Genomic DNA, 57,671 nt, shown 5'->3' on the forward strand with positions numbered 1-57,671 from the left:
TATTCAAGGCAATCGGTTATACCTACCCATTGGATTTCTTCCAACGTATTTTGACAGCTGATATAGTTTCCAGTCTGATTTCAGGAATGACCTGAAAATTATTTTTTTGATACAATTCCAAAGGTGATTGATACAAACTTCCGTTTAATTTCCGGTCAGAATTTTGATCAATAACCCAGCCATTTAATGCGTCTTCATTTTCTTTCAGCTTATTCAGCATTTGCGTTCCTAAGCCTTTTCCATGTAGTTTTTCAGAAAGAATAATGGCAAACCATTTTTCACCTTCTCTTACAATAGCTAGACTAATCGTTTACAATAGCTAGACTAATCGTTCTCTAAATCAAGCTCTTCATCCCCAGGTTTATAGGGTGTATAAATAAGTAGAAGTGTCATCATTTCGTTTTTTGAATCCATATCGCCGAACGAAAATACGGTGGCAGGGGGTGTAATAAACCATGTTTTGTTTGAGCTTTTTTTGCTGTTGCAACAGGTTTGGCGTATTAGGATCATCAGTAGTATTGATAACTAATTGTGAAGATTGATTACTCTATCCACAATCGGATTTGGCTCAACAATTGATGAAAGATCCCTATTTGTTTGATTTTTCACCTTGGGAAAAGCCCATCAGGAAAAGGATATGAAGCATGATCGACCTGGCACTGGGCTACTCATTTGCCAGGGTAAAGACAAAATTATAGCCGAGGCTGATTTAAAAATCGGATCATAAGAAACTAGTGAAAAGGTAACCGATCCGATCCTCTTTTGAGAGAGAGTAGCGTAAAGAAATTAGGATACGGCCTTTAGTAATACACGGATAAGAATATACGTAATAAATTTGATTACTGTCTCACGGAAGTGATTTCGTAATAAATGTCGTTGATCATGTAGCGGGTTACTAAGGTATCGTTTTGTAAGAACCCAAAATTACGATCACCAATTGTGCTAAATTGGATTCTATTGGCGGATGAACTAATTAGGCTGGCTTCAACAATAACAACGCCAGACGTATGTCCATTCTCAAACGATTCAATGTAAAATTTTGCGGAAGTTGAAGTTAAGCCTCCCACACGGGTAGTAATGGTTTGACCTTGGTAGGGTAAAGTTATGGTATCTCTATTAGTTGTTTGTCGAATAGCCTGATAAATGCCATTGACCTGTTCATTGAGTGAGGTTTTATCGTGCCCCTTACTACACGATAACCCCAGCAAAGAAAGAAAGGATAAGGCCATTAGGAGTTTCATAAGGCATAGGTAGTAGCTGTTGAAGAATGCTCTAAATTACCGTTTAAATTTTTATAATTACAAATAATTTGAATGGAATATTATTTCAAATAATAAACTTTTAACAAAATAAAAATAAATCAATAAATTATTTAACAAAATATATAATAAGTCTTACTGGAAATAATCTATGTGGATGCATAGAATGCCTGATCTTATTTTACAGTATTTAAAAGAACGATGGAAAACTTTACATCCAAAGGAATTGAAAGAATATTTCAATCCCTTTGGGTGATTTTTTACCGTTTGTAATAGGCTACTATACTTGCTTTAGCTAATGTTTGATTCCACAGATTGAAACCCACTATTGCCGGACTTACATTCTCGTTTAACCCAAGCTTATCCGTTTTCAGGGCATAAACCGTAATGATATATTGATGAAATCCGTGTCCTTCGGGTGGACAAGGCCCGCCAAACCCTTTGATTCCGTAATCCGTCATACTTTGAATAGCACCTTTAGGGGCCAGATTTAAGTTAACGTTTCCGGCGTTGGTTACCATTTCATTCACACTCGCAGGAATATCGAATACTACCCAATGCCAGAATCCGCTTCCTGTTGGAGCATCAGGGTCATACATAGTGATGGCAAAACTTTTTGTTCCTTGAGGTACATTTTTCCAGGACAATTGAGGAGATTGATTGCTTCCTGAACAGCCAAATCCATTGAACTCCTGCGTTTTAGTGGCTCCTCCCCCTAAATCTTTGCTAAATAATGTAAAGGTTTCCTGTCCGAAAGCTGCTGTTGCGAACATTAAGTACCATACAAAAATTAAACTTGCTTTTTTCATTTTATCATGATTTAAAATTTTAGGCAAAGTTAATTTTAGCGATGAAGCTCAACTGGTGAGAAAAGTTCAAAAACTGTTGCGAAAAGATCAACTTTTATGCTGCTTGGGTGTAAAACCGTATTTAGATCTATATGCCTGTATGAAACTTGACAAATTCTCGTACCCTGCTTCAAAATAGACCTCAGAAGGGATTTTGTTTGCATGACGGAGTAGACGATTTGCATGTTCCAGTCTTTTATCTTGGAACCACTTGATTGGCGATTCAGAATATTGCTTTTCAAATTCTCTCTTAAAAGTGGATATACTCATATTACATAAAAAGGCTAATTCCTTTAAAGTTAATTTATTCAGTTGATTACTTTCAATGGTTTGAATGAACTTCTGGGTAACATCATCACTTTTATCTATAAATGAATACAAAAATGCAGTTCCATATATTTCCGTCAAATACACCATTATTTCTTCTAATTTAACTTCAAGTAACTTTTGCTGTATATTTTTTGAAAGCAAAGAAATATCCATTAGGCTTTTCACGAACCCTTGAATAAACCCATCATATTCAAATGCATAAACTGATTTGTACTCTTTAGAGTCTATTTTATCTATCCCCCTTTTCTGTAAAAGTTTCAGTAGCATTTCATTTGTAAAGAATAAAAGGACACTTCTGTAATTTTTTATATGAGAAAATTTTTCGGTCATCAAGCAATGTCCCGATTTCATTAGAAGAAATTTGGAGTTATCGATTGATAAAGCTGAATTATTAAAAATAACTTCTTTAGTCCCTTCGGTTAAAAAGCTAAGTGTATTTTGGTTTAAAATAATTTGTTGTCTAGAAATTTCCTTTGAGTTGGTATAGTTTATAACCTGAACCGATAGAGCGTTCTCTGAATTTAGCTCGTCAGGAATTGTAATAATGTCCATTTAGTTTTGCGTTGCTTTCCTTATTCTTCTAAACAGTGTCTCTTCTCAGTATTAAGGCAACAGATCGCCAATTGAGGCCCTTTGAAGAGATGCTATTCCGAGTGACCAGGCCGAGAAGTATCACTCAGTGCAGTAAAGATATACTCATTTATAAAAGGCAAGCAATTGGCGTTCCCATTAATCCTAGCAGAAACTGCTGTGCTATCTTCATTTTCTTTGAACACCTTTACTTTTGCAAACGTATCGGACTTCTGTGGCCTAAGGTCTGAGTTTGAATTCTTTCACTCTTCATTCCTTATTTTATCTCTAACTTCCATTAAGGCGAATCCGAGTAAGTTCAAGCCATTCCAGAGCTTGGGATTTTCAGGTTTATCATGGTCTGCTACAAGACCAATACCCCAAATTTTGTCTACTGGACTGGCTTCTACTAAAACTTTTTCATTTGTGTTCAGTAAAAACTCTTTTAAATCTTTATGCTGAGTAAATTTTTGCAAACTTCCTTCAACTACTATATCAAATCGCTTGCTATTCCAAAGGGTCTCATCGAAATTTCTTACTTGTCTCCCTAATGCTTTTGCTTCTGCTGGTGATTTTGAAACCATAATCTTATCATACGTCTCTTTATCTTCAAACAAAAGTGCCTTTTGAGCCATCATCCACTGTTCAGCAGTATTGTATTTTACTTGATTAACTGTAAAAGGCGATGGCCACCACTGACTAAAACACGACGGAGTCAGCTCTCCATTTTTACTTTTTTGATGCCCCCAGAAAAATAAATAATTTATTATTTTTCCTTTTTCGAAATTGCTTATCAACCATTCTAAATTATACGTCATTTTCTATCTTTTTCAATTCGGTTAGATCCGTCTGGCACGATTACTTTCAACTTAGTAATCGTACCAGAGACTATTCTATATTAAATCAAAGAGTTTTTTTCTGATATTTTTTTCAAAAAACATCAGTTACTTTCATTTTCCAGGGCGAAGCACTCTCCTATTTAATCTATTTTGATCAGGTTATAATCTCATTAATAACCTTTCATTAATGCATTATTTAACTTGATTGATTTAAAAACAGGTATTAATTGATGTTATAGTAATAGACGCAGTAGGTTCGCAAAGATCAAATTCAGCACGGCCGTAACCACCTTCCTTATACGTAAAATAGAATACAGAATCTTTGGGTATTTTACTAAGGGGAATACCATACCTTCCACTATTAAAAACAGTAGTATCAAAACTAGCTAACGCACAGTTTTCATAAGTAACGGATTTGTCATACATATCAGTCCAGGTTTTGCCTATGGCATTACGTTTGAAAAGCTTAATAACATAGCCACTACAATATCTTCCAATTAGTTTTCCTCTAATACATCCCGAAGGACCATCATCAGAAGTACAATTCATTAACAACAGCAGTATTGCTAAAAAACAAACAGATAAATTTTTCATAGTTTCAGGGTGTTTTCTATTTTATTCTTATACGTAAAGTTACTTAATACTCTTAATCAATTCAATTTATACCCTAACTTATTGAGAGTTGTCCATTCTATTTCAAGTGTAGCTCTGCGGGCTTATCCATATACCGAACCTGCCGGGTCAGCGGGTTTTCATTCTCTTCAATTCGATAGATGCAGGTCATCTCCAGCTGACGGGAGTTGCAAGCTAGTATTTTATGTTCGGTGGATTATCGACACGTATTAATTGAGGTTATAGTAATAAACGCAGTAGGTTCGCAACCATTAAATTCAGCACGACCATAACCGCCTTCCTTATACGTAAAATAGAATACAGAATCTTTAGGTATTTCACTAAGAGGAATACCATACCTTCCACTATTGAAAACAGTAGTATCAAAACTAGCTAACGCACAGTTTTCGTAAATAACGTTTTTATCAACTATATTAGTCCAGGTTTTGCCTATGGCATTACGTTTGAAGAGTTTAATAACATAGCCATCACAATATCTTCCAATTAGTTTTCCTCTAATACATCCCGAAGGACCATCATCAGAAGTACAATTCATTAACAACAGCAGTATTGCTAAAAAACAAACAGATAAATTTTTCATAGTTTCAGGGTGTTTTCTATTTTATTCTTATACGTAAAGTTACTTAATACTCTTAATCAATTCAATTTATACCCTAACTTATTGAGAGTTGTCCATTCTGTTTCAAGTGTAGCTCTGCGGGCTTATCCATATACCGAGCCTGCCGGGTCAGCGGGTTTTCATTCTCTTCAATTCGATAGATGCAGGTCATCTCCAGCTGACGGGAGTTGCAAGCTAGTATTTTATGTTCGATGGATTATCGACAGGTATTAATTGAGGTTATAGTAATAGATGCAGTAGGTTCGCAAATATTAAACTTAACACGACTGTAACCGCCTTCCCTATACGTAAAGTAAAATAGAGAGTCTTTGGGTATTTTACTGAGGGGAATATCATACATCCCAACACTAAAAATAGTAGTATCAAAACTAGCTAACGCACAGTTTTCATAAGTAACGGATTTGTCATACATATCAGTCCAGGTTTTGCCTATGGCATTACGTTTGAAGAGTTTAATAACATAGCCCTCACAATATTTCCCAATTAATTTTCCTCTAATACACCCCGAAGGACCATCATCAGAAGTACAGTTCATTAACAACAAAAACATTGCCAAGAAACAAACAGGTAATTTTCTCATAGTTTTGGGATTTTCGTTATTTTCAATAAGGGGTTTATTATATATTCCCTCGTTGTAAATATACTTATATAATATTAAATGAGCCAGATTAAATTATTAAATAAAAATACTACTTCTCGACTTTTAATAGTTCCATTCATGCCATGAATATAGCCTCTCTAATGTATGTAAACATATCATGTTAGCTACTTCCAATCTGCCTTAATATACCCATTTATGGCCACAAAATGAAAGTATAATAAACAAAAAGCCCCAGCTCCCAAAAGAAGCCAGGGCCATAAAAAATCCAATCAAATAACTTACTTCAACTCACCCAACAACACCTCCACAGCCTTCTCCAGCTGCTGATCTTTTCCCTTACTTACTTGCTCGTAATCGTTCCAGACTTTTACGTCGGGTTCGGTTTGCCAGTTTTCGAGGTATTTGCCGTTCATGGCTTTTACACCTAATGGTGGTACGCCCCAGCGGACGCTGTTGTCCTGTAAAGATTCCCAACCCGCGAAGGTACAGGTGCCCGGTACGGGCTGACCTACCAGCTTACCGAGCTTCATTTCCTGCACGGTAAAGGCGTAGCAGTGTCCGTCGGAGTAGTTCGCTTCGTTGGCCAGCGAAATGCTCGGCTTCGTCCAGCGGAAGTTGGGCTCGTAGCCGTTGCTGCGAGTGTCCGTAGTATAGTCCATGAACTTCTTCCCTGAGAGGAACATCGCCAGATCGGCCACGAGGTCGCCGCCGCCGTTGAAACGGGTATCTATGACGATAGCTTTTTTGTCGGCAAACTTGCCCATCACTTCTTCGTAGGTCATCCGGTACGCTCCGTCGTTCATGCCCGGAATGTGCACGTAACCCAGTTGGCCTTTGCTCAGCCGTTCCACTTCGTCCTGGTTTCGTTTCACCCAGCGACGGTACAACAGGGAACTTTCCTCTCCCGCCGAAACTGGCTTCACAATGATTTCGCGGCGTTCTTTACCGTCCAGAATCGTTAGTAACGTATTCTTACCTGCCTTGCGATTCAGGTAATACGGCAGGTCATGCTCGGGCGTAATGGTTTCACCGTCGATGGCCTCGATAATCATACCCGCTTTCACATTCAGGTTCGCCTTCGCTAATGGTCCATTCGCAATGACTTCATCAATCTTCACGCCCGTACCCGTAAAGTTCGGATCGTAGAAAATTCCCAGCGAGGCCGTCTGATCGGCGTTGGCGTTGAAGCTGCCGTAGGATGAACCGCTGTGCGACACGTTCAGCTCGCCCAGTAACTCACTCAGCATCTCTGAAAACTCGTAGTTATTGCTGATATGCGGCAGGTATTTTTCGTAATCGGGTTTGTAGCTGTCCCAGTTAATGCCGTGGTAACCACCCGTGTAGAAGGTCTCTTTGGTACGACGCCATACGTGCTCGAACATGAACAGACGCTCGGCCTTTGTATCCAATAGCATTTCTCCACCAACGTTAATACCTTCCTGCTTGGCCGATGCCGGATCAATTTTCACGATGCGGCCCTCGGTATTTAAGAAGATGTTTTTCTGATCTTTATCCCACACCATCGATCCACCGCCGGAGTTGAGCGGTAACAGCATCTTGGTTTCCTTCGTCCGCAGGTTCGTTGACCAAAGATTAAAGCCTTTCTCGAAACGAGCCAGGTAATACAGCGTTTCGCCGTCTTTACTGATCAGAGCATCAGCCAGCGAAGACGAGTGAATGGTGAGTTTCGCCTTCCGATCCGACAGCCCTTCCCACTCGATCAACACGTTTTTCACGCTGTCTTTCTTCGCTACTTTCGGATCTTTCTTCTTGTTCGTCGTATCCGACTTGGCATTTTTCTCGTCGATTTCTTTCTGTAAAGCCGCTTCCTGCTTCGACAGTTTGAATTTTTCGAAGGCATCCTGCGTGAAGAACATGGCGTATACATCAGAAGTACTGCCGCCACTCATGGCTGCTGCCCGCATGCCATCGCGGTTACTGAACCAGAGCATGGCTTTGCCGTCCATGACCCACTTGGCCCGGTAATCCTGAAAGCCACTTTCCGTGAGGTTACGTACCTTGCCTTTGCCACTGGCTTCCACCATTCCCACTTCTCCAGCAGCGATACCCGGCATGGAGTAATCAAACAAAAACCATTGGCTGTCGGGACTCCACTGAAAATATTGATCATTATCCCGCATAGAGAATAACTCCTTATCCGTCAGAATGCTACGCGTCTGCTTCGAGGCGATGTTATACACCTTCAGCGTCATCCGATTTTCGATGAAAGCGATTTCCTTTCCATCGGGCGAATATTCCGGTTCGTAGTTTTCTTTCGTATTGTCGATAATCGGCGTTTCCTTAATTAAGGTCGAAGCGTAGAAATAGGGCTCTTCTTTACGCACGATGCGGGTCTCGTAGATTTTCCAGCTATTCCCCCGTTCAGATGCATACAACAGTGCTTTACCGTCGGGCGAAAAACTTACGTCGGTTTCCTGCTCGGGTGTATTCGTGATGCGTTTGGTAATCCCACCTTCCAGCGAACTCACAAACACTTCGCCCCGGAACAGGAAGGCTACTTCTTTGCCGCTTGGAGATACCGCCATGCCGCGAATCCCCCCGCTAACTGGCATTACTTTCTCGTTATTACTGCGAGAATCTGAAGCGATACTGATGCTCAGTTTCTGAGGTTTTCCATTGGCAGCCATCGTATACAGGTCGCCGTCATAACTGAAACACAGGGTACCGTTCTGAGCCTGACTCAAAAAACGAACGGGGTGTTTCTTAAAGGAAGTGAGAGCCTGAGGATGCGAAGGGTTCTCTAACGATAACTTATATACGTTAAAAGAGCCGTTGCCTTCACTCAGGTAAACCAGACTTTTATCCCCGTCGGCGAAAATGGGATTTCGGTCTTCTCCGGCAAAGCTGGTAATCTTGGTGTGCTTACCTGCTTTTGCGTCGTAGACCCAAAGGTCACGGGCGATAGACGAGACGTGGTGCTTCCGCCAGGCATTTTCGCCGCCTTTTTTGTCGTGATACACCAGCTTACTACCGTCTTTGTTAAACTTCACGTCTTCAGCGGGTGTCGTAAGGAGCTGCTCAACCCGCCCCCCCTGCGTTGAAACCTGGTATAACTCGGGCTGCGAACCCGTGGGAAACTGGCGGTTGCTGGCCAAGTCCAGACGAGCGGAACCAAAGACTACCTTTTTTCCATCAGGTGTGAAATCGTAGGGATATTCAGCCGCCGAGTGAGAGGTAATGCGGCGAGGTTCGCCCCCCTCCAGGCTGATCACAAACACGTCGAAGTTACCGTAACGGTCGGAAGCAAAGGCGATGGACTTTCCATCACGCGACCAGACGGGCATGAAATCGTGAGCGTCGTGGGACGTTAAGGGCGTGGCTACGCCGCCCGTCGAAGCTACTTTCCAGAGGTCTCCTTTGTAGGTAAACACAATCGTTTTACCATCGGGCGAAATCGAAGGGTAACGCAGCCACGATGGCGTTTGCTGAGCTTGAGCCATGAGGGCCAGACTACTCAGCAAAAGGGTCGTAAACAGTTTTTTCACAATGGGTGTATTAGTTTGAGACGATAGGCAAGATACGCAATTTGAGCACAGCATGTGTGATTCTGTGCCACAATGCACGTTTTCTGAGATGAAAATGGTCTAAAACGAAAAATCCCCAAACGATCTTTCGTTTAGGGATTCTTGAATTATTTCTAGCTAGAAATTAAGCTCTTTCCTGATTAATCTCAGGACTTACACCGATTTCAGCGGCTTTCCGTTTTTTCTCCATATCAATAGCAATGGGGCTTCCGAAAATATAGAAGAGTTTTTTCCGTAAACCCCTGGCTTTTTTCACGTCGGCAATGATGTCGTTTACTTCGTGAAAATTGATCATTAAGGGATTTGCTTTCTGGCTAATATTAGTAGTGATGCCGTATACCGGAGGTTCGTCTTCGTGCTGGTACGTTCCGAAAATCCGGTCCCAGAAAATAAACGTTGCCCCAAAGTTTTTATCAATATACTTGGGCTGAGAACCATGATGCACCCGGTGATTAGACGGCGTTGCAAAGATGTATTCTACCCAACGCGGCATTTTGCGAATGTACTCCGTATGCACCCAAAACTGGAATAAAACGGCAATCTGGTTTGTCGTAAAGAAGATAATGGGATGGAAACCCAACAGAGCTACGGGCAAAAAGAAAATGGTTTTCAGGTTTTGAATCCAGCTCAGTCGGAAAGAAACGCTCAGGTTATAGCGTTCGCCAGAATGATGCACCACGTGCGTAGCCCACCAAAAGCGTTGTTCATGGGAGACGCGGTGAGCCCAGTAACTGCACAAATCAAAGATTACGTAACAGGGAATAAACGTCCACCAGTTGAGCGACATCCGCCAGGGTAACTGGTTGTAAATCCATACGACGGCAAACAAAAGACTGAATTTCAGCGTCGCTCCGACTACCAGCGAACCCAGCCCCGTCAGTATCGATCCGATGGTTTCGTGTTTTTCGTAGTACGGGTTCTCCTGAAAATACGAGATAACCATTTCCAGTGCCGTAAAGAAAATCATCACGGGTACCGCCCAGAGAATTAGGTTCGGAGCTGCTTTTTCCAGTTCAGCAAGATTGTCCAGTGGAATCTCAGGTGCCCCAAATAAAGATTGTTGAATAAGTAGGAGTTTTAGTGTAGCAATCATCTGATAGATTGGGTTGGTGAGCAAGAAACCTGCTGATATGTGAACTTACAATTCACCCTCAACAGCTGACCAAAATGCCAGAATATATCATTTATAACCCCTCCTGGTATGGAGTTGTTTACTACTTCACTACATTTATTGTACTTCTGTTCGAAACTGATTAATCATTTTACTCCGAATCTTAATGTTACCCATACGTTCAGAATTAAATAGCTATAATGCAGGGAGCAGGCTAAAACCATCCGCACTTCGTACCTCTTCAGAGCCTGTCAAGAATAACATTTTATATACATCGGGATACTGTAAGTAGGCTTCCCCTACGTTTAAGAAAACGGTGGTAGGCATTAGTTTACACCCCGTTTGCCACTCACAGCGAAGCGAAAGAATTCCTACTGATTTTCAATCGATGAAGGTTTCACAAGCCATAATTCGCATGAAGAGCCCATAGCTATAAATGCTACGGGTCTCAGAGAGCTAATAATATTTTTTCAAGTATTGCCTTATGCCAATATAATTAAAACCATCTATATTTAGTGCTTAATTGTTAATTATAACTAGATGAAATAGCCTACGTATCACATACCATATGTCGATTACACTATTATATATAAGTGTAAAAACTTATTTTTCATCTGCATTAGCACGCACAAAAACTTAAGTACAATTACAAAAAATCCTTATCTGATCACAGATAAGGATTTTAAGATACTGTCTCTAACTACTGAAGTAAAGAGACTTCCTTATTTATTAGCGGATTATTTAATTCCAGACGTATGTTATGTCTGGAATTTTTGTTTTTAATTACTAACTATTCAAAGTTACTTACAAATAAAAAATATTTGAATTATAAATAAAATTTATTTCAGTAGTTGTAAAAATATACTTACCTATTTCAACTAGTCATACTTAGGCACATCAATCAGACAAATACTTATAGCCCTACTCTATGTATTTTATTACCCCATAATACTTCGTAATTAACTGCATTTTTGATTACTTAAGAGTCCATTTATGTTTTCTGTTTCGTAGCTGTGAGTACTATCAAACTGTATTATGAAAAAATTTAAAATAGCGAATAGTGTTTAATAAATAGAAATACTAGTTTCGGCAGGCTTCATTCTAAAATCAGGCACCTAATTTATAATTTTTCTTAATAGTATTAGAAAAGGTCACTCAGCAATCGTTAAGAGTTAATGGAGCTGTAAATTATTCCCAGGAGCGGCAGGAATGTGTAGAAAAATAAGAAGTTTAATCTTTAAATAGATGATGGGCTGTACTCTACAACTAGTCTAAGCCCACAAGAATTGGTTGTATGGCTTCCCTCTTTTCTGTAATTTTTCGTTACTAGCTCATTGAAGCAAACCCATCAGCTACAATGCTCATCCTATTATTCCAAATGAGCCACATAGGTACCTGTTTAGATACAATTATCTAATTTTCAGAAAATTAACAACTATTTACTTACCTTCCCAACGTGGCTATTCAGGAATATATATCCAAAATTATCATCCCTAACTCTAACACTCAAGTAATAATTTTACTGATCATCTTCAAAACATTCTACTCACTAATAACAAATCTTACAGGCAACATAATTTCTGCGTATGGCCTCTGCTTTACTTACTTTCTTTATTCCATGGGAGCACCTATTTAGTCCATGACAAACCCTGTTGTGAAAAGCATAGGCTCTAGGAGATAAGCAAATATAAACCGAATCTGTTTTAGGCGGAGTAACTGATAAAAGTAAGGAAAGCCACAGCGTATACATAAGAGCGGTCAGATTTTATAGGAGCGGATAATGGCAATTTAAAATCTTTACTCCACTATTTGTAAACATTTTTCAAATAAACCAGTTAGCTATTATTACTCGCAAAAAAAGGCCTATCCCTACAACCGGAATAGGCCTTTTTTGAAAATTCAATTAAGTCATTACTTGTCTAATTGAACTTGTCTTATTTAAATGCAAGCGTCCAGTCTTTTACTGTATCAACAATCCCGTTCCATTAAATCAATGGTTATTTTCCAAACAACAGATTGTTCTAAACCGAGAATCATTAACTCAGTTTTCTAGCTGATTCTGTAGTTCGGTTGGTAATTTAGAAAAAAAGTTAAGTCCGGTTAATCCTTCTATTTCCCGCACACTTACCTTGTATTGTTTCCAGTCTGTGGAGGTGATATCCTGGTTATTGGGGATATTCACGGCGAATACTTCCACATTATCTTTTGTGATTCGCTGCAGATCGTTTTCACCAGCGGGGATTAATAACACTACTTTCCAGAATCGGCGAGGTACACTGATTTTTCCATTCGCGATGGATGTAGCTTCGCCCATCGTTCCTTTTCCGCCATCCCCAAAACTTCCGGCATACTGATACGCTTCCCAGCCCGCTTTTACTTGGCTACGGCAATAATCTTCAACCTGTTTCCATACACCCTGCTTTAATGCCGGAGCCTGAGGGATGATGTTAGTTAGTACGAACGTGGTGGAGTTATCATTTTCACTGGCACTGCGGTCCCCCACTGGGCACAACTGCCCCCGATCAAAGCCCGTATTGTTGTAGTCCGTCGGACGGATTCTGGGCGTGTTTGAGGGCAACGCATCGTCAATAATGTAGACGTTCTCGGCTGTGTAAGTCCCCAGATCGCTCGCTTGTACGTGCCAGCTAGCCCAACGGGAAATACCCCGATTGGTTTGGTAAGCTAAGGTAAACTGAAGCTTTTCAAGCAGAAACTCTGAAGCGATGCTTTCGTCTTTATCGCTCATTACTGTGGGGTACCCCAGCGTAGCCTGAGTAAACAAAACCTTGTCCAACTCATCTGGTTTAATGGGCTTGAGACGGCAACTGGTGACGAAGAAACATAGGATAAAGGCCCCTATTAGACCATATAATCTATTCATAAGCACGATTTCAATCATTGAGACCTAAAAGATACAAATCGAAATTGATAAGCTTACCCTTTCTCTATACGTATACAAAAATAGAGCCGCCCTTACAGGATCTGCCTTCTTGCGATTTACACTAAAAATGAATAAGTTAGCATATCTGGCAAGACTTTTGATAGGATTTAGTTATTACTCTCTAGTAACCTCTAAAAGATGAAGCTGACTTTCTATTACGGAATAGTACTGGTAACATTACTACTGCCAGTGGTAACGGTTTACCTGGGCATTCACCTTGCTTCGTGGATCAGCCTTTATGCTTTAGTAGCCGGGAGTTTTTGTCTGATTGTCTATGGCTTGCTCCTTTGGTTTATGAAAGTCTCTTTTCCCGGTAAACACTGGATGGCTATTTTATCGCTTCTGGCAGGGCTTGGCTGGCTCATGACTGAGCTCTATATGCTTAGTGGCTGGCGGGATAGCTAGCTTCTTTCAACATCAGTCCTTCTTGATCTAAGCTCTGGGTCTGTTTGTGTATCTCCACTGAATCAAAGGCATAAAATTTATTAACAATTATCAATAATTTGCCTTAATATCAGTTACCTACACGTACTCGAATTAGGCTATTTTTTAATAATGAGAACATCCTAGCTTTGTCTTGGTAACAGTGAAAAGGGCACTTGTTCCATTGGATTCAAGCATGCATTAGTCTCTTTATGTTCTCTAGTTAGCTGAATTTGTTTCTCATTACAATAAAGTAGTTTATTCCGATAGAAGTAAACGTCGTTTAACCTTTTAAATCTGATTAGGCTTGCTTTTGTAATCAGAGCAAGCTTTTTTATAATCCTTTCTAATCGTCTTTCTCCATTTTTACTAATGCAGCATTGAGTAAAGGAAAGGACACTGTTAGTATAATATTCTATCAGGCCATAAGAAGATTAAATAGTTCAATTTTTCGTGATTCTTTGAATAATGTTTTTCTCGAAAACTCCTGTAGATTGAACTTTGAGCTGTTTTTCAAAACCGTTATAGTTGTCCACATAGCGAGCATCTGGCTCTTTTAGACTAATTACCACTCTAGTTTCAGAATTGCTTACGGGGGTAAGTTTTGTTTCGAATACACCCATGACTATACTAGGAGGATAGACCGGATCTCTTTCTACTACTACGTAAGCAACACTACTCAATAATTTCCGCTTTTGTTCAAAAGTATATCGTCTGTAAAATGGTGTAAATCCAGTAGATATAATACCTTTTTCTTTATCAATTAAATTCGTTGGTAAACCACTTATATAATACTCTTCTAAAGTCCTCTCGAATACATTAATGAAGGGAAAGGAAACAACTGTATCTATCGGAAACTTTGGATAATTACCTTTAAACGTTCGAAGTGATACAGGTATGTCTTGCCCTTTGGTGCAGAGTGGCCAGAGAAAAAGAAGAAATAAGAGATTACGCATGATACGTAAATACTTGATTAAGGTGGAATTAATAAATTCGGGCAGAAGGACTGAATAGTGGAGATTAGACATATAAGTTAGGTTAATTCTTTTGCACAATGATAGTAAAAATCATTAAAGATAACACTAATTATTCATTCTTAACGAAAGTTTCCCTATGCTGGTAACTTGCAAAGACATGGTTAGGTACCAATCAATCTTTGGATGCTAAATACCGTTAGGCTTTCTGTTTCTCAGGCGACCTAAATAACAGAAAGTCTTTCTACTTTTCGCTGCATTACTACCGTTAGCTAAATCGTTGAAAATTAGTTAACGTATAACGAGGCGTTAGATTAAAAAGGGCTTAAATTGGGCTACCACTAATCCAACCCGCCCTAATGAATGCTTGTCACTTACCTCTAACTATTGCCTATCATCTACCCGCACTCAAAGCCGAACAACTCTCCATCATTGATGCCCTGGCCGATGAATACATCCTTATTAACTTAGAAGACCATACGACGCCCCTTCAACAGGCCGTTAGTTTTCTGGCCCCTGACTTCCTGCTGATTCAACCCCCTCAGCTTTCGCTCTACCAATGCACCTTTGGCCTGCTTCAGCAAATCCGGGCAACCCCCAAACTGGCAACGAAGTGTATCGTGTTTCTCTCCTCGGAGGGTAATCATCAGCTATTTAATTCCCTGGATTTGAGTGGTCTTTTACCCACAAGCTTTTCTCTCCAGGATTTGCGTTCCTGTTTACAGCAACTCCAGCAAGGCCTCCGCTATGTCTCGATTACCCTAACAACCCTGGATAACTGTTCGGAGACGTTAAATTACCTGGCTAAACTTACCTCCCGTGAACGGGAAGTAATAGGCCTTATTGGTTGGGGGGAATCCAATCAGGAGATAGCCAGCAAGCTCTCCATCAGTGTGAAAACAGTTGAAAACCACAAGCTTCGCATCGTTCAGAAATTATCCCTCCCATCAGCCCGTAAGCTTCGACAGATCGCTGTCAAAATTCTCGACCGCATTGGCTAGAGGATTTCCCCTACCTGGCTTACAAAATCCATGGTTTTCCCCTATTGCATTCGGAGTACGTTGCAGTCACCTTTGTTCAGCAGATTGATCTGATAAATCGCCCGTAAAGAATGGCCACTGAACGGGTATTTATAACTACTCAATGAATCCGAAACATGTACACGAATCAAACATTGCGAAAAGGACTTTATGCGATTCTGGCAGGGCTGCTCACGCTACCCATTAGCTGTAACAGAGAACAGAGTGACACGCCTACTCCCGCCATTTCTAAACCGTCTGGTGCCAGATTTAGCCAGGGTGGGCAGTGCACAAGCCTCACCTTCGGAAAAGATTTGGGGATCTGGAGCGTCGTACCTAATAGCCGTTTCCAGGTTATTGTTGCCGGAGATGGCGACCGTCAATTTGTAGGACAAATCTTACCCGAGCCTGAATTTGGTTCACGCTTTCTCATTCGAGGTGGACAGTTTATTGCAAGGGGTGATTTTAGTCCAACTTCCGTGGCACAAGGGGCTAGCGGCTGCTTTGAACCAGGGCCGGATGGAAATGGTTGGTTTGTTCCGGGCTTCAGCGTCAATGATCTGGGCTCTAGCTTTGAGCAAGTGAGTGCGAATGACGGCTCACCTGCGTACCGCGTTAAAGACCGTTTTCAAGGCGTGACCGATGTTTTCTCTACCAAAGCGTATCTGGGAGTATGGACCGTAAATAATACCCCGTTAGAAGCCCGGAGAATACCTGGCATTGGATTGGTGGTTGCCCAGAATGTTACGAATGCGGATTCTCGCTCCCAGGGTCGTGATATGTTTATGATTCGGGGTAGAAACATTCTTCAACGCGGTGATGTAAACGTATCCAATGCCCTGGACCGGGGCCGCACCGAGGCTTTTGCCGGGGCCCAAACAGGTCTGAGTGGATTACTCCCACCTTTTAGCAATCTTACCATCACTGGCTACGAGCGTCTACCCGCAGCAAATGGTGCAGATGAGGGGTATCGACGATTACCCTAACTTATTTGATTAGAATCTCAAAAGGCTCAACTGGAGATTTCTGAGTGAGTCTGTTAGGATAAACTACAATAGAAAGCCGCTCTAGATCTCCAGAGCGGCTTTCTATTGTAGTGATTTACCTCTTCAGTATTTTTTGAGGATCAATATATGAAGAATAGAAAATCTCTGTTTAGTTCCTAAACCCAAATAAGTCCGACAGTTGCAGACTTATTTGATTAGGATTCTTTCTGATGTTAAGGATATTCACTTTTTAGATAAAAATTCCAATATTCAGAATCCTACATTTTGAGAAAATACTATTTGGCTTTGAGTTCATAGAGGTATTCCTGAATGAGCAAAGTATCTCCCTTTTGCATTTTGAGGATATAGCCTTCATCAAATTCATTAAAAACACCTCTCATAGAGTTTATGTAACCAGAAGTTCCCAAACTATTCTTAACGAAGCGTTTGAAGACACTCCCCATGACAGGTAATTCCATAGAGTTATAATCACCGTAAGCTACATGAACCAGCTGAGCACTGTGAGTATATCCCGTTATGAGAGGTAAGGCAGGACCTTGCACAGGCTTGTGTTTCTGGAAACTAAACGGGTCTATTTCGCCTGTACTCATGTTGTACAATACTCTATCCCCACTGGTAAACGTAAACATGTGATCTTTTAAAAGCGATGTATAAACGCTGTTTCTGAACCGTACGGTATCTGGGTGCGTGAATGTTAAGACGGTGTCTTTAATTTGAGGTACAGGTATCGTGAGATAAACATTAAGGGCTTTGAAGCTTTCACCGAAATGCTTGGACGTATCATTCAATACTCTGTCTATTTCTACCTGATCCGTAATTTCCTTCTTATCGTAAAAAAGACGAATCTTACCTTTAGGTTTTACTCCAGTCCAAACAAAATACTTAGGGAAAACGGTAGGTTGCTCTATACCCTTTTCACAAGACCAGAAAACTAATAAGGTAAAAGCCATTAGCACAAGTGATACTTTCTTCATACAGGTTAGGTTATAAAAGGGGTTAATTCTCAATCTTATCCTGAACAGACTGTGGAAGCTCCGAAAAGAAATCCAGGCCTGTTGTTCGCTCTAGTTCATGTACCGTTACCTGCCATTTCCGCCAGCTTGTCCCGGCTACGTCCTGGGAATTAGGCATGTTCACCGCAATTACTTCCACTTTCTCAGTGCCCACTCTGGAAACATCATTATCGCCCTGCGGCATAATCAGGATCACTTTCCAACAACGGTTCGGTACACTCACTTTTCCACTAGCAATAGTATTTGCTGAGCCGTTCGATCCTTTACCTCCTTCTCCGTATCCACCGGCATAGATATACGCTTCAGAGCCCAGTTTCACTTTCGTCCGACAATAGTCCTCTAAATCGCTCCAGATGCCCCGATTCAGGCTGGGAGCCTGCGGAATCATATTGCTCATGACAAACGTAGCGGAGTTATCACTTTCCGTCGCCGTACGGTCGCCCGAGGGACACAAATGCCCCCGGTCAAACCCACTGTTGGTATAGTCTGTAGGTTTGATCATCGTAAAATTACGCGGTAAGTCCTCATCGGGCCTGAAATCATCCTGACGATCCGCAGAACCTAAATCACTGGTTTGAAGATGCCAGCCAACCCAGCGGGCAATACCCTTCAGCGGCTGATAGGAAAGCACGTATTGAGGCTTGACTAACAGATACTCCGAACCGTCGGCTGAGGCGTTGCCGGTAGTGAGTGATGGATAACCCAGAATCGCCTGCGTGGAAAGCTTGGATGAGGGCTTAGATGGGTTAACTACGGTCTTGCGTCCACAGGATGCAACAAGCAGTATAAGGGCAATAGTGGCGGTGAATGAGTAAGATTTACTCAATGTTTTTAGTGGCGGTAACATGTACTAATGATCTATCGGGCGGAACTTACGGGTACTGAATTAATCCTTACTTTTCCGATCTTCTATACTTCTGAATGAGAACGCATAGAAAACGGAGCCAGTATTATCGGCAAAACTATATCAAAATCTTCAATAGTGAAGGTTAAAAGATTGCGTGTCGAGTGGAAACAGCTTATTACCACTTTACGTGGATTTTCAAAGACACACGGAAAGAAAGCTACTTGGGGACGTAGGAATAGATCATGGGATTCCTACATGTGCATCCCGGCAGGACTTCAAGTTTTCCCGATTATATCTCAAGTAAAACCGACTACGGAATAACGGTCTACTTTGTTATTTGCCAGCAAAAAACACGCAATGCAGGTAATCGAAGAAATTCAACAGCATGAAGAGCGGCTACGGCTGGCCATGATCCAAAGCAATGCAGAGATGCTGGATGCTTTAGTCTCGGATGATGTGATTGTAACTGATCCAGCTGGCTACCTACTTACTAAAGCCGATGATCTGGCCGCCCATCAATCCGGGCAGTTACGAATAGAAAGTATCACTCCGCAGGAGGTCAAGATTAAAGTTCTGCTCGAAACGGCTATCGTTTTTGCTTTAATGAAATTGAAAGTCTGGGTGGCTGAAGTCGCTATTGAAGGTCTGTTCCGCTATACCCGGGTTTGGCATTACTCAGAAAATCGCTGGCAGATTGTTGCCGCTCATATCAGCCAGGCAGAGGAGAACTAGCTTATGATTAAAAAAGCTACGGGCTTTCTTTGCATGATGCATGCCAAATACGTAACTGAGTTCTTTTTGTCCAAGACAAGAAATTCTTAGGTTCATGACTCCACATTTGCAATTAATCCGCGTTCAAGCTACCTAATTTTCATCAGAGCTTATAAGGACAGTTTTTAGTCACAAATGCAGAAATCCCGAGATTTCAGAGAGATGCTTACTTATGAATAATAGTGACCACGTGCTTACTGAACTAAGGATTATTTAATAGAGCTAAGCTTCTGCTGAATTGGTTCTAGGCTTAGAGATCTTTCCAATACTATTCCGTTTTTATCGAGTAAGAGGTACGTAGGAAAAGCGTTGATGTTGTACCCTTCATTCACTTCTCCTTTATCGGCTTTTAACTCTGAAACCTGTACCCAGTCTAGCTTATGAGTACGAATAGTCTTTAACCATTGAGGTTTATCAGATTCATATTCAGCGGCAATTCCTATAATCACCAGCTTATTTATATATTGGCTTTGTAACTGCTTTAACTTAGGAAATGATTTAATGCAAGGCCCACACCAATGTCCCCAAAAATCTAAAAGGACATATTTACCCCGATAGTTGTTCAGATCAACTGCTCGTCCTGCCGTATCTGGAAGCGTGAAGTTTAGAGCTTCTTTTCCTACAACTGGTTGTTTCTTTAGGAGTTCTAACCGCTTAGCTACTTGCTTACCCTGATCACTATCTTGTACCGCAGCAGATAATGACTTTAAAATATTCTCATACTGATCAATCGGAGTGTCATCAGTAATGGTTTGCCAATACAGTAAATAGGCACTATGAATAGAAGAAGGGTTTTTAAGGATGAAATCCAGTATATCTTTATTTCTTTGCTGCTCCAGTTTTGCCCTTTCTGAGCCTGATGCTGTTTTAAACTTTTCGTCATAAACCCATTCTATTGATTCTTCGTAGCGACTGAGAACTGTATTGTCTGGACCACCTTTAAAAATAAGCTTGTAAGGAGTTTCAATCGATCCAGAAACCGTTACGGGTACTTCATCATAGTAAAAAGCAGTGTATCTGGGAGAAGTAATTCGAAGATGAATACGTCCATCATCACTAGGTTTAGCTAAATAGCTAAAATGATCCTGTTTAGCAAACACAGTATCCAGCTGGTATTTACCTTTTTGCTTATAACCAAAAATGACGGGTCGATTACCCAGGCCCTTGATATTACCTGTCACTTTTCCCGGCTGAGCAATTAATGAGTTGGTAAACAGAGCAAATAGCATTGTGGGGAAGAGTATATATTTAGATTTCATATGAAATGAGATACCTGGTTTAATAAGTTGTTCTGTGAATAGAATAGCCTAATCCCTTAGGAAGGCAATTTAATCATAAATCTCCTATTTAAGACGCCAGCCTCGGTATTCAGCCGACCCCGTTTTGAATTATTCAGTAATGAAGTGCACTTTCTTCGGTTACTTTTGGTGACAAAGAATCGTAGTATGAGATTTGTTTTTCTGCTAAGTTTTCTAGCCCTGTTAACTGATTATCAAAATCAGTCTGGTAACGACTTCCAAAGGCTCTTATATAGCTCAGAGTGACAAACCATTATGGAATTTAAAAAACCTAAGCGTATATAGCCCGTCCCATGATCCTTTTCTTGGATTCTCGGCAGCTAAACAGAATCATGGAATAGACCTTCTTCATCGGTCAGACTTACCAAGCATCTGAAGACAGCCTTTCAAAATAAGTTATATGATCAGCTAATCTTGCTAGAGACGTACCAACCGGAGAGCGAATAAATTATCAAAAACTGACGCTATTCAAACGCAGTCTTAAGGTTCAATCTTTCTCCTTTATACGAGTCTCTGGGACATGGAAACGATCGGATAAACCCGTGTCCTATTCAGAAAAAGATTTTAGTCAAGGGATAGATAAATCGTACATTCAACAGGCAGAAGTCAAATCGCCAGACAGATTTCAGGGATTAACCCATATCGTAGGCTCTAGCGTTCAGAAGGGTACTCTGCTTGATTGACAGTTACCTTTTTCTATAGCAAAGTCTATCATTTTAAACTGACAGACAACCTAATAGATTTAGGCGATCATTGACATCGAATTCGTTTGAAGCATAGCCTTACTAGCTTATTTCATCCACTTGGACAAGGCTCTCACTTATTCTCAAATACCCTTTTACTATACTTAGTTATTTACATCAAAGAAGATTGAATTTACTACTCCAAAGTGAGTCGGTAATCTCTGACCATTTCTCATAACCATCCAATAAAAGCAGTAACCAACTTAAGCAAGCCTATCTATGTCTTCATCTCCTCACTAACCGCCTGTCTATACTATCGGCAGAATACCTTCATTATATTACCGTAGATCAGCTTACGGTTGTGTTTCTGGATGAGCAAGACCTAACTTACGGCCGCTTAAAGGCTCAGGGGTATCAGGTTAGTTAATTCAATGCGGATGCCCTTTCAACCTTTTTCAATTTACATAACATACGCTAAACGTAGAATCTACTATGATTAGGCCCTTCAAATCACTGCTTACGTTATCTTGCTTTTGGTGTATTATTGCAAGTACATCCTGCCATAATGCCCCTAAGGAAAATCCAAAGGCTACTAATGAGGCCCCATCCAATGAAACGGAACCCAAAACAGAGTCTTCAGGTACCGGGGCTTCTCAAAGTTTCGATATTAATACCATTCCGGTATCGAATCACCCGCTCGAATCATTTCCCTTTTTTAGTCTTCCCAAGGGATTAGCGGAGCAAAACAAGCCTGTCCAGCGGTCCTTTGACAAATTGTTCTTTGCACTAAACGGTGTCATGACACCGCTGGAAGGAAAAGTCTGGAAGAGTTATATCGTTACGGAACCGGGTAGTTCTGAGGAGTGGTCACTGCCCTATTTTGAAAAAAGCTACGATGACGCAATCACCAAAGTGGGTGGCGTTAAGGTCTTCGATGGTGAAATTACGAGTGCAGAATACGAACGTTACCACAATCAGGCCTCTTACTTAGGCGAAGATGGCTCGATTGGTTATACCGGAGAAAACATAAAAGTGTACGTGATCCGCCGGGCGGATGGTGGCGACATCTATATTCAGCTCAGCGGAAACACGGCTTCCGGTAAACTCAATATCCTGCAAAAAGAAGCTTTCAAGCAAACCATCACCCTGCTTAAGTCCGATCAGATCCGAAGCCAGTTGGCTGAAAAAGGGAAAGCGGTCCTTTACATCAACTTCGATGTCGATAAGGCCACATTGAAACCGGAAGGTCAGGACGCCGTGAAGGAAATCCAGAAAGTACTTAGCAGCGATAAAGGGCTTAAGCTTAGCATTGAAGGCCATACCGATGATACCGGCAATGCGGATCACAACAAAAAATTGTCTGAAAATCGGGCTAAAACTGTGCTTAAGGAGTTAATCGCGTCCGGCATCGATCAATCCAGATTGAAAGCTATGGGGTACGGTGCTCAAAAACCTTTGGTGCCGAATGATTCAGAAGACAATAGAGCAAAGAATCGCCGGGTAGAACTGGTAAAAATAAACCAATAGTGAGCCAATAGCCCGAGCCATCCCAACGATGGTAGCTAGGATACTCCTAGCCTTTCGCTACATTTAAAAATAACTCTTGATTTTAGCATAAAGAGCTACTTCGCCCCTTGAAGTAGCTCTTTATTGTTTATTTTAACTACGTGACTCTCTACGTCAATTTTTCACCAATCGTGAGAAATTATAACCTCTCAACTTGGCTAAATCGTCCACGTACGCAGTTTGAACATATTAAGTACATTTCGAATTTTCTATCTCATTGATTTATAGAATCTTATCTGCCCCAGGGAGTTTTAAGGTCAGTTTTCCCACTATAAAAGACAAAATGATGGATAGCGGAGCGACTATCAAAAGCTTGATCAGAGGTTCAATAGACACATCGGCTAGTAACACTGATAACCCAATGACGATCAAGGGATGCAGAATATAGGTACTGTAGGTACTGCGAGCAAAAGTGTTTAAAAAAACGTTACTTACATTCCAGTGATGCCTGCTATAACTTAACAGAGCTATACTGATGGAGATACCCGTAATCTGTTCCCACAGGCATAATACGAGTGATTGCCCATTCCATCCCCCGTTGAAGCTGGACATCGGCAATGCTAATTTGGTAGTCACTACAAATAGTAAGGGGAATACCATGAAAACCATTACCAGAGCTATTCTAAAAAACTGTTTCCCCAGTTGTAATGAGAGCTGGTCCAGCCAATGGTTTTGTTGAGCGACTATTCCGATGGCAAAAAAGGCTACGTACTGCGGAAAGTAACAAAGCTGAAAACCGACCGGATGTAACACCCAGCCGACAGGAAAGATTAATCGCACCAGGAAACTAATCAAGCCAACAGCGACAGCAAACCATAGAATACTTGACCTAGAAGGCAGCTTAAGGGCATCTGGCAATGAGTAACGTGGTCGAAACACGACGTACATTACGTTAAATAACAACAAAGCGGCCACAAACCATAACACGCCCGGATCGATCCAGTTGTCGTACCCCGCTAAGAACTGAAGAAAAGTAACCTGATGATGATGTCCGTAGCGATACACCAGGAAATTCATTACCGGGGAAAGAACAAGAGAATAAAAAACCAACGGAATCCCCAGACGCTTCAGACGATCCAGAACAAATTTTTGGGCTCCTTTTCGTTGATAAGACGGCTCAATAAAGTAGGAAGACAGCAGAAAAAATAAACCCATGAAAAAGGACTGGTTTGTAGCTACTAATAGCGTTAGACCAACCTTAGCCATTGCATCGGTAGTAGGTTGCTTGTAATACCATCCGCCGGGGGCACCATAGGTGATAGATACATGGTGCAGAATGACCAGAGCCGTTAGGAGTATCTTGTCGTAATCCAGGTAATGAATTTTTGATTGTGTTCTCCATGTTAATGAAGAAGGTGCGTCGGTTGGCATAAAAAGTAGATCATGGAATGTTTTCTATAGTGAGTAAGCCATTGGTTAAGTTAATCCCATTGCTTGCCTTAGAGTTAAGGTGTCGTCTAACTAGAAGTAACCAGGCTCTCATCTAAAGACGTTTAGTTAATTGCCTTACGATTCTGCAATTCTATAAAAAGAGCCTTACGCTTCTTGCCATAGTGTAGAGGAAGAGGAATACCCGGCCACACGTTTGATTACCGATCCGGCTTCCCTGAAATTCGCCATCTGCTTTGGCCCAGCAACAGAGCACAGGACCCATTGTCTCTCGGAGCTACCAGCACCCAGCGTTTAGTCTCGCTTAGCTTCGTGTCTTCCAATAGGGTAAATTCTAATTTAGTCGTATACAGAGTTAGTCGCCTCATCGTAGTCGTGAACGACTAGTGTAAGGTGAGCAATTCGTTGATTCATGTAAAAATAATCAGAATGCTAAGCTAGTCATTTGGTAAAACATAATACCGCCAGCACCGATATGAACTACTGATAGCCATCACGGACAATATAACTTTGAGCACTCTTACCAGGGTTAAAGGTAATCTAGAGTTGCCTTTATTGCACTTAACGCGTCCACTAGCAGTAATAGATGCGAGCGGATAGTTCATTATTTAGCCCGCTACTAAAGTGTCACTTTTGCACTTTTTCTTAATAGTAGGATATGTATTACAAAGAAAAGCCCCATCCAAGATGAAGAGGCTTACATTTCCTACAAAATTTATTAGTTAAGCCTAACCAAAGTAAGAGAAGCCCCTTGAGCCATGTCATCTAGTACAAGAGTAATTGTTTGTTGGTTATATTGTGCTAAATATAACCCTACTTTATCTCCTTCTTTTAATCTTATAATAGAAGTAGACTGAACTTTATAATCTAAATCAGATGATCTCACGTAGGCATGACCCTTAGGATATGGGTCTACAAATAAAGCTGCTTGATAGGTATAGATTTTATTTAAAGATTCTGGCTTTGCACTTACATAAAAGTTAACTAAATAATTTCCTTCTTTTTTTATTGTGAAAATGGTTTTATCCGCATTAACTTCAAAGTCAGCAGAGCTATTAATATCAGGGAAATTCATCATTTTAGGTACAGTAGATTCTAAAACGACATACCTGGTATAGCCATTCACTCCATAGAAATAGGTATTACTAGGGATTTCACTTTTACTAACCATTTTGTCCCATGTAGATCCGTTGAAGGTATAAAATCCCGGCTCCACATCAGTCTGATAAATCATTAAGCCATTAACAGCTTCTGGCTGGCCAGGACTACCCGGGCGATTAGCCTGAGTAACCCGCGGAATTAAAATTCCCTTATTAAGAGCGTTAACTTCTAGCTGAGCACTTGGGTGTGGTGTTTGGGTACCAATACCAATTTGAGAAAAAGCAGCTGTAGATAATAAGGAGAAAAGAACTGAGGTAAAAACCTTCATATAGATAGATTAAACAACGAGATTTATTTAAGCAATCAAAGATAACGACCCATTACTTAAAAGAAAAGCCCCTCCACTCTGGATAGGCTACATACTTACTTTCTATACCTCGCGGAAATTGTCTAACCGTTTGTGCCACTCATAGTCATCCAGCTTAGTAATATTAGTGTACTCAGCCAGATTCCCAATGAAGCTTATTCAAGCGGCTAGCATTTCCTCAACCTCTGGATTTTTTGTACCATAGAGGCACCTCTTTATACCAGCCCCAAACCTCCTCTATGGCTTGCTCCAGGGGCGTTAACACATTTGCAACTGGGCTTTCGCGGGTGTCTTTGGCTTTTCATACATGTAAAAACCTAAGAACTCTCGCCGGGTAAGCTTCCCTGTTTTATTACTTGGTATTGGTGGATAAAAGTCAAGGTATAGACTGGTCCGGTTATCCTTTACGGGCTTTTGTCTAAGTTTTACGTTTGTCATTGCGGAAGTTCGGGGTTAAGAATTTCATCGATAGCAGATTTAGAGACGTAGACTGTCTTCCATTCTTGCCGCTTAGGTACCTTATTATGCTTAATGAGATCATATAAGGCTTTATCTGATATGCCGTATTTACTTCTCACCTCAGCCAAGGTATAGAAAGGTTCGTCAGGAAGTAATTCTTTAGGAGGCTCTTCCGCTTTAGGCTTTGGAACGGGTAAAGCAAAGAGCTTATCTATTTCTGATCGTTGGATGAGCGTACGAGCACCAGCCTTTCCCGCATGCAACTCTCCCCTTTCCAGCATTCTATAAATTGTACGCCGGCTTATGCCCAAGATTAGACAGGCTTCATTGATACTCAGGAAAGCTTTGGATTTAATATCTTCTATGGGCTTTGCAATAACTGCCTTTGTCTGCTGATCGCTTCCCTCTACTTTAGTTGCTCGTACTCCTGCTTTATAGGCTTTGCTATTACAGGCATGAGAGCAGTACTTGGTCCGAGTGGTTCGAGCCGTAAACACCTTACCGCATTGCTGACAAACCCGCTGTACCTCAATATTAGAACTCATATTTGTGCCTTCATATGCCTTGGCGTGTCATAGTGTGTCTATGTGTGCCATAATTTGACCTAAAAAATGGGCTTTGAAGATCAAAACCCATTCGAGGTACAACGAAGGTACAAACAAAAACGTAATAAACCCATAATAACTCTAAACAAAACAAAGTATATACAATACACTAATTACTAACAACCAGCCAATTATATATACTTTGCTCAAAATACTATATGGTTACTTTGGTAAGGTTACTTTCCGATACAAAACTTAGAAAATATATTCTCCAACAAATCATCCGTAGTAATTTGACCCGTAATTTCTCCTAGATGTAGTAAGGCCTGACGGATATCCATGGCTAGCCAATCTTGGGTAATGCCCGCATCCAGCCCATTTAATGCTCTTCGCAAAGAAGCATCGGTTGCGGTTAGATGTTCGAAATGGCGTAGATTCGTTACTACGGTGTCGTTCGTACGATGCTGATTAACCCGATCAAGTAACCGCTGCTTTAACTCTTCAATGCCCTGTCCGGTCTGGGCGGAGATGGCCAGATCGGCGTTACTCTCCTCAGATAAATCGGCTTTGGTATGAATCGAGATTACCCGGCTTGGGTCTCCTACCCGCTCTGCAAAGAGTTCTTCAAATTCGGTGCTGGCCACGTCTGGACTGCTTAACTTCAGAATAATCTCGGCTCGGTTAAGAGCCTCTAGGGAACGTTCTACACCGATGGCTTCCACCCGGTCATTTGTGGTGCGAATACCCGCCGTATCCAGAATGCGGAATTTGATTCCGCTGATAATTAATGTATCTTCGATGACATCGCGGGTGGTTCCGGCAATTTCAGTCACGATGGCCTTTTCCTCGTTCAGTAAAGCATTGAGCAGGGTTGATTTTCCCGCATTCGGCGGCCCGACAATGGCTACCGGAATGCCTTCTTTCAGGGCATTTCCAAGCATGAAGGAATCAATAAGCGGCTGCAAGGTTTGACGGATCGCATTAATTAAACGGCGTAGCTGATCCCGATCCGCAAACTCCACGTCTTCTTCGCCAAAATCAAGTTCTAGTTCGATGAGTGAAGCAAAGTGAATGAGTTGCTCTCGTAACTGAGCAATGTCTTTCGAAAATCCCCCGCGAATCTGGTGAATAGCAGCCCGGTGACTGGCATCATTGTCGGAAGCAATCAGATCGGCGACGGCTTCGGCCTGGGCTAAATCCAACTGACCATTCAGAAAAGCCCGTTGCGTAAACTCTCCCGGCTGAGCCATCTGACAGCCATTCTGGATTAGTAGTCGCAGGATTTTCTGAATAATATAGGCCGATCCGTGGCAGGAAATCTCGATGGTATCTTCACGAGTGTAAGAATGCGGCGTTCTGAATAAGCTGAGTAATACCTCATCCACAATGCCTCCATCTTCATCCCGAAGGGTTCCGAAAACGATCGTGTGGCTAGCCTGATCCGCCAGCTTTTTACCTCGAAATAGTTTCTGAACAATGGGGAAAGTCTCGGCACCCGACACCCGAATCACGGCAATAGCTCCAATTCCAACGGGAGTAGCCAGGGCACAGATGGTAGATTGAGCTATAATCGACATGATTAGTTTACTGTTTGGGATTTTGAGTTTAGCGTTATTTACACTCTACTTCCTAATACAAATTCTATTATTTTCTGAACATTTAAATAATTATTAGACAGACTATTATCCATCTCTTGCTCATCTAGTAGTTCATCACTATTTATTTTCTCATTCCATCCTTCACTCATTTAAAATTATAAAAAGCAAACCCTGACGAATTGGTTCATCAGGGTTGCTGGACTCTTGAGATTAAATCGCTGAGATTTAGAAAAGATCCTTCAATTTCATGGCGAGTGACATATCACCGCTGATGTTAATTTTTCCGAACATCAGAGCCGTCATGGGATTCAGATCGCCCGTCATCAACTTGCTGAGGTCTTTTGCACTGATTCCGATGGTAACGTCGCTTTCACGGTCATCGTTGTAAACGGTTCCATCACGGTCAATCACAATGTTACCTTCGTCAGTCTGAAATTTTATAACGTCACCGGTTCCGCCCTTCTGAGCAGCCAGTTGCTTGATTTTCGCGTCTACTTCTTGAAATGTCATAGATGTCTGTTAAATAAAAAGGTTCAGCGTTTCTAACTTAACCCACAAAAGGGCCGCAAGTTGCTTAGTTCTGATGAAATAATCAACCCTGACTTTTGAAAAATAGTCCAGAAGGAATCCAGGGAATAATCTTCTTCTCGAAAGGAACCGCTGGAACTGCCAACTGATCCGCCCATTCATCCCCCAATAAAAACCGCATTTGGGCGGCAGGTAAGCTTTTTAAAGCTTCTGGAATATCTTCCTGCATAACCTGCAACAAGGCCCGAGTTAATAACTGTCCCTCCGTTGAGGATCGGAATAAGTGACGGGAAAGCTGCTGACTCAGGATATACGCTTCCCTTAAATTAATGGGGAGCAATTCTTCAGCTACCCCACTTAAAAAGCCAGCTACTTTCCAGAAATGCAGGTAGAATTCTTCCTCTTTTCCATCCAAATGAACGTTCATTTTTCGGAGTCCCAATACTACTAAATAACTGAAAGACAGATTTGTTCCAACCATATCTTCCTGATTAATGGGCATTCCCCACGCAGGATTCCATTTGCCAGAATGAAGCGAAAACCAGCGAACGGCGGCATGAATTAATCGTACGTTCAGAAGGCGTTCGAGTGCTTCGGGGGAATCTCCCTTCCAGGCGGATTCATCCAGAATGCCAAAAACAAATTCACCCGTTTCTTCCAGTCTTTTACGGGTATCGTTCTGCATCCGCTGCGAAAGCATTAACACCTGAACGCCATCCGCCCCCAGGTATGTATAAGGCAAAGACATACATCCTAACAATAAGGTTACGATATCCTTGTTCTTTTGAAACAACTGACAAGCCTTGTCTATTTGTCGCTGATCCGCCCAGGCCGGTAACTGATGATGCGTTTCGTAAAAATCCTTACAGTAAGGATCGTCCTTTAGCTGAATGTGTCCTGCCGTCCGCTCCAGCAATAGCTGCCGAACCCCTTTCGCTCCTCCTTTTTCCGCCACAACGGACACTACGGCATCAGCCGCCGGATCCATTTGCTGACGATACTGATTCAGCAATTCCGTTGAGAAAAAACGAGTGGTTTTGATAATCCGGGTGCTCATAGGCTAGTTGATGCGGTGTTCTTTGTAATTAGCAGCAGAAAGTACATTACCTAGTTCCGAGAATTCTTCGGGACTTAATGTGGTCTCCCCCGCTTTCAGGGCGTCTTCCAGTTGCTTCAACGTTCGAATGCCGACTACCGCCGCAGCCACCGCTCTCGGAAACAAGGCATAACGAATCGCCGTAGCCGCTTCGTTTCGCTCTGCTGTACTTAGGGCTTTTATGGCTTCTGCCGCCTGTTGAACCTCGCTTTCATTATAATTCAGGTACGGTTCCGGCGTTTTACCCGCCAGTAAACCTTTCGCCACACTTCCGCGAGCAAGAACGCTGATGTCGTGCTCCGCGAGTAAATCCAGTACATTTTCTTCAGGCCGACGATCCAGTAAACTGTACTGCATCATAACGCTGGCAATGTTCGAACGCTTGACGTATTCATTAATGACATTGGGACGAATGGAAGAAATGCCATACGCCCGGATTTTTCCCTGATCTTTCAGTAACTCAAACGCCTCAATGGTCTCGTCTATCGGATCTTCAATCGTGCCGCCGTGTAATTGGTAGAGGTCAATGTAATCCGTTTGAAGCCGTGTCAGGCTTTTCTCAACCGATTCGAGAATATAGGCTTTGGTCGGGTTCCAGTCCCAGCCTTTTCCATCCGCTCTTTCCTGATTACCCACTTTGGTGGCCAGAATAATATCTTTCCGGTGCGAACGCAGGGCTTCTCCCATCATTCGCTCGTTTTCTCCTTTGTTATAAATATCAGCCGTATCGAAAAAGGTAATTCCTTTGTCAAAAGCCTGCTGAAGTAACTGCGTGGCAGTCTCCTTTTCCAGCGACATGCCGCCAAAGGCAATTTCGCTGACTACTAAATCGGACGATCCAAGTCGGGTATAATTCATAGCTTACTGATCAAATAATGACTGGCAGAATCTTCAAAAAAACTCCGCCAGCCAAGGCCTCACACGCCACGACCACAGATGCGGGCGTAATCGCAATATTCACAGGCTTTAAGGTTTTCCGTTTGAATGAACGGGGTTGCTTCGTTCAATAACTCATCCATAAATTGAGTCAGAATCAGCTCACTATCCTCAATAAACGTTTCAGGGGTTTCATCGGCTCGGAACCGTAACTGTTCCTGAGCCATAAAACCTTCGGCAAGATTTCGGAAGGAAATCATTCCTGGCTGAACCATCTGCGAAGCGGATAAGGCTACGTCCCCAATTTGCTTATGATTTTGTTTGATTACCAGGTATTTATACAACCATAACTGACGTAATACTTCCCAGTCTTCGTTCGTCAGGAATTGCTGATGCAACTCCTCCAAATCCTGATTGGCTTTCACATCCAGGTTTTTGGCTTCTACTTTTCCTGTCTTATAATCGACAATGCGAACCTGTTCATTCACTCGTTCCAATCGGTCAATTTTACCGGAAATCAGTACCTGGTGACCTTTATATTCGAAGCTAGCGGTGAGTTTCTGTTCGGGAGCGAGCATTTCCACCACCATCCCCGACTTTAGTTCCTCGATACGCATCTGAAAGTAATTTTTCAGATTGCGTCGGGCAATGTTATAGAGTAACAAATTCTGGCCTTCGTCCATAACCTGGCCTTTGAACTTGTCCTGAAAAACGGCTTCCAGTCGAGCCGGAATTTGTTTTATAAACTGTTCGTAATCCATTTCCTGATAGATACGAACGTCACGGTCCAGCATTTCCCGGTCAATGCGTTCCAGCACTTCGTGTACCCAAACCCCAAAATCATTCGCCTCCAGTTTTTCGGATACTTCCTCTTCTTCAGCCACGCCTGCAATGCGTTTGAAGTAATACTGGAGCGAGCATTTATAATACATATTCAGGTGCGTGGCGTACACCCCTCGCTCGGTAAGCGACTTCAAAATTTCCTGTTGAATCCGGGATGTTTTATGAATCAAGAGTTGCGTTACTTCCGCACCCTCACCCTGTGGGGCCTGAAATTCAATCGATTGCGTTTTCAGTTTGGATTGGGAGCTATTACTTTCCTCCCACTCATGCTTCAGTTGCAGTAGAAAGCGACTCTTCTCCGATTTAGGGCCTTCGCCACCGGGTTGGGTATAGAGGAATACGACTTCTTTGGCCCGCTGAATCAGTCGGAAAAAGTGGTAACTCATTACCGCATCCGCATCCATGTAAGTAGGTAAGCCAAACTCCTGGGCGGCGTCAAAAGGAATGAGCGAATTTTGCTTCTTCCCCGTTGGCAAGGTGCCTTCGTTCACGGACAGAATAATTACGCGATCAAAGTCCAGACACCGCGTTTCCAGCATCCCCATTACCTGCAATGGAGCCGCTGGCTCTCCCGAAAAAGGAATCTTGGTCTGGCGTAACAACTCCAGCAAAAAGCGGCGATACGACTTGATCGACACGGGAGCTTTGCGTTCGGCCAGCAGGCGTTCCAATCGTTTCAGAATGGTATAAAACTCATAGAGATATTCCGTTTCAATAGCATCTTTTTCATCATAAAGTGGCCGTAGAATATCAATCAGGGCGTACAGGGCATGCGTAGCCTTTTTCGAATCATTATCCCAACGGGTAAATAAAGTCCGAACCAAAGGTTCATCATTAGCTAATTCCCGCAATTCCTTTTCATCAACGAAGAGTCGGTTTTCGTTTTTCAGCGTTCGTAATAACGGTCGAAACGACTCTTCCTGCTGCATCCAGTAGTTCTGAATGAACGGATGGTGCAGGATTTTCGCAATGTGCTTATAACTGAACTTCGGCACCATAACCGTCCCAACGCCGTCCTTTTTTCGAAATTCAATTACGTTGCGTTGTAATTCAAACAAGCTTTCCACCAACGAATACAGCAAACTGCTTCGCATGGAAACGCCCATCGTTACGTTGAAATCATCGTATTTTTCGGGAATGGAAGCTAGCATCGGCATCAGCAGGTTCTCGTCGCCGAGCACCACGGCTGTATGGGGCCTGTAGACCGGATTACCTTCGATCTGCTCCCAATTCTCCATCAAATAAGCCGTTACTTTGGGCTGCATGGTGGCGTTTGGAACGCCCATTTCCGTGAATGCTTTGGGCTTGATAAGTAACTCAGCCGGAAGCTCTGGAGCCATCGGGAAGGACTTGTAGTGGCGAAAACGCTTATTCCATTCACCCCGACTTAAGTCCGCGTCAGCAAGGTATTTACGAATGAATCGTCCGGCTTCGTGATGGCCTTTGAGGTAATAGGCATCCGCATCCCAAAGCATTTCGGCCCGGTTCAGCGAGCTTAGTTTTCGTAAAATCCGCTCTTCAGAGGCACTCAGGGCATTAAATCCGAGGAAGTAATAATAGTCGTGGCTGGGATTATCAATGAAAATGGACTCGACGTTTTCGGCCACTTTACGGTAAGCCATGCCCCGATACGCCCGGTCCTGCTGTTCCAGCCTGACTTTTAATTGCTCGTAGACATGCAGCAGGTTTTCAAAAAGTCGGAAATAATTCTGGGTATACACCTGATCCGTAAATTCCCTATCCTTTGTTCCCCAGCGTTCAATGGCCTTCTCGGCCTCTACCCAGCGAAAAACTTCCCGGGCATTACAACCGTATAAATCAATCTGATCGAAATCCCGCAAAACAACCGGAGCCCAGCTCGTGAAGCGGTCAAAATCCAGATGCGGATCAATTCCTTTGAAGGTGTCGTATAACTCGAATAATAAGGCAACCGGGTCAATCTCCTGCACACCCGAACGCTCCATCACAAAATCGTCCATTGCCATGACCTCTGGGGCCAGAAAAGGACGATCCGACAGAGCCGCCAGTTCCTGTTTGAAAAAGTAAACCGCCCGACGGCTGGGTAATACCACGCTGATTTTAGAAATCGTTTCGGGCGTATATTTTTTCCAGATATAATCAGCCGATTCAGAAAGGAAAGACATAGGAAGCGTTTTCTGTTTGGGGGTTTTCAATTCTGAACGAGTAAATCTATGTGATGCATGAGTGAATGCTATACTTTACTGTCGCTTACTCATTTTACCCGTAAAGCTTTAGGGTAATAACCCCAACGTGAAGTAATAACAACAAGAACCGAATAGAATTCAACTATTCATACAATCTATTTAGTTACCAATATAATCATTTATATATCAACACTTTAGTATGCTATCTTTCTAAACGTTAGTCTCAAGTTATTATATAATTTTACCAGCCCGGTTTCCAATGCCAGCGGAAGAATGAAGGAATAAACCAGCAGAGCTAAAAAATAAACGAAGCCCTCTAGAATGACGATATCCGCTTTTCCGCTGGCATCACTAGTTACACTAGATCAAACAAGAATGTCCTTGATCATTTACCCATCGCTTCATCTAAACAACTATTCATTCTCTCATTCACTCCCTTCATTCATTCAAAATTAATCAAACAAAGGCCAGCAGACACCGAAGCCGAAGGAGCGTTTCATGCCGGGGTAGAAAGGAGTCGGCATGAAGTTTCGGGGGATTAAGCCATCGGCGGCGTTTTTCAGCTGCACAAATACCCTTACCCGATTAATCCGAACATCGGCGAAGGCATCCAGTTGGACGTAACCATTAACTTTAAACTTGTTATTGAGGTAAAACTGATTGGAAAGCGGCTGGTACAAATCCGCATAATAAGCCGAACGGTAATGGGCATCAATGCCCACCTGCACATACATCACTTTCGAGTACACAAAATCAAAGCCTACTTTCGAGAGGGTCTGAACTTTGGGCATCCGAATCAGATCCGGGCCGGAAGTGGTGGTTAGGTAGGCCAGGTGTGACGTGCTGAACTTCCCTTTTCGCCAGGAGAGATTTACTCCCGCCCGATACACGCTAATGGGACGACTTTCCTGCTGAGCCACAGAACTCGAATCAAAGTAAATATGGTTTTTAGTCAGGCTGTAATGAATATTGGGTTCAATCAATAAATCCTTGATTTTAATCGGTGCCGAGGCCTGAATCTGGTTCGTAAAGACGCTCGAAAGATTTTTGTTCCAGTTCAGAATCGGACTATAAAACTGCTCCTGTAACAAGGTTGGCGAGTTAAGCGTACTGGTAAACGTAGCCTTAAACCATTTTGCGTAATAGTTGGCGTGGAGACGATAATCCGCTCCGATCAGATACTCTCCTTCCGCTTCCAATCGCGTACTGTCTTTGAAGTAATAGGCCAGCCAGACTCCCAGAAAGTTTTCATTCTTGCGGCGACTCACGTGATCTGCCAGGGTAATATTGGAAGGTGTAAAACTCTGGGTAGTTGGGTAAGTAACCCCACCAATCACAACCGGAACTGTGGTGATATAAGTAGAATCGGCTCCCACGACGGTCGTTCTGGAACGTTGATTCACCTGATAATCCCGACGTCTGAGGTGTACCCGGTAATTGAAACCCTGATAAGCTCCTTTCAGGCCAAATTTATTTTCCAGTAACCAATAATTAGCCTCGGCTAATAAAGTATCCGCCTGTAAACGCCGATCCGTCAGGTTATTATAAAAGCCTGTATTTGTAGCAGTTAGGTATCGGTTGTCTCTAAATCGGTTGAAACGATTGGTATAGTCACCCACGTGATAGACCTGAAAACCTTTTACCGGCACGTATTCCTGATAGACGTGCACCTGATTCCGACGATCCCGGCTACTGGCTGCGGATAACATTTCAATGGCATCGCTCGGGCTTTCCAGCAAAGTATTCCAATTGGCCTTGACTGGGTCTGTACCGGGGTAAATACCACCCGTTTCCCGAATGCTGTGTTCGAAAATATTGGTATGAGCCAGAATAGCGTATTTGTTGTCTTTCGTATGGTAATTGGTATGAACTACAAAGTTCCAGAACCCCCCTAAATCCCGCTGGGCACGTGTCGTGGCTGCCCCCAGAGCAATTTGCCGCCGACTAATGTTTCGCTCCACGTGTAAACCGATGTTCCACTGCGAGTTAATGTTACGCGACAAGTCGAATTGAAGCACACTCTGGCCATTTCCTCCCTGCACATAATACGCCTGCGTGAAAGGCGATTTGGTGTCATAATACTTTACGTCGTAGGGCTTAATGGTATAAGGCGTATAGGAATCATACCCCAACTGAGCTCCAATTTGCTGGGGAGCCTCAAAGAATAAGGGCCGCAGAGCCGAATTCATCACCCCCAGATCTGTATACCATTTATTATTCTTGAATTCGTAACTGAATCGATGGAAATTGACATAATTCGTATCAATCGTATAAAGGATCTTACGATTGTTGAAGACGTCTTCTTCGAGAAAATAACGGGAAGTGGTTGGACCGTAAATCTGCTTGGTAGAATCATCCAGAATTTTACCGCGTGCAGCCGGATTGTCTCCCGGTTTAGGGGAAACTTCGCCGGGAGCGTTAGGTAAAGGAGCAGGCGTGATTTGAGCCATGGCGTTGAATGACCACACCGTCAGAACAACTGAGAACAGGTATTGATATAGTTTCACGATTTCAAAAATACGAGCAAAATTTCGTTGCACGGGGACTTAAGCTTTTTTAACGTCAAAACCCAACGTTTGAAGTAACCAGTCGTCAAAATGCAATGGGTTACTTTTTAGAAAATACACTTCAATCGGCAACACATAAATAGCTGTACTACTGTTACTTACCGATTTCAGTTTCACATAATCTTTTTCTGTAGTTAAGACCCAGGCTTCAGGACTGCCCGTTTGCCGGAGTTGGGTTTCAACCTTCTGCCAATCGCCTGCGGTATAGGCATGATGATCGCCAAAAGCCAGATGTTGGGCCAGTTTATACTTCGATTGGGCATAGGTTTCCAGCAGCTCCGGTCGGGCCAGTCCCGACACTAACACTGCCGGAGCCGCCGGAGGCGTTTGTTGCTGGCTATTGCGGGGGGTAGCATAGCGAATGCCGGAAAAGAAAACGGGAGCTTTGGAGTATTTTGCTATTTTTTTTATAATTTTTTTCTGCCCCTCTGCGTCTAAATTTTCCGGGCATTTGGTCACGATGATGGCATCCGCCCGGGCGGCTCCGTGTCTTCGTTCTCGCAGGTTTCCAGCTGGAAATGAATAATCCTGATAAAAAAGATGATAAAAATCTGTTAAAAGTAGATTGATTTGGGGTTGAATCGCCCGATGCTGATAAGCGTCATCCAGTAAAATCAGATCGGTTTCCGGGTGAAGTTTCAGTAACTTTTCGGCGGCTTCAGCCCGCTTCTCCCCAACAGTTACCCGTATTTCTTTCCCAAATTTTTGGTATACTTGCAAAGGTTCATCGCCTAGCGTTGCAGCCGTATCCTGATTAGTAGCGATCCGAAAGCCTTTTGTGTCCCGACCATACCCACGACTCAAAGTAGCCATCGAAGCGAACGGTTTCAGTAAACGAATTAAATATTCCAGATGAGGGGTTTTCCCGGTTCCACCCACCGTAAGATTTCCCACGCTAACTATTGGAATCCCAAACGTTGCAGAGGGTGACATACCCCGATCATACAGGCTGTTTCTCCAGTCGGTAATGAAGCCGTAAATCCAGGAAAAAGGAAGCAAAACTCTACGCAGGAAAAGTATCAAGTGACCCATAGATGGGTAAAAGTAAATGAACAATTTTTGACGCTCCGAACGGATTTAATGCGGCAAAGATCGACAAAACGCGGCTAAATGTGTAGTTTTGCCCCCTTTTAAACTAATCACCTCCCTTCAGTATGTCTCTTAAAGTGCTGGTTCACAAGCATATTCTTGACTTCCGGTTTGCTGCCGGCACGTCCAGGGGTACTCTTACCCAGCACACTGCCTATTACCTAAAGGTTTTCGATGAAGAAAATCCTTATGTTTTTGGCCTCGGGGAAGCTAGCCCACTGGTGGGTTTAAGTCCTGATTATGTCAATTTTGAACATACCCTGCACAAGGTATGTCAGGCATTTAATCGTTACGAACTCGAAGTTTTTCACTGGAACCTCGATCTTATTCTTAGTCAGGTTATTGATCAGCGTTATCCTGCCATTCGTTTTGGCTTTGAAACGGCCCTGCGTGACTTGTTGAACGAAGGGAAACGGCAGGTTTTTAAAAATACTTTTTCTGAGGGTGAGCGGCAAATCCCAATCAATGGGTTAATCTGGATGGGTAAGAAAGACTGGATGCTGGAGCAAATCGAGCAAAAGCTGGATGCTGGGTTCAAAACCATCAAAATGAAAGTTGGAGCGATTGATTTTGAACAGGAGCTGGAATGCCTGCAATTCATCCGTCAACGGTATTCAGCCGATGACATCACGCTGCGAATTGATGCAAACGGAGCCTGGACCTCCGATGAAGCCATTGAAAAATTGAAGCAACTGGCCGATCTCTCGATCCATTCCATTGAACAACCCATTCAGCCCCGGCAGCCCGAAGCCATGGCCGATCTTTGCGAAAATTCTCCGATTCCCATTGCCCTCGATGAAGAGCTGATTGGCGTTACTGACTACATGGATAAAATGCGGCTACTGAAGAAATTACAGCCGCCTTATATCATTCTAAAACCAACCTTGCTGGGCGGCTTTACGGCTTGTAAAGAGTGGATCGAAATTGCGAATCGTCTAAAGATTAAATGGTGGTTAACCTCCGCTCTGGAGTCCAACATCGGCCTGAATGCCATTGCCCAGTTTGCGGGTGAGTTCCAGAATTCATTACCCCAGGGACTCGGAACGGGTAGTTTATATTTCAATAATATTCCTTCCCCCCTCCAGATTCAACGGGGTACTATCATTTCTGATCCCCAGCAGCTCTGGGATTACAGCATTTTTGAAAAGTCCTTTATTACCCAATAAATAAGTCAAGACTGACGCGGCAATGATTCGTTTTTTCGTGAATTGCCTCTATTTTTGCCCCGTCACTCTGATTTTTACACAAGACCTTATGAACACTCAGGCACTAAACGATACTTTACTAAATCTGTTATCGAAACGCTTTGCTCTTCGTGAGATGGGATACGATCATCCCGGATACGATGACGCCGAAGAAACGCTGGAAGCTCTGGAAGACGATTTTGTAGATGAATACGGTGACGAATTTGAAGACATTCTTCAACGGGTGCACGCCAATTTCTGTCCAGACACCGACGTATTACTTCCAACGGCTTATTTACCCCGTACGCAATACGAAAAAGTAATCAACGAGGAAACCGGACTGGAAGAATTTGAAATTGGCCCCGGCGATGGCGTTTGGGTTACGCTGAAAGACTTCCCGAATCTGGATGCAAAAATGGTTCTGTTACCTTCACCTCCACGTCTGGAAATTCTTTCTATGGGTGGTAGTCAGGAAGTATGGCGGGCCGAATAATTTACTAATATTATCCGAAGGTACTTTTATATTAACTCTGTCAATGGTCTGATTTTGTTAGACTATTTGCAGAGTTTTTTGATTTATACAAGGAGATTCGTACAGTTTTTTTGATATAGAGCTGATCCTTAGTTCTTTTGTATAGATGAGAAAAGTACCGCCGATTAAGATGAGTACGCTCCGTGTCATTGTATTAGGGTTGATGGTAACAGGCTTGACACGTTCTCAACCAGAGCCGCCGCCCTTTATTTTTGAGTACGAGCAGTCCCATAGTATCCCTGCTGGAACTATAGACGAAGCCTCAGGCATGGCCGATAGCCGTTCGATGCCCGGGCACTTGTGGGTGCAGGAAGATGGCAATAACCCCAACCGTCTTTCATTAATCAACTACCGGGGCCAATTGAAAGGCCGGGTTGATTTACCGTTTCCCAACCGAGATTGGGAGGATATGGATCTTTTCTTCGACAAAAAGGATAGCACTAATTATATCTATCTGGCCGATACGGGCGATAATCTTCAGCAATATCCTGAATATTACATTTATCGCTTCAAAGAGCCTGAATCCGTTGATTCGAAAGTAGAGAAATACGACCGGATTGTTTTTTATTACCCGGAAGGCAGCCGTGATACGGAGGCTATTTTGATTGAGCCCAATACGCAGGACATTTACGTCATTACCAAAAGTCCAGGGCTTTCAAAATTGTATAAACTGGCTTATCCCCAGCAGTTTGAGAAGCCTATGCCGGCTATGTACATCTGCGATTTACCCATGTACATGATCACCAGCGGAGATTTCTCTGCGGACGGTAAGCAGATTATCCTGAGAAATTATACCACGATGTATCTCTGGAATCGGGATGACGTGAACGAACCTATTCAGGACGTTATCTATTCCAGTTACAAACTCATGCTACCCTATGTCTTTGAACCTCAGGGAGAAGCGGTGTGTTTTGAAAAAAATGGTAAAGGGTATTTCACCTTAAGCGAAAAATTGAAGTACCTCCCCTCCCAGCTTTTCTATTTTGCCCGAAAGAAATAATCCTGTTAACACTCCCGAAGCAATGCTTCGGGAGTGTTTGTTTTCTGCCAAGGAAATAGATTTTCCGTCTAGTAAAGACGCGACTTCATCGCGTCTCATTACTCCCGCCATGGCTGGTGTCTGCACCAGCCGTTACTGAAAGCCTAGTAGTTGGTGAGGACACCAACCACGGCGGATGTTACCATTTAAATGATTTTCATCTCCTGACCGGACGCGGCTCCATCGCGTCTCTACCTTTTAAACCTTACAATCCATAAAAAGAACGGATAAAAGCGTTCACTTTTTCCGATTCGCAGGAGGGGGCCAGGTGCCCGCAGTTACCCGTCAACTCGACTAGCGGAGCTTTCGCAAACTTTGCAAATTCCATCGCTGAAGCCGGGTTAACCATGTGATCCTGCGTAGCAACAATAATCATCATTTTTGCCTTTACTGCTTTCGCCGTTTCCTCCAGTGATTTTCCCTGCGTTACATCCTGCGTCAGCATGGCCCGAATCTGACTGGCCCAGTTGTAAGGATTAATGACATCCTGATTTTTTTCTACGCCTTCGATATAGCTTATGGCCTCTGTCAGAGGTCGTTTTTTCTGACTGTACTCAGGAGTTAATAAGTTTAGTTCGTGAATGAGGCCTGTCGTTTTCATGGCTTCGCGGCTGTAATGACCCCGTTCCAGCGTACGTAATTCCAGATTCCAGAAAAGTACATCGTAACTCGATTGCCGCGGCGTTCCAACAAGGGGTACCACGCGATCCATAAAATCCGGGTAGCTTACTGCCCATTGATACGACTGCATACCTCCCATCGAAACACCCATTACTGCGTACAGATGGGGCAGTTTCAGTTGCTTCACCACTAATTCATGCTGGCTATTCACCATGTCCCGAATCGTGAACAGCGGGAATTTATCATTCAATTGTTTCGGGGAATTAGAGGGCGAAGAGGATACACCGTTACCAATGGCATCTACGGTAATCACAAAGAAATGAGTGCTGTCGGCCATACTTCCGGGACTAGCCATGCCTTTAAGATTCTCACTAACTCCTCCAAACCAGGTGAGAATTAGAATCGCATTGCTTTTCTGAGCATTCAGCTTTCCGAAGGTTCGGTACCCCACTTTACAGTCCTGAATAACCTGACCATTTTCTAATTTGAAATCACCCAGATTAGCAAATTTCTGCTGAGCCCGACTAGTCAGTATTCCCGCACAAAATGCTAGTAATGTGAGAAGGTAGGAAGGTTTAGATAACATTAGATTGATGTCTGAGAATCCTTTAATCGAAGAAATATTAACTAGGCACGCGGCTACTACTTCATGGATAATCCGCTCAATTTCTTCAACAACTCAATTCCATCCGGCCAGGGACCGTAGCCAGAAGCCACGTTTATATGTTCGGCATCGGGTAGCCAAACCAGCTCTGAACCCCATGAATCGGCGAAAAGCTGAGCCCTTTTGGGAGTTACATAATAATCGTTAGTACTTGCTACGACAAGTGATGGAAAAGGCAACGCGGATAAGGGCATGGGTGCAAAACCCGTAGTGCCTTCGGGATAGGTAGCGGCTTCCGTATCGCTGGGAGCCACCAGTAACGCTCCTTTGATGGGACGCTTGTATTTTTCAGCCCAGTACGCAATCGTTACGCAGGCCAGGCTGTGTCCCACCAGTAGTACTTCTGAACTACCAGCTTTGAATACCATTTCATCTAATACCTCTACCCAATCCGTTCGCTCTGGCGTGTCCCAGTTTTCCTGCTCAATTCGACGAAAGCCATACTGCTTCTGCCAAAGTGTTTGCCAGTGGCCCTCCCCGGAATTACCCAAACCCGGAAGAATCATAACTTTCGATTGAAACGGCATCGTGCAATGAGTTTGAAAGTAATTTGAGATTTGATACTGTTTGAGTGAGTTAGATGAAGTTTGAGAGGGTTTGATTCTGTTTGAAAGGTTTGATCGAACGTTTATAACCCCTCAACCTATAGCATACTACTTAAATCAAACCTTCTCAAACTCAATCAAACCTATTCTATACATCAATTTCAACCTGATTTCTCAGAATATCGTCCATGGTCTCGCGTTGGCGAATGAGCTGGGCTTCTCCGTTCAGAATTAATACTTCTGCCGGACGAAAACGGCTGTTATATTGACTACTCATCGCAAAGCCGTAAGCTCCGGCATTGAGTAAGACCAGAATGTCACCCGCCGTAACTTTATTCAAGGGGCGACCTAAAGCGAAGTTGTCAGTCTCGCAGATGTAACCTACTACATCATACGTTTCCTGCACGCTGGCGTCAGGATTTGACGCATTTACAATGTGATGATACGCATCGTACATCATGGGACGAATCAGGTGATTCAGCCCAGAATCTACGCCTACAAATGTACGGCCAGGGGCTTGTTTCACGACATTGGCCCGAACTAGCAAGTAACCGCATTCGCTGACCAGGTATTTACCTGGCTCAAACCAAAGTTGGAGTTTACGACCGTATCGTTCGCAGAATTGCTGGAAAAAGCCCGATAACTCTTTGCCGAAGCTTTCCATATCCGTTGTATAATCGTCCTCTTTGTAGGCCACTTTGAAACCACCACCGAGGTCGATGCATTGCAAATCAGGAAAGGCCATGGCAAACTCAAAAATCCGGCTGGCGGCTTCAATGAATGCGGAAGCTTCTTTCACATCCGAACCCGTATGCTGGTGCAATCCCACGATTTTCAGGTCGTATTTTTCAACCAAAGCCAGAATTTCTGCCTGCTGACGAATGTCAATACCGAATTTGGAACCTTCGTGAGCCGTCATGATTTTCGCATTTCCCCCCGCCGCGACGTTGGGTTTAATGCGAATCATACAGGGTTTGGAGGAACCGTATTTTTGTCCAAATTTTTCGAGAACATCAAGATTATCGAGGTTCACAAAAGCTCCATTTTCTACGGCAAATTCGATTTCCTCAAAATCAACCCCACTGGGCGTAAAGTTAATCTGACTACCGGAATACCCAGCCCGTAAGCCAATCTGTAATTCCTGAGGCGATACCACGTCCAGCTCTACGCCGTGTTTACGCATCAGTTTGAGTATGGAAATAGAAGTTAATGCTTTACAGGCATACTTGATTTTCAGGTCAATACCTGCAAATGCCTGTTGTAATTGTTGAATCTGTTGTACGATTTTCTCGCCATCGTACACATAAAGCGGCGTGCCGAACTGAGCGGCAAGATCAGTAACTTTCTGATTCTGTATGTAATAAAAGCCTTCTCGAACTTGCATGGGGAAGTATTAAATAAAGTTGCAAATTGGCAGAAAACCACGTATTTATCAAATCTGTCTGGATGGTTTGAGAAGGTTTGATTTTAGTTGGAGTCCGTTTGAAGAGCTAAACCGCTGCCAGCGTGGCCCGGCTCGCTTTTTCGCTGGCAGCAATGCTTTGGTATGAAAATGCCGTCTGCCAATTAAAGCAATTGATTCAAACAAAACTCAAACCTCCTCAAACTTCTCCTTTGTAATCTAGCATAACCCCTAATTTTGTAGCCAGCAAGTCAACGAGCTATTCTTCATTAAAATTTAATACTTGTTCTTATGCAGAAATCGATACGATTCTGGTTGTTAAGTCTTCTTTCCTGTTTCCTCCTGCAAGCTCAGGCTCAGCTCAAAAGTGGTCCTATGCTGGGCTATTCCGATTACATGGAAGTAATGCTTTGGGCTCAGACCCAGAAGCCCGCTAAAGTGAAAATTGTCTATTGGGAAGTAGGCCAGCCCGGTCATAAACGTTCAACGGATGAAGTTACTACCGAGAAAACGACCGCATACATTGCCCGTATGTACGCCGACCAGGTAGAACCCGGCAAAAAATACGATTATGAAATCTGGGTGGATGGCAAAAAAGTAGTCCGTCCCTACGCTCTTCAGTTTCAGACACAGAAACTCTGGCAATTCCGCACCGACCCTCCGGCTTTTAGCTTTGCTTTCGGAAGTTGTGCGTATTTAGGCGAACCTGAATACGATCGACCTGGTACGCCTTACGGTCAGCAATACGAGATTTTTACTAAAATTGACAGCTTGAAACCCGACTTCATGGTTTGGGGCGGTGACAACAATTATTACCGCGAAGTAGACTGGAATACTCGCACGGGCATGCTCCGCCGCATGACACACGGTCGGGCTTTCCCTCAGTTACAGTCGCTGATGGCTCATACTCACCATTACGCCATTTGGGACGACCACGACTACGGCCCGAACGATGCTGACCGTAGTTACTGGATGAAACGGGATGCTCTGGATATTTTTAAGCTTTTTTGGGGTAACCCTAACTATACCTTTGAAAAAGAAGGCATTACCAGTACGTTTCAGTGGGGAGATTGCCAGTTTTTCATGCTGGATGATCGTTGGTGGAGAGCTCCTAATGATCTGGAAGGAAAGAATAAAGACTACCTCGGCAAGCAACAGCTAGACTGGTTAATCGACGCTCTTCGGTTCAGTCAGGCGACTTTCAAATTTATTGTTTGCGGAGGTCAGGTAATTAATCCAACGGCTCAATTTGAAAATTATTCGGTATACGCTGAAGAACGGGAAGAGTTACTGAAACGCATTACCGAGCAGAAAATTTCAGGAGTAGTATTCCTTTCGGGCGACCGCCACCACACGGCAGTACACAAACTAGAGCGTTCGAAAGCCTATCCTTTCTACGATTTCACCATTTCGCCGTTTACCTCGGGCCCAGCCCGTCAGACGAAGGAAGAAGCGGTTGCTCCTACTTTATTACCCGAAACAGTTTTACAGGAACGTAACTTTGCAGTCATGTCTCTCTCCGGCTCTCGGACTGAACGGGTATTAACCGTAAAAACCTACAACACCCGCGGCGAACTGAAATGGACCAAGGAAGTGAAGGCCAGCGAATTGAAGTAGGTTTCCGTGTAAGAGTTTTTTTTCAGTTATTGACGGCCCAAAAGTTTGATACTTTTGGGCCGTTTTTTTAAACGTAATTTTCAGCCTCAGAGGAGTTAAACACAGCTACTACAGTCTGGTGAAATTAAATAATGATTCTAAATTTTATCCAAACTCAACTAATGCAAGATTTCTCTTTTGTACTTACCACTTCGAAAGGTTCCTACCTTCCATAATACGAAAACTAAGCAAATAGAAACGGGTAGAACACCCCTTCTATTCCCAAAATCTGATTCATCACTATGCAATACCTCGACATCATTGGGCGATCTTTAGCCGTTTACCTTTTTATTATTGCGGCAATCCGGCTGTTTGGCAAGAAAGAACTGGCTCAGTTATCCATTGTCGATCTGGTATTTATCTTACTGATTTCCAATTCAGTACAAAACGCCATGGTGGGTTCGGATACGAGCTTACCCGGTGGAATCATTGCGGCGGGTGCTTTATTTCTGGGTAACCTGATTCTGAAACGGATTATCTACAATCAGGAAGCCAGAATCAGCAGTTTAGCCATTTTTTACAGGGCGAACCCATTATGCTGATTTACAAAGGCAAGGTGAAAGACAAAAACCTGACTCGGGCCGAGATTAGCGTAAACGAACTAGAGGCCGCCGTTCGCGAACATGGCGTTCTTAACCTGAAAGATGTCGATCTGGCGGTATTGGAAGTAGATGGAAACATCAGTGTCATGTCGAATGATTTTCAGAAAAAAACGTCCCGAAGACATAAGAGTCACCGTTCGTTAAATAATCCAATGTCTTAAAAACAAAGAACTTATCCCTTGCACGATAAGCTTTTCCCCGCAGTCGCTCGGCTGTGCCGAGTGACTACCTAACGGTAGGCCTCTGGCCGTCTCACTCAAAAAAATATGCATAACCTAACTACCTTACTAACCGAAATGATTTTCAATACCTACGGTCAGAGCTGATTGTCAATGTAGTTTGTGGAAACGAGGACTAAAGAAGGTCGTTATAAGTGCCTCATGATCAAATAGGTTCACAAAAGGTATCTCGAACGAAGAGAGACGATTCGGTAAAATGGGGCGGCGTTAAGGGTAGTAAAGTTGCCTCGCAGTTGCTCGGCTCTGTCCGAAATCAGTAAGCCTGTTTTTGCTGGGGAAAGGTGTTCTCTGATCATCTACTAGCTCGCATCCTACCGGCCAGAGGCCTACCGTTAGGTAGTCACTCGGCTAGAGCCGAGCGACTGCGGGGATAATACCTTCTTCACATACCTTAATTTGTGCTCTTGTTCTTTGTCATAAAAATACCCCCAACTTCTGGGGGCATTCCAGAGAAGATAAGCTCTTTATTTTTGAAAGATGTAGGCGATTAATCCCTTTTCAAAATCATGGCGGATGCCTGAGCAGTGGGGAAAATCAGAATGTCGGCCAGCACTACGTGCGGAGGACGGGTTACTACAAACGTGATCGTATCCGCAATGTCTTCGGCACTTAAAGGCGTAAAGCCCTGATACACGGAATCAGCCCGTTTTTCATCACCTTTAAAACGCACCATTGAAAATTCCGTTTCTACCGCACCGGGAGCAATATTTGTGACTTTAATTCCGTAAGGGTTCAGGTCCTGACGCATTCCCTGACTAATACTTTCCACGGCTGACTTTGAGGCACAGTATACGGCTCCATTCGGGTATGTCTGCTTACCCGCAACGGAGCTGATATTAATGATATGACCGCTCTTTCGCTCGATCATTCCAGGCATCACCAGCTTTGAAACGTACAGAATTCCCTTCACGTTACCATCAATCATTGCGTCCCAATCGTCGGGATCGTTATCCTGAATGGGTCCTAGTCCGTGAGCATTACCCGCGTTATTTAGCAGAATATCAATCGTTTTCCACTCATCGGGAATCTTCGAATAGGCCTCTTCCACATCCTCCCGGTAACGTACATCAAAGTTCGTGGTATACACCTCGACTTTCGATCCCAGTAATTCTTGCAGTTCATCCAGCCGTTCCTGACGGCGACCGTGCAGTAACAAACGATAACCCAAATCGGCAAAAGCCAGAGCCGTTGCCCGGCCAATTCCGGAAGTAGCTCCGGTAATAAAAGCAGTACGAGACATTAATTCAGTTGTCAGTTTACGGTTATTAGTTGTCAGTTATGGGTATTTCTGTGTAAGCATCAATACTAATTTTCTTGACAACTACATTAATTTTTTCGGCAATACTACCAACAACCAGTAACGAACAACCTTAATTTAAAGAATGATAAAGCAGGAAGCTTAACAGCCTTTCAAAGGTTTGTTGTTCGTCGATGCTGGCTCCTAACTTAGCTACCTGTAAGCGGTAAAGGTCAATGAGCCGCAAAAATCGCTCATTATTGGTAAATCTGGCCGCAATGATGCCTTTAAAACAACGGTGCGTCTGATTATAGAGGTATTTGCAGGGTTTAGACGGCTCTTTATTGAAAAGTTGATCGAGAGCTTTCAGGCCGTCGTATTTTTGCATAAAGGCAAAACCCGTCTGTACCAGAAATTCCTTAATCTGATCACAAACATCATCCAGGTCGTCCGTTCCGTGCAATTTGTAACGAAAATACTTATCGTCATTAAATTTACCGATTGAAATCACGAGCGTATTAGCGTCGTCCCGGTATTCTTCGGATATATCCAGAAATTGCTGAGCCAAAAACTCAATTTCCTGATGACGCAGGCCAATACTTACATCCAACCAGGTTTCCTGACCTTGGGAAGAAGTAGAAAAGACCACATTGTGAAAACCAGTTGGGGTTTGTTTTCTGAATTGCTTCCGATCCGACAGCAATTCAAATCCGTGCTGAGCGAAAAAAACGCTAAGTTTTTGATAAAGCTCGGTTTCAAAAGGAGTAATGATCATAAGCAACTAGTTTAATAATCGTCTCGTCAACTACATTTATTCTGCTCTTAATCAACCATGGGAAGAAATTTTCTCTTCTTTTGGAACGTGCCCGACCATCAACGAATAATGAACAAATGATTTCAACTGACTTTCAGTGAAATTGCTGATGAGCGGCAAGGTAAAAGGATACTTTAGAAATGAAAAAGATTTTATTATTTTCTGATACCCACGGTTGGTTCGATGAAGCCCTGGACTCCCACTGTAACTGGGCAGATGAGATCTGGCACGCAGGCGATTGGGGTACGGGTGTTTACGAACGTCTCCAAAGATATGCCAAGCCCATCCGGGGTGTTTACGGGAATATCGACGGTCCTCCCATTCGCGGGCAGTTTCCCTTACTAACCCATTTTACTTGCGAAGGCGTTCACGTAGGCATGACGCATATTGCCGGAACACCGGGACGTTACAAGCCTGATGCCCGTCAGTTACTTACCGAAGGACGACCAGATGTACTGATTTGTGGTCATTCGCACATTTTGCGGGTTGAACGCGATCCGAACTATCAGAATATGTTATTCATGAATCCCGGAGCAGCGGGAAAAGAAGGTTTTCACCGCATCATGACAGCCCTGCGTTTCAAAGTCTCTGACGGTCGAATTTTCGACGTAGAAGTGCTGGAATTGGGCAAACGAGGCAAAATTCCTGACAATTTTACCGCCTAGTTTCGTAGGGAATATTCTTTTTTGACCCGAAAGTATTACCAGAATTTTACGAAAATGAGTACGCTGGACGGCATAAATACCCTCAGAAAAATAATAATGTCGGGCGACAAAGTGCTGGTTCGCCCCACGAGTGATCAACACAAGACCCGCTCGGGTTTGTACTTACCACCTACCGTTACGGAGAAGGAAGACATTCAGCAGGGCGTGGTTGTGAAGGTAGGCCCCGGCTTTCCAATTCCGGCGGCTAATGACGAAGACGAGCCCTGGAAGGAAAAAAAGGAAGCTTTGAAGTACATTCCACTTCAGGTGCAGGAAAAAGATCAGGTTTTATTTCTTCGCAGAAATGGGTACGATGTGGAAATTGATGGCGAGAAATACCTCATTATTCCTCATTCTGCCATACTCTTAATGGTTCGGGAAGATGAATTGAGCGAACTGGGTCTCTAGGGCTTCTCCAAGAGGTGAACATTTTCTCAGAAAAAATCGTTATCTTTGTGCCCCGAAATTAATCCAAAGTTTATCGCTAGGTAGATTTTACGATTAATCAGGACGCACAATCATCCGGGGACGACGGGTATTGACAGCGGGCTGAGGTTGCGGGTGTAAGCATGTCGGAAGTTGGAAGAACCTTCCGTGTAAAATTCTTCTAAAACAATAGCTGGCAACAATAGCTACGCTATGGCTGCTTAATCCGGAGGATTAACCATTAGCCATCGTCCCGCCGAACCATCACACTACTGGGTCGGAGTTCGGGGCGTCGAAAGGTAGTGTCGGAGGGGTCGATTTCGCTGAGCCCTATCTGTACTAGCGAATACGGAATTAATTCGGTTTGTTGTCGACCTGATTAGTTCCCGACAATCCAAGGACAACTAAGCATGTAGAAGACGCGTGGCGTCCCTGTTCTGGACGAGGGTTCGAATCCCTCCGTCTCCACAGTTAAAACTGTAAATCAGATAGTTATAAGATTTACACACCATTAAAAGGGAACCTCTATTCGGGGTTCCCTTTTTTATTCTCCAGCTCTGCTATTCGCATATCAATATATTTTGCCAAAATGTACCGAAGGGGTACCGACTAAACTGACAAAAGTTTTATTGAAATGGATTCAAATGAAAAAACCCGATAATACATCGGGGTTGACTTGTAGATGATCAATAGTTTATTGAGACATCTGAGATGAGCTTTGGCGATTACGCTCAGCCATCTCGACAAAGTTAAGAGGAGGCAATAGAACCGTTGGAATTCCAGCCTTGGTAGTTATTGATGCTATTATTTCTCTAATAAATGGATAGAGAATAGCCGGACCATTTATTTGAGCAAAGTTTTCTATTGATGAGTCTTCAACCTTTCCTACAATTTCAAACATTCCAGCAGTGTTTACCGCCATTTTAATCAATGGATTCTCATCCTGGCTCTTAGTCAACTCTACCAATACGTTTACCTGATGTCATTAAGCAACCGACTCAATCTTACTTGTAATTCGAAGTCAGAAACATTATCAGGTAACTCGCCCTCACGGAAGGAAGAAGTTCAATTCTACTAATGAAATTGACTTGAGGTTAAAAGAAGCCATATGAAATATCATGATATTAGTTAAGCAGCCATTGCATGGCTATCTTTTCCGGGGTTGACTGAAATATCATTGAGATTAAAGCTGCTAGAGACCGATTCTGCTTTAATCTGATTAACATGAGGTCTTTTGTTGTTTGTTAAGCTATTAAATAAATCTTCAATGCTTAAGCTATCAGAGTTAAGATAGCTTTGCTTCCACCTTATACAAGGGAGACTCCACAGGAAACGTATCTTCAGAGTTAGTAAACAGCATAGCTTCATTTGGGGTTTTTCGATCCGACTTGTTATAAATTGAGAGTCAACATAGATTTTTAAAATAACGATATGAGGTACTTTTTGCGAGGTTTTTGAAGTCTTGTGTAGAGTTGTGTAAATGTTTCACATAACGGGCGTTTTCTGAGATGGTGCGTAAGAGCGGAGCATCTAGAAGGGCAACATGTCAGGTAGAGTGATGATCCACACCATCAAAGATTTATTCTCTTCATCAGACTTTAAATCAATTCATTACCAGCCGTTTATTGGCTATCATCTGGACAAAATGAGATAAGCTTTGGGGGCTAATGCTCCAGTTAGGGGGAGAGATATTGCCCCAAACTTTCGGATTATCCATTAAATTAAAATAACAGACACCAGCGATTTCAGGATGCTGGTTGATTGTAGTTGCGGCATCTTCAAGCCATTTTTGTTGATAAGCTTCTGGCCCTTTAACCCCAAATTCGGTTATAAAGAAAGGCTTGTTAGCAAATCGCATGCGATACGATTTACGATCGTAGATCTTCCGAAAGGTTTCCTGTTGGGCAGGGTCAGTAATATTTTTGTCAGGCAGACCATAAATAGCTATACTGATGTAATCAACGGCATCGTCTCCCGGCCACCACTCCATCGAACCCCGGTCGCCCGCTGGTCCCCACACTTTTTTCACATTAGAAGCGTGATTCTTGTCAAAAAACATAAAATAACGGAATGCCTTGATATATAATACCGGATCCTGACTTTGCCAGGAATATCGGTAAATAGGAATTTCCATTTCATGTGCAAAACGCAAATAAACCGTCTGATTAGTAGCCGAAATAAGGGTATAAAGCTTTCTAAATTCTTTATCGTAAACACCATGAAGAGTATTCAAGAGCACGTTTGTATCTTTTCTGACATAGGTATCTTTCCAAGGCTCAAACGTTACGATTATATCATGGTTTCGGCTCAGGACATCGTTAAATTCTTTTTCAAAAGAGCCATTTTGTATAGCTCCCAGATCGGTAAATAGATGTTCAACGTGCACGGATTCGTTTTGAAGCAGTAACTTCTTCGGGTCATAAACGCCGATTTTAAGAGGAGTAGTCGTTTTATCGTTGGGTTTTAACGCAAGTTGATCGTCAGAGGACGGTGAGAAGAACGTGGGTTCTTCCTTTTTTAATTGATGAATCGCTTGATGGAATGACTTGGTAATTATGGATACGCCCTTGTTCTTTATTGTTTGTGGTCCCAACACTAAGATCGGTTTATCCATAAATCTCATTCTATGGATTTTTCGCCTAATGGCAATTGCCTGATTTACCGGTCGAGGATAGGCATTGGTCAACTCTTCAGACACCCCCTCTAGTGTAACACTGATTAAATCGACTACTTCTTTCCCCGGCCAATACTCTTCAGCACCAGGGTAGCCCGCTGGCCCCCAGACAATCTTTATAGCTGGAAAAGCGGCTTTACACAGTTTTGACACATGCTGAAATGCCTCGTTGTATAGTTTGGGCGATTGGTACTGCCAGGGGTAAACATGAACCGGAACTTCCATTTCCGGGCACCATCTGAGTAAGACTTCTCTATTGGATTTGGCAAGTATACGGCAATATGCCTTTAACGTTTGATCGTAATCACCTCTTATGGTTTCGATAAGACAATTTTCGTGACAATCAGTCAGTACAAGGCTTAATAGATTCGTTTTGTCTAAGGCTATTTTCGACGAAAGAGCCTCCAGGTTATCCCTATCGGCAATCTTACTTAGCCCTAAGTAGGTATGCTGGTAACCATGCTTCCCTAAATCACTATGTTTATCAGTGCGATCAAAAATGCCAATAATACCCTCGGCTTGATCCCGGTTGATTGGCACTGCACGGTCCAATTTGGCCATAAACAGACCCCTGTTTACCTGTGGTACATGTCCGTATTCGTAGATTAAAAGTAGTAGCCCTAAAATGACGGATATGCCTACCAGGTAATAACGGACTTTTAGCTTCATTGGCTTAACTAATTTCAGAGATTAAGTTGGTGAGCGATTTCTTTTATGGAACCCAAAAGAATTTCTTATTTATTATAAGTTTACTAAATTTATAGAAACAAACTAATTATAACTAATATAAGTATTAAGTATATGATTACTTATAATATGGTTACTTATGATAACTCACATCAACAGAGCTATCGCTATACATACAACCTCCCCTTGCTCGCTCCTTACCTATATCCACTAATGTAGAGGTCGATTATTCTATTTCAAAAAGGCGTCAGTGGAACAACCTAATAGCACTGCTCTGCTAATCAAGTTCTATTTATAGAGGTAGGATCAAAAGTAGGAGAGTGTGCTAGAAATGACTTAACGACAGGTTGTTAGTCCTTAATTATGTCTAGTCTTTAGGTGTAGATCAAATCCGTCAAGCCACTATTGTGAATCACTGGTCTATTTTAATCACCAAATAGCTTGCTTTATGCTTATAAAACACCTCTTTTTTGTAAGCATATTTGGTTAAACTTGTAACTCTATCTACGGCTTTTAATGAAATCATTCCTCCTCATACTCCCGATAATTTTTATTTTTTCAACCTGTAACAGTGATAATAAAAATAGTTATTCCCCAAAAGTAAGGATTGTAAAAAGCGAAGGCAAGTACATTTTATATCGAGATGGAAAACCATTTACAATCAAAGGAGCAGCAGGTTACTCGCACTTCAGTGAGCTAAGAAAATCGGGTGGTAATGCTATCCGGATTTGGGATACCCTACATTTAGCGACTATTCTGGACAGTGCATGGGCCAATAACCTGGCCGTTATTGTAGGGCTTCCCATTCCTGACAATAAAGACTACATGATTTATTACGATAATCCGGATAAAGTTGCTTCTCAACTTAAAGCCTATAAGACCATTGTTAATACGTTCAAGGCTCACCCGGCAGTTTTAATGTGGTGCGTTGGCAATGAGTTAACGTTTCCTTATGGGCCTGCTTATAATAATTTTTATAAGGCATTTAATGAGTTAGTCGAAATGATTCATCAGGACGATCCCGATCATCCGGTTACTACGACTATTTTGAATTTTAATGAAAAATACATCTTCAACCTATCTGTTCGTTGCCGTATTGATCTTATTTCGTTCAACATTTTCAGCTTGATCAATAAATTAAGGGATGATCTAACCACTTTTTCCTGGTTTTGGGATGGCCCCTATTTATTGACGGAATGGGGCGTAGATGGCCCTTGGTCTGGTACTGAACAAACGGCCTGGGGGGCCTATATTGAAAATACAAGCACTAAAAAAGCTGAAATTGTCCTGAATCGATATCGACAATTTATACCTGTCGACGACCCACGTTTTCTAGGTGCTTTCGTATTTTTCTGGGGACAGAAGCAGGAGACGACACCCACCTGGTTTAGCCTATTTGATGAAACGGGTGCCCGCTCGGAACTGGTGAACGCTATGCACACTATATGGACCAGAAAACCTGCCCTCTACCAGGTGCCAGCCGTCAAATACATGCTAGTCGATCAAAAAGGAGCCCGGGATAATATTCTTTTAAATCCCAACCAACCCGTATCGGCCGAAGTGCTGATGGAGTCGCTGGCTGACACGATACAGGCCGTTAAATGGCAAATTTTCAAGGAAGATTGGTACGCCGAAACGTATCGGAATGCCCCAGCAAAACCAACCCCACTTTCCCTGTTTACAGCCCAAAGTCGCTTAAAAGCGACCTTTGTGGCACCTTCCAAAGAAGGGCCCTATCGCCTGTTTGCGACGATTTACAATCATAATGGAAGTTATGCAACCTGTAATACGCCATTTTATGTGGTAGGCAAACCATGAAACCAATGCTTTCGGCTAAAGCTCCTTCCCGAAAAGAACGAGTTAATTTTCGCCTGATGATTTTACTGGGCCTGGTAAGCATGTTCTTCTTTTGGGAGCGGATGCTAGCCGAGGGAGCCCAAAGCCACAGCCTTTTGTATGGATTACTTCTGGTTGCCCTTGGTTTTAGCTGCCTGAAGATTCTCCACGAATGGTATCACTATTTCAGTATAACGGTGCCGAAAGCCCCGGCTTCAACGCAGGTTTATACAGTGGATATTTTTACCACCTTCTGTGCCGGAGAACCGTATGAGATGATTGTCGAAACGTTGACGGCCATTCAGGCCATCTCGTATCCACATACAACCTATCTGTGCGACGAAGCCGACGACCCCTATTTAAAAGAAGTATGTCAACAATTAGGGGTCCATCACATAACCAGGACCGAAAAAAACGATGCCAAAGCGGGTAATATCAACAACGCCCTCAAACAATCATCGGGCGACTTATGTGTGATATTGGATCCCGACCACGTTCCTTTTTCCCATTTTCTGGACCCGATCGTTCCCCATTTTAATGATCCCCAGATCGGTTACGTTCAGATCGTTCAGGCCTATAAAAACCACGACGATAGTCTGATCGCGAAAGGTGCAGCCCAGCAAACCTACCAGTTTTATGGGCCGATGATGATGACGATGAATCGGTACGGAACGGTGCCCGCTATTGGTGCTAACTGCACCTTTCGACGTTCTGCACTGGAATCTATTGGCGGGCACGCAGCTGGATTGGCCGAAGACATGCATACTTCCATGCAATTACATGCCAAGGGCTGGAAGTCGGTTTACGTTCCGGCCGTTTTGGCTCGGGGTCTTGTGCCTTCCACCCTTTCGGCTTATTACAAGCAGCAATTGAAATGGTCGAGAGGTGTTTTCGAGTTGCTGGTCAGCACCTACCCCAAGCTTTTTAAGCAGTTTACCTGGCAACAGAAGTTGCATTACGGTGTTATTCCGCTACACTATGCTTCCGGCTTTGTTTATCTGATCAATTTTGCCATACCTATCCTGGCCCTGCTGTTTGGACTTAGCCCAGTCCATATCGACTTCGCCCATTTCGGTTTGATCGCCTTACCATTCATTTCGGCGGTTATTCTCATTCGACACTTCGCTCAGTGGTGGGTTATGGAAGATCAGGAAAGGGGATTTCACGTGGTCGGCGGCTTATTAATGATTGGCACCTGGTGGGTGTTTATAGTCGGCTTCATCTACACAATTATCCGAAAAAAAGTCCCTTACATTCCCACGCCCAAAGATAACCGGGAGGTTGATAACTGGCGGTTGAATATCCCCAACCTGGTCGTGATTGGGCTTTCGATGGTTGCCTGCACATACGGATTATACCGGGACTGGAATCCTTATAATCTGATTATGGCCTATTTTGCCGCTTTAAACGCATGTATACTGGGCTTTACCATATTGGCCAGTCGAGAGCAACAGTTCGGTAGAGTTGTCAATCATTTTCCATGGCTAGCTGAATTAACAAGCAGCCTTAAAACGCTTAAGATTAACTTTTGGCTTGTTCGACGCCGGATCTACACGGCTGTGCGGAGTACCGCTTCTTTACTTACCATCAGTCTATTGAGTTGGATTACTTATATAAGCTATCTGGGCGAAAACGAGAATTGGCTTCCCTTTACTACGAAGCAGTTTCGATTAGGTCCCGGTTTGTCCGAAAAACTAAGAACGATTTCTCGTTTGTCCGACCAGGAACAATCTACCCAACCAGTTTCTTTCACGATTGCTCCCTTGTCCATTACCTGGGGGAACATCTCGAAAAGTTTTGTGCCATTCGCGAGTCTGGACTCAATTTACCAACTGGGTTCCATTCCAATGATTACCTGGAGGCCTATCGTAAACAAATCCGATGTAGCCAATCCGCAAAGAGCTACTGCTATTGTTGAATCTGTTCTGCATGGTGATTATGATGCCGATCTACGTCGCTTTTCACAGCAAATTATTGCACTGAAACGCCCGATCTGCATTAGCCTTGTCCCTGATATAGACATGAACACGGCTTCCTTTGAGGCAAAAACATTTAGAGACTATTGGCGATACGTACACGATTATTGCACCCGACAGGGAGCATATAATGCCATCTGGGTATGGGATCTTGGGAAAGCAAACCGTTTAAATACGTATTTTCCTGGCAAATCCTACGTGGATTGGATCTCTGTGACAAACTTCTCGTCCGGATTGTCATCTAAACTACCTTACCGCCCCATCGATCAACATTCCCTTTTTCGATCCAGAATCCCTATTGTGTTTGTCAGTTCGGGAACTATTTCATCAACGAAAAATCGAAGCAAAGGCTCAGTCACCGCTTTAACTGCTTCGAAAAGCAATTATCCTGCTATGAACAGTTACCTGATTGTGCATCAACCGGTTCCTCACAAATCGGAAGCACCAAAATCAGCCGAAATACCTAAGCTCTTGCTACTAGCTCAGCCGTATACAGATTCAACGAGTACAAAGCCGAAAAACTTTGTAGGATCCCCTACAGGTGTCAGCTATAAAAAAGGACAGAATTGGACGAAAAGTCTTCAGGCTTTCACCCAAAAAGAGCTTATGGCTGATTTCGAAGCCATGAAGCAGGTTGGCCTTAACACCATACGACGGTATGGCCCTACTATCTATGACTATAACATCCTAAAGGCAGCTCAATCTTCTGGCCTGAAAATTCAATATAGTTACTGGATTCTGGAATCGGTCAACTTCCGACAGGATCAAGCTCGGTTGACTACCTTGAGTCATCAGATTCTAAGCAGCGTAAACGACCTGAAAGAAAAAGAGGCCATTGTATCCTGGCACCTGGGCAACGCTATTCTACAGAAATTAAGTCAGCAGTATGCCAAACCCGAATTGCTTTATCAACAAGACGCGTATTTGAGTTGGCTCAAAAAACTAGTTATCGCCATTAAGCAAATAGATCCGGCTCGACCGGTAACGGTTGATGTAGAAGTCAATGAAACGCTTCCCCAAACAATTAAGATACTCCATCGGGTGATTCCTGAAATCGACTCCTATGGATTACTTGTGGAAGGACAAATGACGGTAGATCAGCGTCGAATAATCAGGCAAATAAGGCTTCCTTATTTTTTTAGTTCTATTAGCGTTTCATCGTATTTGGAGTTCAGATCCCTAAAAACCCCGGTTTTTTTCTCCAACTGGCAGGATGAGCAACTGGTTGACCAAGTTAGTTTCAATGGTCTTAGGGATCATTGGGGCCGGAATAAGTTTTCCCTTTGGCAGTTGCGTCAGCTCCGAAAGGGAAT

Annotated in this window: 48 protein-coding genes, 1 other RNA gene and 1 pseudogene (1 of these 50 only partly in view); 16 read left to right on the top strand and 34 right to left on the bottom strand. The window is 43.0% G+C overall.

Translation table 11 applies throughout. The features are described 5' to 3' along the window. Positions 1-22: 22 nt before the first annotated feature. From QE390_RS17785 to QE390_RS17835, 11 genes are all read right to left on the bottom strand, one after another. Complete coding sequence (locus QE390_RS17785) at positions 23-220, bottom strand: hypothetical protein (protein WP_307143146.1); 198 nt, start codon at positions 218-220, stop codon at positions 23-25. Between the two features lie 619 nt (positions 221-839). Then, on the bottom strand, positions 840-1,241 hold the full coding sequence (locus QE390_RS17790; RefSeq protein WP_307143147.1) for a hypothetical protein: 402 nt from the start codon (positions 1,239-1,241) through the stop codon (positions 840-842). Positions 1,242-1,519: 278 nt separating this feature from the next. Next, positions 1,520-2,068, bottom strand: a complete 549-nt coding sequence (locus QE390_RS17795; protein WP_307143148.1) for a YbhB/YbcL family Raf kinase inhibitor-like protein — start codon at positions 2,066-2,068, stop codon at positions 1,520-1,522. Positions 2,069-2,155: 87 nt separating this feature from the next. After that, positions 2,156-2,989, bottom strand: a complete 834-nt coding sequence (locus tag QE390_RS17800; RefSeq protein ID WP_307143149.1) for an AraC family transcriptional regulator — start codon at positions 2,987-2,989, stop codon at positions 2,156-2,158. Positions 2,990-3,270: 281 nt separating this feature from the next. After that, positions 3,271-3,825 carry an NADAR family protein gene (locus QE390_RS17805; protein ID WP_307143150.1) on the bottom strand — a complete coding sequence of 185 codons (555 nt, stop codon included), beginning with the start codon at positions 3,823-3,825 and terminating at the stop codon, positions 3,271-3,273. 231 nt (positions 3,826-4,056) lie between these two features. Beyond that, positions 4,057-4,440: a hypothetical protein gene (locus tag QE390_RS17810; protein WP_307143151.1), complete on the bottom strand. Its 384-nt coding sequence runs from the start codon at positions 4,438-4,440 to the stop codon at positions 4,057-4,059. 235 nt (positions 4,441-4,675) lie between these two features. Further along, positions 4,676-5,059, bottom strand: a complete 384-nt coding sequence (locus QE390_RS17815) for a hypothetical protein (RefSeq protein WP_307143152.1) — start codon at positions 5,057-5,059, stop codon at positions 4,676-4,678. A 235-nt stretch (positions 5,060-5,294) separates the two neighbouring features. After that, positions 5,295-5,678 (bottom strand): hypothetical protein, encoded by a 384-nt coding sequence (locus QE390_RS17820; RefSeq protein WP_307143153.1) that lies wholly within the window; start codon positions 5,676-5,678, stop codon positions 5,295-5,297. A 299-nt stretch (positions 5,679-5,977) separates the two neighbouring features. Continuing rightward, entirely contained in the window at positions 5,978-9,160 is a 3,183-nt protein-coding gene (locus tag QE390_RS17825) for a S41 family peptidase (RefSeq protein ID WP_373424564.1), read from the bottom strand. 208 nt (positions 9,161-9,368) lie between these two features. Then, positions 9,369-10,337, bottom strand: coding sequence for a sterol desaturase family protein (locus QE390_RS17830; protein WP_307143155.1), 969 nt, complete (start codon positions 10,335-10,337; stop codon positions 9,369-9,371). A 2,059-nt stretch (positions 10,338-12,396) separates the two neighbouring features. Continuing rightward, on the bottom strand, positions 12,397-13,236 hold the full coding sequence (locus QE390_RS17835) for a DNA/RNA non-specific endonuclease (RefSeq protein ID WP_307143156.1): 840 nt from the start codon (positions 13,234-13,236) through the stop codon (positions 12,397-12,399). Positions 13,237-13,434: 198 nt separating this feature from the next. On the opposite strand from QE390_RS17835, the gene QE390_RS17840 reads away from it, so the two are divergent. After that, a complete protein-coding gene (locus QE390_RS17840) occupies positions 13,435-13,701 on the top strand; it encodes a hypothetical protein (protein WP_307143157.1) in 267 nt (88 codons plus the stop codon). A 461-nt stretch (positions 13,702-14,162) separates the two neighbouring features. Here QE390_RS17840 and QE390_RS17845 read toward each other — a convergent pair whose 3' ends face one another. After that, positions 14,163-14,747, bottom strand: a complete 585-nt coding sequence (locus QE390_RS17845) for a hypothetical protein (RefSeq protein WP_307143158.1) — start codon at positions 14,745-14,747, stop codon at positions 14,163-14,165. A gap of 305 nt (positions 14,748-15,052) precedes the next feature. On the opposite strand from QE390_RS17845, the gene QE390_RS17850 reads away from it, so the two are divergent. Both QE390_RS17850 and QE390_RS17855 read left to right on the top strand, forming a co-directional pair. Continuing rightward, complete coding sequence (locus QE390_RS17850; RefSeq protein WP_106634684.1) at positions 15,053-15,694, top strand: LuxR C-terminal-related transcriptional regulator; 642 nt, start codon at positions 15,053-15,055, stop codon at positions 15,692-15,694. Between the two features lie 155 nt (positions 15,695-15,849). Beyond that, complete coding sequence (locus QE390_RS17855; RefSeq protein ID WP_307143159.1) at positions 15,850-16,698, top strand: hypothetical protein; 849 nt, start codon at positions 15,850-15,852, stop codon at positions 16,696-16,698. A 296-nt stretch (positions 16,699-16,994) separates the two neighbouring features. On the opposite strand, the gene QE390_RS17860 is transcribed toward QE390_RS17855, so the two are convergent. Next, positions 16,995-17,693, bottom strand: a complete 699-nt coding sequence (locus QE390_RS17860; protein ID WP_307143160.1) for a hypothetical protein — start codon at positions 17,691-17,693, stop codon at positions 16,995-16,997. 22 nt (positions 17,694-17,715) lie between these two features. Then, on the bottom strand, positions 17,716-18,558 hold the full coding sequence (locus QE390_RS17865) for a DNA/RNA non-specific endonuclease (RefSeq protein WP_307143161.1): 843 nt from the start codon (positions 18,556-18,558) through the stop codon (positions 17,716-17,718). Positions 18,559-18,936: 378 nt separating this feature from the next. On the opposite strand from QE390_RS17865, the gene QE390_RS17870 reads away from it, so the two are divergent. Further along, positions 18,937-19,311, top strand: coding sequence for a nuclear transport factor 2 family protein (locus tag QE390_RS17870; protein WP_307143162.1), 375 nt, complete (start codon positions 18,937-18,939; stop codon positions 19,309-19,311). 248 nt (positions 19,312-19,559) lie between these two features. On the opposite strand, the gene QE390_RS17875 is transcribed toward QE390_RS17870, so the two are convergent. Then, positions 19,560-20,609 (bottom strand): TlpA disulfide reductase family protein, encoded by a 1,050-nt coding sequence (locus QE390_RS17875; protein ID WP_307143163.1) that lies wholly within the window; start codon positions 20,607-20,609, stop codon positions 19,560-19,562. Between the two features lie 1,214 nt (positions 20,610-21,823). Here QE390_RS17875 and QE390_RS17880 point away from each other — a divergent pair. Then, positions 21,824-22,858, top strand: coding sequence for an OmpA family protein (locus tag QE390_RS17880; protein ID WP_307143164.1), 1,035 nt, complete (start codon positions 21,824-21,826; stop codon positions 22,856-22,858). 261 nt (positions 22,859-23,119) lie between these two features. On the opposite strand, the gene QE390_RS17885 is transcribed toward QE390_RS17880, so the two are convergent. From QE390_RS17885 to lpxK, 12 genes and pseudogenes are all read right to left on the bottom strand, one after another. Then, the gene (locus QE390_RS17885; RefSeq protein WP_307143165.1) at positions 23,120-24,268 is read right to left on the bottom strand and encodes an acyltransferase; all 1,149 of its coding nucleotides are present in this window, start codon (positions 24,266-24,268) and stop codon (positions 23,120-23,122) included. 181 nt (positions 24,269-24,449) lie between these two features. Next, a pseudogene (locus tag QE390_RS17890) lies at positions 24,450-24,700 on the bottom strand (VOC family protein); the annotation flags it as partial. A gap of 304 nt (positions 24,701-25,004) precedes the next feature. Next, positions 25,005-25,715, bottom strand: coding sequence for a hypothetical protein (locus tag QE390_RS17895; protein ID WP_307143166.1), 711 nt, complete (start codon positions 25,713-25,715; stop codon positions 25,005-25,007). 297 nt (positions 25,716-26,012) lie between these two features. Continuing rightward, a complete protein-coding gene (locus QE390_RS17900) occupies positions 26,013-26,192 on the bottom strand; it encodes a hypothetical protein (protein ID WP_307143167.1) in 180 nt (59 codons plus the stop codon). Further along, on the bottom strand, positions 26,189-26,758 hold the full coding sequence (locus QE390_RS17905; protein ID WP_307143168.1) for a helix-turn-helix domain-containing protein: 570 nt from the start codon (positions 26,756-26,758) through the stop codon (positions 26,189-26,191). The genes QE390_RS17900 and QE390_RS17905 overlap by 4 nt, the downstream gene beginning before the upstream one ends. A 236-nt stretch (positions 26,759-26,994) precedes the next feature. Continuing rightward, positions 26,995-28,335 carry a tRNA uridine-5-carboxymethylaminomethyl(34) synthesis GTPase MnmE gene (gene mnmE, locus QE390_RS17910; RefSeq protein WP_307143169.1) on the bottom strand — a complete coding sequence of 447 codons (1,341 nt, stop codon included), beginning with the start codon at positions 28,333-28,335 and terminating at the stop codon, positions 26,995-26,997. A 246-nt stretch (positions 28,336-28,581) separates the two neighbouring features. Beyond that, positions 28,582-28,866, bottom strand: a complete 285-nt coding sequence (locus QE390_RS17915) for an SCP2 sterol-binding domain-containing protein (protein ID WP_106638451.1) — start codon at positions 28,864-28,866, stop codon at positions 28,582-28,584. 82 nt (positions 28,867-28,948) lie between these two features. Further along, positions 28,949-29,941 carry an oxygenase MpaB family protein gene (locus QE390_RS17920; RefSeq protein WP_307143170.1) on the bottom strand — a complete coding sequence of 331 codons (993 nt, stop codon included), beginning with the start codon at positions 29,939-29,941 and terminating at the stop codon, positions 28,949-28,951. A 3-nt stretch (positions 29,942-29,944) separates the two neighbouring features. Beyond that, complete coding sequence (locus tag QE390_RS17925) at positions 29,945-30,838, bottom strand: aldo/keto reductase (protein WP_307143171.1); 894 nt, start codon at positions 30,836-30,838, stop codon at positions 29,945-29,947. A gap of 59 nt (positions 30,839-30,897) precedes the next feature. Beyond that, a complete protein-coding gene (locus tag QE390_RS17930) occupies positions 30,898-33,843 on the bottom strand; it encodes a PD-(D/E)XK nuclease family protein (protein ID WP_307143172.1) in 2,946 nt (981 codons plus the stop codon). 473 nt (positions 33,844-34,316) lie between these two features. Further along, a complete protein-coding gene (locus QE390_RS17935; protein ID WP_307143173.1) occupies positions 34,317-36,404 on the bottom strand; it encodes a putative porin in 2,088 nt (695 codons plus the stop codon). A gap of 6 nt (positions 36,405-36,410) precedes the next feature. Next, on the bottom strand, positions 36,411-37,463 hold the full coding sequence (lpxK, locus tag QE390_RS17940; RefSeq protein ID WP_307143174.1) for a tetraacyldisaccharide 4'-kinase: 1,053 nt from the start codon (positions 37,461-37,463) through the stop codon (positions 36,411-36,413). A 122-nt stretch (positions 37,464-37,585) separates the two neighbouring features. Here lpxK and QE390_RS17945 point away from each other — a divergent pair, with 122 nt between their 5' ends. From QE390_RS17945 to QE390_RS17955, 3 genes are all read left to right on the top strand, one after another. Continuing rightward, positions 37,586-38,686: an o-succinylbenzoate synthase gene (locus QE390_RS17945; protein ID WP_307143175.1), complete on the top strand. Its 1,101-nt coding sequence runs from the start codon at positions 37,586-37,588 to the stop codon at positions 38,684-38,686. A gap of 88 nt (positions 38,687-38,774) precedes the next feature. After that, positions 38,775-39,197, top strand: a complete 423-nt coding sequence (locus QE390_RS17950) for a hypothetical protein (RefSeq protein WP_307143176.1) — start codon at positions 38,775-38,777, stop codon at positions 39,195-39,197. 169 nt (positions 39,198-39,366) lie between these two features. Continuing rightward, positions 39,367-40,236, top strand: a complete 870-nt coding sequence (locus QE390_RS17955) for a PE-PGRS family protein (protein ID WP_307143177.1) — start codon at positions 39,367-39,369, stop codon at positions 40,234-40,236. Between the two features lie 244 nt (positions 40,237-40,480). Here QE390_RS17955 and QE390_RS17960 read toward each other — a convergent pair whose 3' ends face one another. The 3 genes from QE390_RS17960 to lysA form a co-directional block, all read right to left on the bottom strand. Then, positions 40,481-41,482, bottom strand: a complete 1,002-nt coding sequence (locus QE390_RS17960) for an alpha/beta fold hydrolase (protein ID WP_307143178.1) — start codon at positions 41,480-41,482, stop codon at positions 40,481-40,483. Between the two features lie 56 nt (positions 41,483-41,538). Next, a complete protein-coding gene (locus tag QE390_RS17965) occupies positions 41,539-42,087 on the bottom strand; it encodes an alpha/beta hydrolase (RefSeq protein ID WP_307143179.1) in 549 nt (182 codons plus the stop codon). A 166-nt stretch (positions 42,088-42,253) separates the two neighbouring features. Beyond that, positions 42,254-43,489 carry a diaminopimelate decarboxylase gene (lysA, locus tag QE390_RS17970; protein ID WP_307143180.1) on the bottom strand — a complete coding sequence of 412 codons (1,236 nt, stop codon included), beginning with the start codon at positions 43,487-43,489 and terminating at the stop codon, positions 42,254-42,256. A gap of 309 nt (positions 43,490-43,798) precedes the next feature. Between lysA and QE390_RS17975 the strand changes: the two genes are divergently transcribed. From QE390_RS17975 to QE390_RS17985, 3 genes are all read left to right on the top strand, one after another. Further along, complete coding sequence (locus QE390_RS17975; RefSeq protein WP_307143181.1) at positions 43,799-45,124, top strand: alkaline phosphatase; 1,326 nt, start codon at positions 43,799-43,801, stop codon at positions 45,122-45,124. A 281-nt stretch (positions 45,125-45,405) separates the two neighbouring features. Continuing rightward, positions 45,406-45,705, top strand: coding sequence for a hypothetical protein (locus QE390_RS17980; protein ID WP_307143182.1), 300 nt, complete (start codon positions 45,406-45,408; stop codon positions 45,703-45,705). After that, positions 45,699-45,926 carry a YetF domain-containing protein gene (locus tag QE390_RS17985; protein WP_307143183.1) on the top strand — a complete coding sequence of 76 codons (228 nt, stop codon included), beginning with the start codon at positions 45,699-45,701 and terminating at the stop codon, positions 45,924-45,926. Before QE390_RS17980 ends, QE390_RS17985 begins: the two co-directional genes overlap by 7 nt. 565 nt (positions 45,927-46,491) lie before the next feature. On the opposite strand, the gene QE390_RS17990 is transcribed toward QE390_RS17985, so the two are convergent. Together QE390_RS17990 and QE390_RS17995 are read right to left on the bottom strand one after the other, a co-directional pair. Further along, on the bottom strand, positions 46,492-47,244 hold the full coding sequence (locus tag QE390_RS17990) for an SDR family NAD(P)-dependent oxidoreductase (RefSeq protein ID WP_106638465.1): 753 nt from the start codon (positions 47,242-47,244) through the stop codon (positions 46,492-46,494). A 130-nt stretch (positions 47,245-47,374) separates the two neighbouring features. Further along, positions 47,375-48,016: a hypothetical protein gene (locus tag QE390_RS17995; RefSeq protein WP_307143184.1), complete on the bottom strand. Its 642-nt coding sequence runs from the start codon at positions 48,014-48,016 to the stop codon at positions 47,375-47,377. 179 nt (positions 48,017-48,195) lie between these two features. On the opposite strand from QE390_RS17995, the gene QE390_RS18000 reads away from it, so the two are divergent. From QE390_RS18000 to ssrA, 3 genes are all read left to right on the top strand, one after another. After that, positions 48,196-48,720, top strand: coding sequence for a metallophosphoesterase (locus QE390_RS18000; RefSeq protein WP_307143185.1), 525 nt, complete (start codon positions 48,196-48,198; stop codon positions 48,718-48,720). A 54-nt stretch (positions 48,721-48,774) separates the two neighbouring features. Further along, positions 48,775-49,167, top strand: coding sequence for a co-chaperone GroES family protein (locus QE390_RS18005; RefSeq protein WP_307143186.1), 393 nt, complete (start codon positions 48,775-48,777; stop codon positions 49,165-49,167). Between the two features lie 116 nt (positions 49,168-49,283). After that, positions 49,284-49,656: a transfer-messenger RNA gene (ssrA, locus tag QE390_RS18010) on the top strand. Between the two features lie 223 nt (positions 49,657-49,879). Here the strand turns inward: ssrA and QE390_RS18015 are convergent. After that, complete coding sequence (locus QE390_RS18015) at positions 49,880-50,152, bottom strand: protein-export chaperone SecB (RefSeq protein WP_307143187.1); 273 nt, start codon at positions 50,150-50,152, stop codon at positions 49,880-49,882. A 636-nt stretch (positions 50,153-50,788) separates the two neighbouring features. Continuing rightward, the gene (locus QE390_RS18020; protein WP_307143188.1) at positions 50,789-52,528 is read right to left on the bottom strand and encodes a hypothetical protein; all 1,740 of its coding nucleotides are present in this window, start codon (positions 52,526-52,528) and stop codon (positions 50,789-50,791) included. Positions 52,529-53,062: 534 nt separating this feature from the next. Here QE390_RS18020 and QE390_RS18025 point away from each other — a divergent pair. Beyond that, positions 53,063-54,364 carry a glycoside hydrolase family 2 TIM barrel-domain containing protein gene (locus QE390_RS18025; protein ID WP_307143189.1) on the top strand — a complete coding sequence of 434 codons (1,302 nt, stop codon included), beginning with the start codon at positions 53,063-53,065 and terminating at the stop codon, positions 54,362-54,364. Then, positions 54,361-57,671 carry the 5' portion of a glycosyltransferase gene (locus QE390_RS18030; protein ID WP_307143190.1) on the top strand. Its footprint extends 331 nt past the window's final position, so 3,311 of the gene's 3,642 nt are visible here — the first part of the coding sequence; the start codon lies at positions 54,361-54,363; the stop codon falls past the right edge of the window. The genes QE390_RS18025 and QE390_RS18030 overlap by 4 nt, the downstream gene beginning before the upstream one ends.

This window comes from Siphonobacter sp. SORGH_AS_1065 (assembly GCF_030818595.1).
In the GTDB taxonomy this organism is placed as follows: domain Bacteria; phylum Bacteroidota; class Bacteroidia; order Cytophagales; family Spirosomataceae; genus Siphonobacter.

Coding starts and splice junctions, on each gene's coding strand:
- QE390_RS17785 (WP_307143146.1), bottom strand. CDS start 220: ATGCTGAATAAGCTGAAAGAAAATGAAGACGCATTAAATGGCTGGGTT.
- QE390_RS17790 (WP_307143147.1), bottom strand. CDS start 1,241: ATGAAACTCCTAATGGCCTTATCCTTTCTTTCTTTGCTGGGGTTATCG.
- QE390_RS17795 (WP_307143148.1), bottom strand. CDS start 2,068: ATGAAAAAAGCAAGTTTAATTTTTGTATGGTACTTAATGTTCGCAACA.
- QE390_RS17800 (WP_307143149.1), bottom strand. CDS start 2,989: ATGGACATTATTACAATTCCTGACGAGCTAAATTCAGAGAACGCTCTA.
- QE390_RS17805 (WP_307143150.1), bottom strand. CDS start 3,825: ATGACGTATAATTTAGAATGGTTGATAAGCAATTTCGAAAAAGGAAAA.
- QE390_RS17810 (WP_307143151.1), bottom strand. CDS start 4,440: ATGAAAAATTTATCTGTTTGTTTTTTAGCAATACTGCTGTTGTTAATG.
- QE390_RS17815 (WP_307143152.1), bottom strand. CDS start 5,059: ATGAAAAATTTATCTGTTTGTTTTTTAGCAATACTGCTGTTGTTAATG.
- QE390_RS17820 (WP_307143153.1), bottom strand. CDS start 5,678: ATGAGAAAATTACCTGTTTGTTTCTTGGCAATGTTTTTGTTGTTAATG.
- QE390_RS17825 (WP_373424564.1), bottom strand. CDS start 9,160: ATGGCTCAAGCTCAGCAAACGCCATCGTGGCTGCGTTACCCTTCGATT.
- QE390_RS17830 (WP_307143155.1), bottom strand. CDS start 10,337: ATGATTGCTACACTAAAACTCCTACTTATTCAACAATCTTTATTTGGG.
- QE390_RS17835 (WP_307143156.1), bottom strand. CDS start 13,236: ATGAATAGATTATATGGTCTAATAGGGGCCTTTATCCTATGTTTCTTC.
- QE390_RS17840 (WP_307143157.1), top strand. CDS start 13,435: ATGAAGCTGACTTTCTATTACGGAATAGTACTGGTAACATTACTACTG.
- QE390_RS17845 (WP_307143158.1), bottom strand. CDS start 14,747: ATGTCTAATCTCCACTATTCAGTCCTTCTGCCCGAATTTATTAATTCC.
- QE390_RS17850 (WP_106634684.1), top strand. CDS start 15,053: ATGAATGCTTGTCACTTACCTCTAACTATTGCCTATCATCTACCCGCA.
- QE390_RS17855 (WP_307143159.1), top strand. CDS start 15,850: ATGTACACGAATCAAACATTGCGAAAAGGACTTTATGCGATTCTGGCA.
- QE390_RS17860 (WP_307143160.1), bottom strand. CDS start 17,693: ATGAAGAAAGTATCACTTGTGCTAATGGCTTTTACCTTATTAGTTTTC.
- QE390_RS17870 (WP_307143162.1), top strand. CDS start 18,937: ATGCAGGTAATCGAAGAAATTCAACAGCATGAAGAGCGGCTACGGCTG.
- QE390_RS17875 (WP_307143163.1), bottom strand. CDS start 20,609: ATGAAATCTAAATATATACTCTTCCCCACAATGCTATTTGCTCTGTTT.
- QE390_RS17880 (WP_307143164.1), top strand. CDS start 21,824: ATGATTAGGCCCTTCAAATCACTGCTTACGTTATCTTGCTTTTGGTGT.
- QE390_RS17885 (WP_307143165.1), bottom strand. CDS start 24,268: ATGCCAACCGACGCACCTTCTTCATTAACATGGAGAACACAATCAAAA.
- QE390_RS17895 (WP_307143166.1), bottom strand. CDS start 25,715: ATGAAGGTTTTTACCTCAGTTCTTTTCTCCTTATTATCTACAGCTGCT.
- QE390_RS17900 (WP_307143167.1), bottom strand. CDS start 26,192: ATGACAAACGTAAAACTTAGACAAAAGCCCGTAAAGGATAACCGGACC.
- QE390_RS17905 (WP_307143168.1), bottom strand. CDS start 26,758: ATGAGTTCTAATATTGAGGTACAGCGGGTTTGTCAGCAATGCGGTAAG.
- mnmE (WP_307143169.1), bottom strand. CDS start 28,335: ATGTCGATTATAGCTCAATCTACCATCTGTGCCCTGGCTACTCCCGTT.
- QE390_RS17915 (WP_106638451.1), bottom strand. CDS start 28,866: ATGACATTTCAAGAAGTAGACGCGAAAATCAAGCAACTGGCTGCTCAG.
- QE390_RS17920 (WP_307143170.1), bottom strand. CDS start 29,941: ATGAGCACCCGGATTATCAAAACCACTCGTTTTTTCTCAACGGAATTG.
- QE390_RS17925 (WP_307143171.1), bottom strand. CDS start 30,838: ATGAATTATACCCGACTTGGATCGTCCGATTTAGTAGTCAGCGAAATT.
- QE390_RS17930 (WP_307143172.1), bottom strand. CDS start 33,843: ATGTCTTTCCTTTCTGAATCGGCTGATTATATCTGGAAAAAATATACG.
- lpxK (WP_307143174.1), bottom strand. CDS start 37,463: ATGGGTCACTTGATACTTTTCCTGCGTAGAGTTTTGCTTCCTTTTTCC.
- QE390_RS17945 (WP_307143175.1), top strand. CDS start 37,586: ATGTCTCTTAAAGTGCTGGTTCACAAGCATATTCTTGACTTCCGGTTT.
- QE390_RS17950 (WP_307143176.1), top strand. CDS start 38,775: ATGAACACTCAGGCACTAAACGATACTTTACTAAATCTGTTATCGAAA.
- QE390_RS17955 (WP_307143177.1), top strand. CDS start 39,367: ATGAGTACGCTCCGTGTCATTGTATTAGGGTTGATGGTAACAGGCTTG.
- QE390_RS17960 (WP_307143178.1), bottom strand. CDS start 41,482: ATGTTATCTAAACCTTCCTACCTTCTCACATTACTAGCATTTTGTGCG.
- QE390_RS17965 (WP_307143179.1), bottom strand. CDS start 42,087: ATGCCGTTTCAATCGAAAGTTATGATTCTTCCGGGTTTGGGTAATTCC.
- lysA (WP_307143180.1), bottom strand. CDS start 43,489: ATGCAAGTTCGAGAAGGCTTTTATTACATACAGAATCAGAAAGTTACT.
- QE390_RS17975 (WP_307143181.1), top strand. CDS start 43,799: ATGCAGAAATCGATACGATTCTGGTTGTTAAGTCTTCTTTCCTGTTTC.
- QE390_RS17980 (WP_307143182.1), top strand. CDS start 45,406: ATGCAATACCTCGACATCATTGGGCGATCTTTAGCCGTTTACCTTTTT.
- QE390_RS17985 (WP_307143183.1), top strand. CDS start 45,699: ATGCTGATTTACAAAGGCAAGGTGAAAGACAAAAACCTGACTCGGGCC.
- QE390_RS17990 (WP_106638465.1), bottom strand. CDS start 47,244: ATGTCTCGTACTGCTTTTATTACCGGAGCTACTTCCGGAATTGGCCGG.
- QE390_RS17995 (WP_307143184.1), bottom strand. CDS start 48,016: ATGATCATTACTCCTTTTGAAACCGAGCTTTATCAAAAACTTAGCGTT.
- QE390_RS18000 (WP_307143185.1), top strand. CDS start 48,196: ATGAAAAAGATTTTATTATTTTCTGATACCCACGGTTGGTTCGATGAA.
- QE390_RS18005 (WP_307143186.1), top strand. CDS start 48,775: ATGAGTACGCTGGACGGCATAAATACCCTCAGAAAAATAATAATGTCG.
- QE390_RS18020 (WP_307143188.1), bottom strand. CDS start 52,528: ATGAAGCTAAAAGTCCGTTATTACCTGGTAGGCATATCCGTCATTTTA.
- QE390_RS18025 (WP_307143189.1), top strand. CDS start 53,063: ATGAAATCATTCCTCCTCATACTCCCGATAATTTTTATTTTTTCAACC.